Raw genomic sequence first — 57,671 nt, forward strand, 5'->3', positions numbered from 1 at the left:
AAAACAGACCATTGAAATGGTAAGAATTGCAAAGGGAGACAGTGGAGAAGTGGCTACAGTGAGTAATGAGGTAGTATTCTTCATAGAGGGGCAGGTACGCTTCATATTCAAAAATGCCCCGGATTATGAAGGCAAAAAGGGAGAGATACTCTTTCTGCCGGCAGGAGGCAGATACTCTTATATAGCAGCAGACAATGCGCTGATGGTCGTTTTCCGAATCAGAGGATCTATTGTGCTGTGTGCAAACTATTCGGTGGAGAAGCTATATGAGGTACAGAAGAAGAATGCGGGGTTCTACCTTTCCCAAACACGGAGAAGATTCAGTGTCATGGAAATGAATACAAGAATATGGCAGTTCTTGGACGGGATGATGAACATCCTCAATGACGGAGTGAAATGTGGGGAGTATTTCGAATTGAAAATCAAAGAATTCTTTCTGCTGGTAAGGCTCTATTATACAAAGGAGGATATTTATGATTTCCTGTACCTCATCCTGAGCGAGGACACATCGTTCTCGGAATACGTAAGAATGAGGTGGCACCGATTCAAGAATGTAGAGGAAATGGCAGAATATATGCACTTGACAACCAGACAGTTCTCGGAGAAATTCAAGAAAATATTTGCAGCTACACCTTATAAATGGATGAAACGGGAGAGGGCGAAGATGATAAAGACCCAACTTCTGGATGCAAACAAGACTATCAAACAGATAGCTTTTGAGAATGGCTTCTGCGATCTGCCTCAATTCACCAAGTTCTGTAAGAAGGAAATTGGAAAGACACCCACGGATATACGGGCGGAAGGAATAATGGCAAAGGGAAGAATTGACAACCATTAAACGGCTTTTGACAATCAGATAAAAGATTTTATAGCCTATCTTTGCCCACGGTTTCCATGCTGGCAAACAGCAACCATCCGGCACTTTGCAAGTGTCGGATGGGAAATTATTCTTATCAAGAATGGGACAAAGGTAAGAAAAAATCACTATTCCAAGCTTTGTATCCCCATTTTTAACACACAGAATTTTCACGCTTCGGAAGGGAAGGGCGTAGGATGACGCTCGTAATGCGTTCATTGGCGGCATCCAGGAGGGAATTGTCAAGCTGGTCCAGATAAATCAAGGTTGTACGTTCCGAGGTATGGCCCAGACACTCACTGATTACCCGCAGAGGGATATTTTCCTGTTTACCGATGTTAGCCCATGAATGCCGTGCCCAATGGGTACTTAGAGGCTTTTTGATTCCGGCAAGGGAGGCCAGTTTCTTCAAACGGGCATTCTGGATGCGCAGCCCGTTTTCGTACTGAATGCGGGCGTTTTTATCCGGATCGCGGATGATAGGGAAAACGTACGGGATACAGGAGGTTTCATCGGAGAAACTCGAGATAATGTCACGCATCTCATCCGTAAGCCGTACCTCGATCTGCTGGCCCGTCTTCTTGCGTACATACCGCAGGACACCGCCACGAATATTACTCTTCAAAAGATAGGCAAGGTCTACAAAGCACATACCACGAGCGTCAAAACAGAACGTGAAGTAACGCTGGGCGTCATAGAGTCCCTTCAGGGTTTCGTATTCGCGGCTGAAAGGGGGCTGACTATGCAAGAGCCCGCAAAGATCCAGATTGTGGAGAGACTTGACTTCATCAACGGTAAGGGCACGTTTCATCGTTCTGGTAACACCCGTAAAAACACTGGAGAAGGGCGCACCATCAGGATGAGGAAAGACGCGGTGTTCGGCGATGGCCTTGTTATAGATAGCACGCAGGTTGCGCATGTAGTACGAAAGAGTATTGGGAGAACACCCCTTGTCGCGCAAGAAAAGCTCGAAATCTTTGATAAGGCAGGCATTAATATGCTTCAAAGGGATATCCTCACCTTTATTGAACTTCACGAGACCACGGGCAACGGTGCGGTAAGCACGCGAAGTGCGGTACTGGCCGCGCTTCTCCAACTCGCGAGAGAGACGGGAAGCATAGCCGGACAACTTGTTCTCGTCTTTCTTCTCACGGAAAAGGGAGAGAATATCCTCGACTGTATAACGCCCTTTCTTCTGAAGTTCGGATATAAAACCGGAAAGGAGATTCATACTGGATTTGATACGTGCGTCGACTTCCCTCAGGTAGGATGCACGGGCTGGATCGTTATGAGGATAAATGAGGCGCTGCCCGGCTTTGTCCCATTCTTCATTGAAAATGCGGCATCCGGAAAGGATAACGGTTTTGTTACGTCTGTGATGGACAATACGCAGGGAAAGGCTCCCGGGATGATGCCCCTCTTTGGTGGAAGGGCGGTAGACTAATGTCAAACTTGTCATAATTCTTTTTTAATTTAATTTGTAACTGGATTTATAAGATGCACGAAGCATTATACTAGAACACAAATTAAAACATACGGATGACCAATTCATCACTTTTAAGCGAGTTTGTGGAGGAATTGACAAGCGAAATGCGCTAATTGCAAAGTCGAGAGATTTTTTCTTCTCAAAACGCTCTTTTCTATAAGTTTTTTGTAAATTTGCACCCTTAAAATAAAGAGGGTATCTCCTAAACGATAGGAAAATAGCTTCTACCATAAGTATAAAATAGTAAAATCAGATAAAAAAGATGGCTAAGAAGTTTGCTGAGTATTCGCAATTCGACCTCTCGCAGGTAAACAAGGAAGTGTTGAAGAAATGGGATGAAAACGGGGTTTTCGCCAAGAGTATGACAGAACGTGAAGGTTGTCCTTCTTTCGTATTTTACGAAGGACCTCCCTCGGCTAATGGTATGCCGGGCATTCACCACGTAATGGCCCGCTCCATTAAGGACATTTTCTGCCGTTACAAGACCATGAAGGGTTTTCAGGTGAAGCGTAAGGCTGGCTGGGATACACACGGGCTTCCGGTGGAATTGGGTGTGGAAAAGGCACTCGGCATCACGAAAGAGGATATCGGCAAGACCATCTCTGTAGCTGAATATAATGCTGCCTGCCGTAAGGACGTCATGAAATTCACCAAAGAGTGGGAAGACTTGACGCACAAGATGGGTTACTGGGTAGATATGACCGATCCTTACATCACCTACGACAACCGTTACATCGAAACTTTGTGGTGGCTGCTGAAGCAACTTTATAAGAAAGGACTTCTTTATAAAGGGTATACCATCCAGCCATATTCTCCTGCTGCCGGCACGGGACTTAGCTCACACGAGCTGAACCAACCCGGATGTTACCGCGACGTAAAAGATACTACCGTGGTAGGACAGTTCAAGATGAAGAACCCGAAGCCCGAAATGGCAGAGTGGGGTACTCCTTACTTCATTGCATGGACCACTACTCCGTGGACATTACCTTCGAACACAGCCCTCTGCGTGGGACCGAAGATAGACTATGTGGCCGTACAGACTTACAACGGATATACGGGTGAGAAAATGACTGTAGTATTGGCAAAAGCCTTACTCTACACCCACTTCAATAAAAAGGCGAAAGATATTGCATTAGAGGACTATAAGCCCGGAGATAAACTGATTCCGTTTAAAGTGGTAGCCGAATATAAGGGTACTGATCTGATAGGTATGGAATACGAGCAACTTATTCCGTGGGTGAAGCCGGTAAGTGTAAACGAAAACGGTGACTGGAGCGTCAGCGATAAAGGTTTTCGTGTAATCTCCGGTGACTACGTAACGACTGAAGACGGTACGGGTATCGTGCACATCGCCCCGACATTCGGTGCCGATGATGCCTTCGTGGCTCGTGCTGCCGGCATACCTTCCTTGTTCATGATCAACAAAAGAGGAGAGACCCGCCCGATGGTAGACCTCACCGGCAAGTTCTATTTGCTGGACGAACTGGATGAAAAGTTTGTGAAGGAATGCGTGAACGTTGATTTATATAAGGATTATCAAGGCAAGTGGGTGAAAAACGCCTACGACCCGCAATTCACCGTTGACGGCAAGTACGATGAACAGGCTGCACAAGCTGCCGAATCGCTGGATATCGAAATTTGCATGATGATGAAGACCGGCAATCTGGCATTCAAGATAGAGAAGCACGTGCACAACTATCCGCACTGCTGGCGTACGGACAAACCGGTATTGTACTATCCGCTGGATAGCTGGTTCATCCGCAGCACCGCTTGCAAGGAGCGCATGATGGAACTGAACAAGACCATCAACTGGAAACCGGAAAGCACCGGCACGGGACGTTTCGGCAAGTGGCTGGAAAACCTGAATGACTGGAATCTGAGCCGTTCCCGTTACTGGGGAACCCCGCTGCCCATTTGGCGTACGGAAGATGGTAGCGAAGAAATGTGCATCGAATCTGTAGAAGAACTGTACAATGAAATAGAAAAATCTGTAGCTGCCGGACTGATGGAATCGAATCCTTATAAGGATAAAGATTTCCAACCGGGTGTATATACAGAAGCAAACTATGACAAGATAGACTTGCACCGTCCTTACGTGGATGATATCATCCTTGTTTCCAAAGACGGAAAGCCGATGAAGCGTGAGACGGATCTGATCGATGTATGGTTTGATTCGGGCGCTATGCCGTATGCACAGATACACTATCCGTTCGAGAATAAGGAATTGCTGGACAGCCATCAGGTATATCCTGCCGATTTCATCGCTGAAGGCGTAGACCAGACTCGTGGCTGGTTCTTTACGTTGCATGCCATTGCTACGATGGTGTTCGACAGTGTATCTTATAAAGCTGTAATCTCTAACGGATTGGTGCTGGACAAGAACGGCAACAAGATGTCAAAGCGCTTGGGTAATGCAGTCGATCCATTCACTACGATTGATAAATACGGTTCCGACCCGTTGCGCTGGTACATGATTACGAATTCTTCCCCATGGGATAACCTGAAGTTCGACGTGGATGGAATAGAAGAAGTACGCCGCAAATTCTTCGGTACTTTATATAATACGTATTCATTCTTTGCCCTCTATGCCAATGTGGACGGATTTGAATACAAAGAAGCCGATGTACCTATGGCAGAACGTCCGGAGATAGACCGCTGGATTCTTTCTGTACTGAACACGCTGGTGAAAGAGGTAGATACTTGTTACAATGAATACGAGCCGACTAAAGCCGGACGTTTGATCTCTGACTTCGTGAATGACAACCTCTCCAACTGGTACGTTCGTCTGAACCGTAAACGTTTCTGGGGTGGAGGTATGACGCAAGACAAGCTGTCTGCTTTCCAGACTCTTTATACTTGTTTGGAAACGGTTGCCAAACTAATGTCGCCTATTGCTCCGTTCTATGCCGACAAGCTCTACATGGACCTGATTGCAGCAACAGGACGTGATAATGTGGTTTCTGTTCACCTGTCACAATTCCCCGAATGCAAGGAGGAAATGATAGACAAGGAACTGGAAGCACGCATGCAGATGGCACAAGACGTTACTTCCATGGTATTGGCACTGCGCCGTAAAGTGAACATCAAAGTCCGCCAGCCGCTGCAATGCATCATGATACCGGTGGTGAACGAAGAGCAGCGTGCCCACATCGAAGCAGTGAAAGCACTGATCATGAATGAGGTGAACGTAAAGGAAATCCAGTTTGTAGACGGTGCAGCCGGTGTGCTGGTAAAGAAGGTAAAGTGCGATTTCAAGAAACTGGGACCGAAGTTCGGCAAGCAAATGAAGGCTGTGGCGGCTGCTGTAACAGAAATGTCACAGGAAGCAATTGCAGAACTGGAAAAGAACGGTTCGTATACCTTAACGCTGGATGGTGCGGAAGCAGTTATTGAAGCGACTGACGTAGAAATCTTCAGTGAAGACATCCCGGGATGGCTGGTAGCCAACGAGGGTAAATTAACCGTAGCGTTGGAGGTTACTATCACCGAAGAGCTTCGTCGTGAAGGTATTGCCCGCGAGTTGGTGAACCGCATTCAGAATATCCGTAAATCAAGTGGATTTGAAATAACGGACAAAATAAATATTACGTTATCAAAAAATCCCCAAACAGATGATGCGGTAAACGAATATAAAGACTATATTTGTAACCAAGTTTTAGGAACCTCATTGAAGCTTGAAGAGAATGTTGAAAATGGTACGGAACTAGAGTTTGACGACTTCAAACTATTTGTGAGTGTTGTAAAAGAATAATTACTAAAAACACACATTTTATTATGGCAGAAAAGACAAGATACTCGGATGCTGAATTGGAAGAATTCCGCGCCATTATTATGGAAAAGTTAGAATTGGCACAGCGCGATTATGAATTGCTGAAAGCCAGTCTGACAGGTGCAGACGGTAATGATACCGATGATACATCTCCTACGTATAAAGTATTGGAAGAAGGTGCCAACACCTTGTCCAAGGAAGAAACCACACGCCTGGCACAACGTCAGTTGAAGTTTATTCAAGGTTTGCAGGCTGCTTTGGTACGTATAGAGAACAAAACGTATGGCATTTGCCGCGAAACCGGTAAGTTGATTCCGGCAGAACGCTTACGTGCCGTACCTCATGCAACACTGAGCATCGAAGCTAAAAATAACGGCAAGAAATAAGGATGGGTAAATTTTTCACGAAAGGCCGCATTGCCTTGCTTATTATTTTTTCGGTACTGATTATCGATCAAATAATAAAGGTGTGGATCAAAACGCACATGTATTGGCACGAAAGTATACGTGTCACCGACTGGTTCTACATCTACTTTACAGAGAACAACGGCATGGCCTTCGGTATGGAAATATTCGGGAAACTGTTTCTCACTTCCTTCCGTATTATTGCTGTAGGAGTGATAGGCTGGTTCTTGTACAAGTTCGTGAAGCAGGGAATGAAGACCGGATTCATCGTCTGTGTATCCTTGATTCTGACCGGAGCTTTGGGTAATATCATTGACAGTGTATTCTATGGTGTACTGTTTAATGAGAGCACCCATTCGCAAATAGCCTCTTTCATGCCCGAAGGAGGTGGATATGCTCCGCTGTTTTACGGAAAGGTCGTGGATATGTTCTATTTCCCTATTATTGATACGAACTGGCCCGAATGGATGCCCTTTGTAGGAGGAGAACATTTCATTTTCTTCAGTCCGATTTTTAATTTTGCCGATGCAGCAATCAGCTGTGGCATCATTGCTCTGCTGTTGTTCTACAGTAAATATTTGAACGACTCCTATCATGCCATAAAGAAATCATGAAAGGAAAGAATCGAATTCAATGGTATAGCGTAATCCTTTTGGCATTCTGTTTGACGGCTTGTCAGGTGAAAAGACCTAAAACCGTGTTGCCGGATGCCAAAATGGAAAACGTGCTTTATGACTATCACATAGCCAAAGCTATGGGAGAAGAAGTGCCGTATAACGAGAGTTATAAACGTCTGCTATACGTTGAATCGGTTTTCAAAAAATATGGTATTACCCAAGCCGACTTTGACTCTTCTATGGTTTGGTATGCCCGCAATCCGGAAGTCCTCACCAAGATTTATGAAAAGGTAAACCTGCGGTTGAAAGCCGACAGAGACGGCATCAACCACTTGATCGCCCTGCGCGATAATAAGCCGAAGGAATCCCTTCCCGGCGATAGTATCGACGTATGGATATGGCAGCATATCTATCAGTTGACGGGCATGCCTTTGGATAATAAGATTATATTTACACTGCCTTCGGACACCAATTTCCACGACCGGGATACATTGCGTTGGAGTGTACGCTTCCGTTTCCATAACGGCGCGCCGGACAGCATCCATGCCCCTTTGATGGCGATGCAGGTTCTTTACGAAAAGAACGACAGTGTTGTCAGCGCTATTCAGAAGGTGAAAGAAACGGGAATCGAAACAATCAGTCTGTTTGCTGATACTTTGGGACAGATAAAGGAGATACGCGGATTCATTTACTATCCGATGCAGGAATCTCCGCAACCATTATTGGTAGACCGTATATCCATGATGCGCTATCATGCTACAGATAGCTTGGCGATTGCTCCTAAAGACAGTCTGCAACAAGCAACGGATAGCATAAAGAAGGATAGCATCGGAAAGAAACCGGAGATGCTGAAACCGGTTGAACTCCAAGAGCAACAAGTAGAAAGTGTTTCGGTTAATCGCAGGAATCTTCGTCCTCGTCCTACACTGAAGGAGATCGAAAAGCCACGTAAATAAACGGATCATGAAACGATATGCTTCACATTTTCTGTTACTGCCGGAATATGGTTATTTGAAACAGCATGTCATAGTGATGGAAGAGGAACATATCTTCTCTATTTCTCCACTGACAGAAGAAACGGAGAATACAGAATGGTTTCCCGGGGTTATTGCTTTGCTACGTTATTCAGAGCAAAGTGAAGAATCCGACTTCTTTGATAAATCTGACGATACTTTATCGGCAGTTCCCCAAAATATAGAAGAAGAACTGCCTTTTTTAATTCCTTATCTGTTTTATCCCTTCGACTTTACAACGATGCGGCCTGTCGCCGAAACTCGGCGCAGACAACTGCGGTAGCAATGGCCACATTCAGCGACTCGGATGTTTCACGGTCTGCAGGATAGTTCGGGATGTATAGCTTACGGTTGATTAATTGCTCCACTTCCTTTCCGATGCCATTGCCTTCATTGCCCATTACAATCAGTCCGTGGGAAGTTAAAGGTTGCTCATACATATTTTCTCCATCCAGGAAAGTACCGTAAACAGGGATATCTTTTAAAGAACGGATCAGGTCGGGCAGGGGAGTGTAGTGCAACTTTACGCGTGCAATGCCACCCATCGTGGCTTGTATGGTTTTGGGATTGTAAACGTCTACCGTATTGGGAGAACAGAAGATGTGTTCTATGCCGAACCAGTCGGCAAGGCGGATGATTGTTCCTAAATTACCTGGATCTTGTACGTCGTCCAATGCCAGGCAAAGAGAGTGACTGATGACAGAAGCATCCCACTCATCATCCGGTTGGTGAAAAACAGCCAGCACTTGCTGGGGCGTTTTCAGCAAGCTGGCACGGGATAGTTCTTCTGCTGAAACTTCCGTTACATCTTCTACAGCGAGGTGCGTGTTCTTGGAAAGCCATTCGCCGGTCGCAACGAGGAAGCTGCACGGGAAATGTCCCAATAAATCACCTACGAGTTTAGGGCCTTCTGCCAGAAAAACTTTATCGGCCTTCCGGTTCTTCTTCAGTTCCAGAGAATGGATATATTTAATGCGGTTTTTACTTAGTGCCATATTATGGTAAATGTTATCGTTTGACAAAAATACGTGATTATTTCTATATAATCAAAAACTCAGCACTCTTCCGGCGTTTTTATTTCGGGAACAAAAAAATACAAGTATATTTGTAGCTGTTAATGCGCAATCAATGACGTTGTATGAATAAAGGCTTCCGCTACGCGATACTCGCTACTATCGTACTTTTATTGGCTTCTTGTTCTTCTACCAAATATGTACCGGACGGTTCGTATTTGCTGGATGAAGTGCGTATACATACAGACAATAAAGAAGTGAAGCCATCCAGTCTGTCGCCATACGTCCGTCAAAATCCTAATTCGAAGTGGTTTAGTCTGATAAAAACACAGCTATATGTCTATAACTGGTCCGGACGCGACTCTACGCGCTGGATTAACCGTACTTTGCGTAAATTGGGGGATGCTCCCGTCATCTTCAGTGAGGAGGAAACGGAACGTACCAGCGAGGAAATAACCAAGGCTGTGCAGAATATGGGCTATATGGGTGCCAAAGTAGAATCGGTGGAACAAGTTAAAAAGAAGAAGATGAAGCTGGCTTATAAGGTTACTACCGGCAAGCCATATAAAGTTCGGACGCTGAGATACGACATTCAAGATGATAAGATCAAGGAATACCTGCAACAGGATTCTGCGGAAACCTATTTGTCCGAAGGCATGTATTTCGATGTCAATGTACTGGATGCGGAACGTCAGCGTATCACAAATCATCTTTTGCAGAACGGATATTATAAATTCAACAAAGATTATATCTCTTATACCGCAGACACTGTGAGGAACACTTACCTGGTGGATTTGACGCTGCATTTGGCTCCTTTCAGGCAGCGCAATGAAGATGAACCGCAAAAACATCGCCAATACACCATTAATAAGGTGAGTTTTATTACGGATTATAATGTGTTGCAATCGTCTTCTTTAAGCAACAGCATCGAAGTAAACGATTCCCTGCACTATAACGGATATCCCATTTACTATAAAGACAAGTTGTATCTGCGCCCCAAGGTGTTGACGTCCAATCTGCGCATCACCCCTGGAACCCTGTATAATGAACAGAATGTGCAGCGCACCTACTCCAACTTCGGACGCTTGCAGACCTTGAAATACACCAATATCCGTTTCTTTGAAACCCAGCAGGCCGACAGTGCCAAACTGAATGCTTATGTGATGCTGACGAAAAGCAAGCACCAATCGGTATCTTTTGAAGTAGAAGGTACAAACTCTGCCGGTGATTTGGGTGCAGCAGCAGCCGTAGCCTTCCACAATCGTAACATGTTCAAGGGATCTGAAGCATTTATGCTAAGACTGCGCGGAGCCTACGAAGCCGTGTCGGGTCTGCAAAGCGGGTTGAACCAGGACTATATCGAGCTGGGTGCGGAGGCAACCATCAACTTTCCGCGCTTCATGTTTCCGTTCATTTCCAGTGACTTCAAGCGGAGAATAAGAGCTACCACCGAGTTCGGATTGCAATACAACTATCAGATGCGCCCGGAGTTTACACGCATTGTGGCATCAGCCGGCTGGAGCTATAAATGGGGAGTACAACAACAGCGCTCTCAACATCGCATCGACTTGCTGGATATCAACTATCTGTACATGCCCTGGATAGATCCGGATTTCAGGGAAAAATACTTGGAGAGAGATGAGAACTACATTCTTCAATACAATTATGAGAACCGTTTCATTGTCCGCACCGGATATAGCTATACGTTTAACAGTGCCGGAAGAGCTTTGATGAATAACTCCGTCATCGGCAATTCTTATACGATACGTGTCAATTTTGAGTCTGCCGGCAATATGCTTTATGCTTTGGCAAAGATAGGGGGAATGAAGAAGAACAATAAAGAAGAATATACCTTGCTGAATATACCTTTTGCCCAGTATCTTAAAGGGGATTTTGACTTTGCCAAAAATGTGGTTATTGACAACCGTAACTCTCTGGCATTCCACATGGGTGCCGGGATTGCCGTCCCTTATGGCAATGCAACCATAATTCCTTTTGAGAAACGTTACTTTTCGGGTGGAGCCAATAGTGTACGAGGTTGGTCAGTCCGCGATTTAGGTCCCGGCTCTTTCCCCGGCGACGGCAATTTCTTGAATCAGTCGGGAGACATCAAGCTGGATGCCAGCATTGAATACCGCACACGTCTGTTCTGGAAATTCAGAGGAGCACTCTTTGTAGATGCAGGAAATATCTGGACTATCCGCAATTATAAAGACCAGCCGGGAGGTAAATTCGAAATTGATAAGTTCTATAAGCAGATTGCAGTAGCCTATGGTTTAGGATTGCGTCTCGATCTGGACTTCTTTGTGCTGCGCTTTGATGGAGGTATGAAAGCGCTCAATCCGGTATATGAAAAAGGAAAAGACCGTTATCCGATTATTCGTCCTGATTTCGGTCGTGATTTTGCTTTCCACTTTGCAGTAGGGTATCCGTTCTAAATTAATAATGGATAGTTGATAAAGGATAATTTAGCATACGCATGTATGCCGAATATCATTATCAACTATCCATTATTCATTATCCATTATCAATTAAAAGCGTAATAGCTGTTTATCATGGTAGCCTGGCGGGCAGCAGCCACACCTTGGGCATCCAGCGTAACAGTCATTTCTTCACCGTTCGGAAGAGTCATTTGTGCAGTACCGTCATTGTTTATTTGCAGCAATTCAGTGCTTACGCCATCGGCAACAACATTCCACGTATTCAATTCCTTGTTATAGATAAGTTCCATAGAGGCTGTTTCGCCTTCTTTCGTGATGGAGTAACCGTTTTCGAGCGTCTCTACCAGGTAGTTGCCATTTTCGCCTTTCACCGTCTTTACGTCGCCAATGCTTGCCATCGGATTAGTACCACTCCAGAATTCGATAGAGTTGATAACCAATATATCTGCCAGGTAACATACACCATATACGGGAATGATATTAAACGCCAAAAAGACTAACTCGTTAACAAACTTAGTACCAATACTTTGATTCCAGTTTACCAACTTGCTATGCAATCCGAAAGAACCGATACAAGAACTGAAAAGAAATGCACCACAGATCATCACGGTTGCAGCCATTTTAAAATTGAATTTTTTCATAATTTCTCTTTTTAATTTTATTCTGTTTAACCAACTTATAGCTTATTCAGCTATTTTAAGTAGCTGCAAATATAGTCTTTTTACATAAAATACCTATAAATTGAACTTAAAATCTGTTCGTAAAGGAATAAAAGTAGCTATTTATCAGACTTTTGCGAGAGATAGTAGTTTACTCTCGTTTCAAAGGTTTGATGATAATTCGCAGGGAAGGGTCGTAAGTAAAGTAGCTCCACATCCAGTCGAAGAAGATAAACAGGCGATTCTTTACGCCTACAATGCTCATTAAATGGATGAACAGCCATACTGCCCATGCGGGAAAACCGCCGAAACGCAACTTTTTAAGTTCTACTACGGCATGATTGCGCCCGATAGTTGCCATAGAACCTTTATTATGATATGCGAACGGCTGCAAAGGCAATCCTTGTTCCGCACGTTGCAGATTCTGTATCAGATTCTGTGCCTGCTGTATGGCGGGTTGTACAACCTGCGGATGTCCCTTGGGATAATCGGGAGAAATCATAAGTGCCGTATCTCCGATAGCAAAGATATTAGGATATTGATACAAACGGTTATAACTGTCTACCTTCAGGCGGTTGCCCGGGCCGTAAGCTTCGGCAGGCAATCCCTGCAGGCTATTGGCTTTCACTCCGGCCACCCAAAATACATTCCGGGTTTCGATGGCAGTTTCATCACTCAGCGCCAGCCGATGATTTTCATAACTTATTACTCTCAGGTTCAATCGGATCTCTACCCCTCGCTTTTTCAGATAGTCGGCCACTTCTGCAGAAGATGCTTCCGAGAAAGCCGACAAGAGTCTGGGAGAACCGTCTATCAAGAGAATGCGCATTTCGTCGATATTCAGGTCGGGATAATCTTGTGGCAACACAAACTTCTTCATTTCGGCCAAAGCGCCTGCCAGTTCAATTCCTGTAGCTCCACCGCCCACGATGGCAAAAGTCATCAGCCGCCTGCGTTCCTCTTCGTTGCCGGTATTTTGGGCTTGCTCGAAACTTTCCAATATCTGGTTGCGGTTGAACAGAGCTTCCGATGTGTTTTTCAGAGCCATGGTCTGTTTTGCCATATCACTGTTCCCGAAATAGTTTGTATCACATCCGGTGGCAATCACCAGATAGTCGTAAGCCAAAGTACCAATAGAGGTTTCCAGGAGATTATTCTCGGGGATTACTTGCTGTGCCTCGCAAATGCGTATGTGGAAATACTTCCGCTTCTTGAATATTTTGCGGAAGGGGAAAGATATGGCACTGGGTTCGATGCCTGCCGTAGCCACCTGATAAAGTAATGGTTGGAAAATATGATGATTGTTCTTATCCAGTAAAACCACTTGATACTTGTCACTTCTCAGTTTTCGTGCCAACTTCAGTCCTCCGAAGCCGCCACCTACGATAACCAGTCGTTTCCGTCCCTCTTTGTCGGGAATATCCATCGCTGTCTTCATAATCTAATTTCATGTTGTTCTTTGTATATAAAGAAACACTGTGCGCGACGGAAAGTTCTATGGATAATGCGGTTAAAAAGAGTGAACTCAGAAACTGCTATAAATTGGAACACTAAAACAGAAAATGTGGAAACAAAAAGGGAAGTAACATTGTTGTAATAGTAATAGCAAAAAACTAACTTTGCTCCCAAAGTTTTCCCCTTAATCCAAATGAGCACAAAACTAACAAGATGGATATTATTGTTGCTGATAACAAATACTGCTATTTATGCACAAGCACGTCCTGCAGAAGCAAATACTGCTGCAGATTCGACCTTCGCGCCTACCTCAGATTCAATTCACGTGAAGCGTACTTTCTTCAAAAAGTTTCTCGATTATTTCAACGACGCCAATAAAGAGAAGAAGAATAAAAAGTTTGATTTCAGTGTGATAGGCGGCCCCCATTATTCCAGCGATACAAAGTTTGGAATTGGATTGGTAGCAGCCGGGCTTTACCGTACCGACCGGAAAGATACCATCCTTCCGCCTTCCAATGTTTCTCTGTATGGAGACGTTTCTACGGTTCTATTCTATTTGCTGGGAGTACGTGGAAATCATCTTTTCCCCCAAGACAAATATCGCCTGAATTACAATCTGTACTTTTATTCTTTTCCAAGCCTCTATTGGGGGAAAGGGTACGATAACGGGGCGAATGACGATAACGAGAGTGAATATGACCGCTTTCAGGCACAAGTGAAAGCAGACTTCATGTTCAAGGTGGCGGGCAATTTCTATATAGGCCCAATGGCAGTATTCGACTACGTATACGGGCATGATTTTGAGAAAATCGAATTGTGGGAAGGAATGAAAGCGCGCACTACTAACATAGGTCTGGGATTTTCCTTATTGTATGATTCGCGTGACTTCCTGACGAATGCCTACAAAGGCTATTATCTGAGACTGGACCAGCGTTTCAGCCCTGCTTTCCTGGGCAATAAATATGCTTTCAGCAGTACGGAGCTGACAACGAGCTATTATCATACCATCTGGAAAGGCGGAGTATTGGCAGGGCAATTCCATACTCTGCTGAACTACGGCAATCCTCCCTGGGGCCTGATGGCAACTTTGGGAAGTTCTTATTCCATGCGCGGTTATTACGAGGGACGCTACCGCGATAAATGCGCCATGGACGCCCAATTGGAACTTCGCCAGCACGTGTGGAAACGGAATGGAGTGGCCGTATGGGTAGGAGCGGGGACCATATTTCCCGACTTCCCGGAGTTTGAGGCTAAACATATTCTTCCAAACTATGGCTTCGGCTATCGCTGGGAGTTCAAAAAGAGAGTGAATGTACGGTTAGACTTAGGGTTTGGCAAACACCAGACCGGATTTATATTCAATATCAATGAAGCTTTTTAAAAACATAAAGAAGTGGTTCGAGAATCAGGAACACCTGTTCTATCTGTTTCTGATTATTCTGATAGTGCCCAATATCGTGCTCTGTTTTACGGAACCGCTATCATTGGCAGCCAAAATATGCAATGTCCTGTTGCCGTTCTCTACCTATTATATAGTAATGACCTGGTCGAGAAACTGTGGCAAGACGTTCTGGCTCTTGTTCCCGTTCCTCTTTTTCGGAGCGTTCCAACTTGTGCTGCTGTCACTCTTCGGGCAGTCCATCATTGCGGTGGATATGTTTCTGAATTTGGTGACCACCAATTCCAGTGAAGCCTTGGAACTGCTGGATAACATGGCGCCTGCCATTGTGCTCGTAGTGATTCTTTATATCCCCGCACTGGCTCTTGCCACCACATCCATTGTCCGCAAGCGCAAGCTGTCCGAAGGCTTCATTCATCGGGAGCGAAGACGTGCGTGGGGAGCACTGGCCATCGGCATTCTCTCATTGGCTGCCGCTTACTTGCTGGACGACCGCTATGAGCCGGAATCGGAGTTATACCCCGTCAATGTATGCTATAATGTAGGACTTGCCTTCCAGCGGACTGCCATGACACAGAGGTACCACACCACATCGAAGGACTTTGTTTACCATGCCCGCAATACCCATCCGGCAGATAAAAGAGAAGTCTACATAGTGGTAGTAGGAGAGACCTCCCGTGCCTGCAACTGGTCGCTGTACGGCTACGGACGCAATACCAATCCGGAACTTTCCGAAATAGACGGTTTGACGGCCTTCAACCACGTACTGACGGAGTCGAACACAACGCATAAGAGTGTTCCCATGCTGCTCTCACCGGTCGATGCCCACAGTTTCGATTCTATCTATTATCAGAAAGGGATTATCACCGCATTCAAGGAGGCAGGCTATCGGACGGCATTTTTCTCCAATCAACGCTATAACCACTCGTTCATAGACTTCTTTGGTAAGGAAGCTGATACGTTTGATTTCATTAAAGAAGACGTAGACGATTCCAACTACAACCCTTCGGATGAAGAGTTGCTGAAGCTGGTGGAAGCAGAATTGGCCAAAGGAGCCACCAAGCAATTTATCGTTCTCCACACTTATGGCTCTCATTTCAATTACAGGGAGCGCTATCCGTCGAGCCGGGCATTCTTCCTTCCCGACGCACCCGTTGCCGCCGAACTGAAGTACAAGGACAATCTGGTGAATGCTTACGATAATTCTATCCGCTATACCGATTATTTTCTGGCACGGCTGATTCGCATGTTGCAGGCGCAAAACGTAGATGCTGCCATGCTTTACACTTCCGATCACGGGGAAGATATCTTCGACGACAGCCGGCATCTCTTCCTGCATGCATCTCCGGTACCTTCCTATTATCAGATACATGTGCCGTTCCTTATCTGGATGTCCCACAGCTACCGGCAGACTTATCCGCTGATACAGAAAGCTGTGCAGGCTAACCGGCAGAAGAATATTTCTTCCAGCGCTTCTTTTTTCCATACCATGCTCGGCATGGGAGGGATAGAAACGACACACCGGAACGACTCCTTATCCGTGGCCTGCAGCTTGTTTACCGAAAACCCCAGAGTCTATCTGAACGACCATAACAAAGCCCTTCCGTTGGATGACATCGGAATGAGTAAAGAAGATTTCCAACGATTTGATTTCTAAAATTCGTATTTTATACTACTTTTGTAAGCCATATTATAGAATACGAACCATTTGGAATATGAATAACCTTTACCGCTTGATTCTTTTTATAGGACTGATTATAACAATCAGCCCGGCCATATCCGCACAAGCAGCAGATGTCCCAGCAAAAGAACCGGACAGCGTATATACCAAGAAATACATTGTAAATATATGTATCACAGAACCATACCGGGCTTTGAAACTGATTGACGAAATGAGCAGGCGCAAGATGTTGCCCGACTACCGGCTGGACTATCTGCGTAGCGTCACTTACCAGAACGGACTCACCATGTATCGGCTGGCATTGGATTATTCCTTGAGGGCTTACCGGAATGACTCCATCCAGCGGAATCCGGCCGATGCACTGGCACTGCTGGAACTGATAACCGACCAATATAATATCACCGGGAACTATACGGAGAGCATGCGCTATGCAGTGGAAGGTGCAGAACTTGCCAAACAGACGGGCAATATAAGAGCCGAAGCAAATCTGCTGCTCTATATGAGCACCAACAAACGGGATATGGGATTGAAGAGCGAAGCCGAACCTTATATGGAGAAAGCCATCGCCTTGTTGGAGAAAGCAGCCGAAGGCAGCCGTAAGTGGAAGGCGGTGGATGACTTGATTTACATCTATGGAACAAAGCTTTCCGATGCCTTCGAGGACAATAAGTTCCATGAGTGCATCGCCCTGCTGCCCCGCTATGAGGAACTGATGGAACAGTTGAAAGCTTGCCCTGACGTCCCCGAGGGCGTCTATGACATGCGGCTGACATGTGTCTATGCGCTATTCGCCGCCCTCTATGCAAACAACGGGCAGACAGAAAAGGCTGACGAGTTCTACCGGAAATACCTGGCAACAGCTTATGCCAGTACCGACGACGGCAAGCAGCTGCGCTTCGACTATCTGATTGCCCGCAAGCGCTACAAGGAGGCACTGCGGTATATCGATGAGAACAAACAGTTCTGCAAGGCGCAAGGAGATACCGTCAGCTATTTCTATTTGGAACAGAATCTTAATTTTGCGGCGCAAGCATATATGGGGCTGGGCGATTATAAGTCTGCCGCACGCACCTACAAGCAGATGTATGCCTTGTCGGACAGTCTGCGTATCCGTGAAAAACAGAATGGAGTGTTGGAATTTGCCACCCTCTACGAAACCCGCGAAAAGGATGCGCAGTTGATGACACAAGCTACCCGCCTGCGCGAAAGCCGGATGATACAGATCTTTGCCGTTTGTGTTATCGTGCTGCTTGGCTTCCTGTTGTGGCGAAATATCCGCCACTCCCGCATTGTCAAAGCCAAGAACAAGGCAATGGGCGACAAGATAGAAGCCCTGCTGGGATATAAAGATGAACTTTTCCGCCGGAAGGAAGAGAACCTGAACCTGAAGGAACAGTTGCAGGCTGCGGAAAAGAAATTGCAGAAGCGGAATTCTGTAGCAGCCGCTGTGCCACCTGTTGAAGACATTGCTGCAGAAGAAGACAATACAACAACCATCGTCAACGGGCAGTCTTTGTTCGATAAGGTGGAACACGAAATCGTCGGCCGCAAGCTTTTCCTGCAACCCGATTTTTCGAGGGATGACTTGATGAAGCTGGTACGTATCCCCAAGAATAAGTTCGCATTACTTTTCAAGCAATATGCCGGTATGGGATTTACCCAATATATCAATAATCTTCGGTTGGACTATGCAGCCCGTATGCTGAAAGAACATCCCGAATATGCAGTGGATGCAGTGGCCGGAGAGTGCGGAATTCCGAATAAATCGACCTTTCACCGCCTTTTTCTCGAACAATTCAATATGACTCCTGCCGAATATCGAGAGAGTAAGAAAAATATTGATAATTAATGCATTACAATTGATGCGGGAATTTTTAGTACTACAAGAGTGACTAAATAGCACTACAACTCTCAAAAAAAGTAGGTGAATAATTTTAGTTTTATCACCTTTGCCTCACGCTAACAAAAAACAAATAGCGTGAGGCAAAATGAAGGAAAGTTGTATAAACATATTCACCCACCCTTATCCGGTTTTGGAGATCATTTGGTTTCCTTTCCCGTTGTACACCTTCCTTTTTATTACTCTGTCTTTACTGCTGATAATTATCCTTATTATCTCCATTTGTCACTACAAGCGCCGCCTGCGCCGCAGCCAGGAATACCTGATACGTTACATCACCGAAAATCTGGAATTGAGGAAGCAAGTCCCCACTTCCCGGCGTCCCTATATGCTCAATCCTCCCGACATCACTCCCGAAGAATTCACTAAAATAATAGATAATATGCTGAGAAGAATCATGTTCCTCCCGATTGTGCTCATAGCGCTACTGCTGACGGGCTGCTCGAAGGACGACACAAGCAAAACCCCGCATCCCGACCAGGGCGCCGTCGTGGTAAACACCGACTGGGCAGCGCTCTCTCCGGATGCCGCCATACCGGGCAGCTACATCCTGCGCATTGGCGACAAAGAACAGACCGTCAGCGGCGCGACGAATGCTTTCAACGCCTTGTTCCTGCCCGGCGAACAAGACCTGCTGGTCTATAACTCTGCCGAAGGGAGCACCGTCAGCGGAAACACCGCCACAGTAAACACACTGCCGGACGGCACACTGCAACCGATGCCCGGATACCTGTTCTCTGCCGCGCAGAAGCTGGAAATAGAAAAAGATGATACGCTGAAAGTAACCGTAACCATGCAGCAACGCATCCGCCGCCTGACGCTGGCATTGAAGCTGAAACCCGGCGACGAGCAGCGCATTGCCTCCACCACCGCCACACTGACGGGCATCGCCTCCTCGATAGACCTGACCACCGGAGCCATTGCAGCAACCCAAGGTAAGACCCTAATCCCTGCCTTTGCCCCCGGAACGGACGACGGGCAGACACGCGCAGCCGGACAACCGATACTCTACGCCACCATGCGCCTGCTGGGTGTAATCGCCGGAGAGAAGCAGTTGCTGACATTGGAAATCACCCAGACGGACGGCCATGTGCAGACCCTCACCACCGACCTGACCGAACCCTTGAAAAACTTCGGCAGCGACATGAAACCGCTGGAACTGAATGCCACGCTGGAACTGCCAGCAGAAGCAGGCCTCACAGCCACCATTGGCAACTGGACCGTGATAAACAACGGAAATATTGATATACATTAAAACAACAAAAATATGAAGAAGAAAAACTTCAGCAAGCCGGGCATAGGCCTTGGCATAATGCTTTGCACCTTTGCACTCCTCCCGGCAGGGTGCAGCAACGACAGTGCGCCGGATGATGGAAAAAGTGACGGACGCGTGGCCCTGCAAGTGACGGGCGGCATCAGCGTGCAGACCCGTGCCCACGACAAGACGTGGGATGCCGGCGACCAAATCGGCATCTATATGTTTGCCGCAGGCCAAACCACCCTTGTAGAAGGAGCCGACAATATCCCCTACGAGACGAAGACGGATGCCGGAATCTTCACCCCGGTGGCCACCACCATCTACTTCCCGATAGACGGAAGCAATGTGGACTTCCATGCGTGGTACCCTTACAAAGACGTGGGAGACGGCGAATGGACCGCCGACCTTACCGACCAAACCTCGCAAGCCGTCCTCGATCTGATGACTGCCGATGCTAAAAGTAGCACACAAGCAGGTGCAGCCGTTTACAACAAGGAGAATCCCTCAGTCGTACTAAACTTCCGCCACCGCCTGACCAAGTTGCAGCTGAACATTACCCCCGGCAAGGGCATCACCCCCGACGAGTTGAAAGGCCTGAAAGTAGAAATCACCAAGCAATGGAAAACTGCAATCTACGCCCCTGAATTCGATGCAACCGGCTTCACGGAGGAACTCTCATCCATCTCCCTGCTGACTGCCGCCGACGGCACCTCCGCCGAAGCCATCCTCTTTCCGGACGACCTGACGGGGAAAGCCCTCACCCCGGGCCGGCAACTGGTCTTCACCTTCGGCAGCACCGGCGAGAAGTTCTATTGGGACATCCCCGCCGGTAAGAGCTTCAATGCAGGCGAGAAGAACATCTACGACATCACCATCAACCGCAGAACTCTTGATGTCTCCGGCGGCATCAGCGACTGGAACGAAGGCAACGGTGCCGGCGAACCTGGCAGTGCCGAATGACAAAATGAAAAATAAACATGATAGCAAATTAATCAAAGTAAAAGTATGAAAACAATTTTTTTTATGAGCATGGCAGCTGTCGCAATGATATTGGCAGGTTGCAACAACGAAGAGACAGACACGTGGGCAGGAGAAATCCGCCTGAGCAGCGGAGTGGAAGCCCAACAAGTGACGCGCAGCATTGCAACCGACTTGCAGGGCATTCAGATTGCCAAGGACGTGCATGTAGGCTTCTTCATCAACGAAGCCGTGGTGAGTGGTGCCGCTACCACCTACACCCAGAATCTGAACTATAAGGCCAACGGCTCGGGGAGTTTTGAGGGCACTACCGTCTACTTCCCTCAAAGCGGCAACGGTGTGAACATTTACGCTTACGCCCCTTGGAAAGCCGATCTTGCCCTCAACGGCACTTACGCCTTCAGCATAAAGGCAGACCAGAGCACAGATGCCAACTACCTGGCCAGCGACCTGCTGTGGGGACAGCCGATGAAGCTGAAAGAGGGAAGCACCACCGAATACGAACTCGCCAACCCCGTGGCTCGCACCAAGGAGAGCGTGAACGTCAGCTTCAAGCACCTGCTCTCTAAAATACAGGTGACACTGATACCCGACCAAACCAGCGGCCTCACGGAAGACGACTTCAAAGGCGCAAAGCTGGAGATACTTTCCGTGATGCCCGACGTTACCCTGAACCTTGCCGACGGTAGCATTTCCGATGCTTCGGGCACAGCCACGACGGTCATTGCCGCCACCTACGATGCGAATACCACCCCGTCGGCCCTCACCGCCGCCGCCATCGTTGCCCCGCAGAGCTTTACGAAAGGCACGAAGTTTATGAAAGTGACCTTAGCCACCGGCGGAGAACTCTTCTACACGCTGCCAAATGGCGCCTCTGACAGCAACCTGACCCTTACAAGCGGCAAAATCTACAAGTACGAAATCACCGTGAAGCTGACCGGACTGACCGTAACCTCCACGATTGACGACTGGGGCGTAATTGGCAACGGTGACCCCGTCGAGGGTGATGCCGTAATGGAATAACCCGACTCTTGAAATAAAACTCAACACCGTCGTGCCCTTTTTCCCTTGTTGCCGACAAGACGTTCCCGAGTCAGCGACAAGACACGCTCGAGTCAGCGACAAGGCAAACCGGGCTCCGGCGGCCATTATACTCACATTTAAAAGATTCAACATTATGCCCTTCTGGAAAAAAATGTTCAATTCAAAACAAGCGGTTTACTACCCCCGCGCCATCGTGCAGGGCAAACCGGTAGAAACGGAAGTTATCGCCCGAGACCTGGCGAAAATCTCCACAGTAAGCAACTCCGACGTCCAAGCTGTGCTGGGCGACATTGCAGGCGTGATGCACACCCGCATGTCTCAAGGCAAGAGCGTCCACCTCAAAGGCCTCGGCTACTTCCGCTACGTGCTGGACACGAAGGGCGTGAAAGACCTTGCGGACTTCAACTTCGACAAGCAGGTGCAAGCCGTCCGCATCGAGTTCATCCCCGAGCGCAGCAAGCTGAGCAACGGCATGTACACCCGTGCCCTCGTGGATAGCGACACGTTGGAATGGATAGAGCTTTCGCCCGATACCGAAGACACTACCCCCGGCGGCGGCGACGACAGCGATGGCGACCAGGGAGAGAACCCGCTGGGATAAAGTTCCCCGTTCCATAGACTCAGCCACCGCCGGGCATCAAGCGTAAGCCCGGAGTAAGCCACCCTATAAGGCAGCAACTGCCTCTCTCGCCGGAGGCGGTGGCACATAGAAAAAAACATAATGATTAAATATTATACAATGAAACGATTAACAGTACTACAGACCGCCTGCGCATTGGCATCCTTCCTGATGCTCGCCGCCTGCACGCAGGACGAACAGACGAACGGCATCCGCCTTGCAGAGGGTAAATACCCCTTGGAACTGACCGCCGCCGGGCTGCAAGCCGTGGCTACACCTGCCGGAGCTTCCACCCGTGCCACCGTGGACGGTGATTGGGAGGGCGTGCAGAACGTAGCTGTGAAGGTGGGCGGCACCACAAAGGAATATAAGGTAACCCCGGACGGAAGCAACAAGAAGATTGCCACCCTGTCCGTAGCTGATGGCGGCACCCCATTCTACTGGCAGACTACAGCCAACCTCACCGTCAACGCCTGGTATCCCTACAGTGAACAGAAACCTGCCGATGACGCCTTGACCGTGGAAGCCAACCAGAACGAAGCCACCAATTATCAGGCAAGCGACTATCTGGAAGCAAGGGATGCCTCCGTGACGTTTCAAGAACCGAAACTCACCTTCACCCACCGCACGGCAAAGGTCGTGGTGACACTGCAAACGGGCGAAGGCATAACCGATTTAAACAATGTTACCGTTACTTTTGTCAACCAAGCCGGTGTGAAGGGAGATGGAAGTACAGTCACCCCGAAAGAGGAAACGAAGGACGGCGTAACCACCTATACCGCCCTGCTCGTCCCGCAGAAGATACAGGGTAGTCCTTTCATCAAAGTAACCTTAGGTGGCTACGACTACTTCTATACCCCGACAACTGGCGATGAAGCCAATCTCACAGCCGGGCAGCAGCATACCTATACCATCACCCTAAAGAAGACCGGGCTGGACGTGAGCTTCCAATATTTTCCCCAATGGACACCGGGCAATCAGAGTGATGTATCCGGCAATGCCCAGACCGTGACACCCGGCACGGACGGCAACGGAAGCGGTTGGAGTGAAGACAGCGGCGAAACTGTAACCGGCAAAGTGAAAACCAATTAATACAAAATCCCTCTAAAGATTTCCGGATATGAAAAAGAATGTATTCCCACTCAGCCTTTCGCTCCTGCTGTGCATTGCAGTTTTATGCGGTTGTACGGAGGGCGACGAACCGATAGCTGCCACCGACGGCAGCACCCTGACCATTCATGCCACGGCCGACGGCTTCACAGCTGCCGACGGTGCGGACACACGCGCTTCGGAGAACGGTTATATCACCAAATTTACTATCGGCGACGAAATCGGCGTGTTTGCCGTTGATAAGGACGGTGCAGTCATTGCCGACTGCAAGAACGTGAAATGCACCCGCAATGCCGATGGCTTCTGGACTGCCGATGCTTCCGTTCCCGTATATTATTATACAGGTGCAAAATATTTCGCTTACTATCCGTACAAAAGCGAGCTGTCTGCGAAGAACATTACGAACGTGAGTGGTATCGTGGACTATTTCAATAAAAACATCGTTACCGACCAAGGCACCTACGACAAGTATACCGCTTGCGACCTGATGACAACACTCCACGTACCACCGATCGTTTTCGTCGGCAAGAAAACCCTCAGTTTCACCTTGACCCATCAGATGTCGTTGATAGAGATTTCCCTGCCTGTGCAGAAGTACAAGACCTCCGATGCTGCCGATGCTTACGAGTATGCCGAACCTGCCATCAATGCCACATTCAGCATGACTAAAGAAGGCGGCGCTACCTCGCCCATCACCCCTTACAATATGGGTAATGGTATTTATCGTTACATCGTTCCCGGCAATACTACTTGTACAATTGAAGGTGAGTTTCATCTGAACAGCAAGGTCATCAACTATAAAAAAGAGATTTCTTCCTTGGCTTCCGGCTCTTACGAAAGGGTAAATGTCACTTACTCTGATGGCTCGGCTACGCCTGCCGTCCGTCCCCTTGCCGTAGGCGATTTCTATTACTCTGACGGCGGCATTATCCCGGGCACCACAGATAATCCTCCGGTGGAAGGTTGCATCGGTGTCATCTATTGCGTGGACAATAGCTTCATAACGAACAATAGTACAAAAAAGACCGATGGCGGTTATACTCACGCTCTTGTAGTTGCTTTGAAGGATGCGAGTACTTCTTCTACTTGGGACAATGCCGGTAGTGCTGTTTCCGGTTATCAAACTACGGTAGCAGTTCCTTCCAATAGTAGCGGTTGGTATTGGCCTAACTATGATGAATTGAAGTATATCTGTTGGGGAAATAATAGTAGCCAAAGTATGAATGGAAAGGATGCCTTGAATACTCAATTTGTAAAATTGAACACGGTGAGCAGTGGCAGTGCAGATACTTTCGTCAACGACGCCTATTGGTCGAGCACGGTGCACAGCGACTACACCGCTTACCGCGTGGACTTCACCGATGACTACGCTGTTGGGAGCAGTAAGGGCATCAACTATAGAGTTCGTTGTTCCTTGGCTTTTTGATCATAAAACAAATCCCCCTAAACATTCCGAATATGAAAAAGCATTTATTCCAACTCAGCCTCTTATTCTCGTTGTGCACCGCAGCCTTGTGCAGTTGTGCGGAACACGATGAACCGATAACCACCGCCCACGGCATCCCTCTCACCATCCGTGCCACGGCCGCCGGCTTCACCTCTGCCGACGGTGCGGACACACGCGCTTCGGAGAACGGTTATATCACCACCTTTACTGCCGGTGACGAAATCGGCGTGTTTGCCGTGAAGGACGGTGCAGTCATTGCCGACTGCAAGAACGTGAAATGCATCCGCAATGCCGACGGTTCCTGGTCTGCCGATGCTCTCGCTCCCGTATATTATTATATAGATGCTCAATATTTTGCTTACTATCCGTACAAAAGCGAGCTGCCTGCAGAGAACATTACGGACGTGAGTGGTATTGTGGACTATTTCAATAAAAACATCGTTACCGACCAAGGCACCTACGACAACTATACCGCCTGGGACCTGATGACAGCCGCCCTCGTTTCGCCCGACGGAAACAAAACCCTTAGTTTCAGCTTCACCCATCAGATGTCGCTGATAGAGATTTCCCTGCCTGTGCAGAAGTACAAGACCTCCGATGCTGCCGATGCTTACGAGTATGCCGAACCCGCTATCGGTGCCACATTCAGCATAACCAAAGAAGACGCTCCTATGTCCATTATCCCTTACAACACGGGTAAGGGCGTCTATCGTTACATCGTTCCTGCCGAAACTTCCTGTACTGTCGCCGGTGAATTTCAGAATGTAGCGGGAACGGCCATTAAGTATGAGAGCAGCACACTTTCTTTGTCTACGGGCAAGTACAAGCGACTAAATGTTACCTATGATGGTGCTCCAACTACTATCAAAGAACGCGCCCTTGCCGCAGGCGATTTCTATTATTCCGATGGCAGCATTGTACCGGGAGAGGCACAAAGCCCTCCCTCAACAGGTTGCATCGGCATTATTTTTTGGGTGGGTGATGCTACCGAGTATGACAGAACGTTGAAAACTGACCATAAGGGGTGTACCCATGGGTTAGTGATAGCGCTGACAGAGTATCTGCAAGTTTGGCAGACAAAAGACACCAGCGTGCAGAATTGGTTGGATAACAATAAAAGGGATGTGTATCTCTCTATTACCAATACCAAGGATAACATTCAGGGTTATAACAATACCAAGGCTGCTGAGGAATTTAATAAGGGCATAAATTCCAACTATATTGTTTACGCTGTAAATCAAGTGATTGATTATCGTAAAACAGTCTCTGCTCCCAGTACCAGCAGTGATTGGTATTTGCCTTCGGCGAAAGAGCTGACTCTTTGGGATAAGGATGCAATTAATAGTAAATTAAGCAAAATCAGTGGTGCTACAGGAATAAGCGCTTCCGACTATTGGGCGCTTACGGAAGACGGTTACAACAATTCTGCTTGGGTTATGACTTACCAGCGCGGCCTAAACAAGCTGGCAACCAGCTCAAAGGAATCCCGCTGGTACTGGAGACCCATTCTTGCTTTCTGATTTTATTTACCTATTACGGCGTAGCTGTCGTATGAGCATCCGTCCCAGCGGATTTGCAATCCGCTGGTTATGAGCATCAGGATTTTCAATCCGAAATAGAGAAAAAGAACAAAGAAAAGTATAAACAAAACAAGCAGATACGCAATGAAAGTATTAATAGACAACGGCCACGGAGCGGAAACTCCGGGCAAGCGTTCCCCCGACGGACGCTTGAGAGAATACGCCTACACCCGTGAGATAGCTATCCGGGAAGCAATGTGTGACGGACATCATGGCAGAGGGTATCATAAACTATCTGAAAGCGATAGGATAAAGGTGATTCAATCATAGTTGCAGTATCTGAGGTATAAGTAAAAAGTGAAATCAGTAACAATAAAAAGTTATGGGAATATTCAGCAAAAAGCCGAAATACGCATTCTCGGATATTCTGAAAGGCCTGTACCATGCAGTAGGTAGTGCGCAAGAGATGTTGCAAGCCCAGCAGGTGCAGAACCTGAAGAAATTCTGGCAAGACACGGACGGAAGCCCGATTTGCCAAAAAGTGAAGGTCGGTGATAAGGAAATAGATGTCCCGTTGATGGCATTGGTTTCGCACTGCCAAATGGACGACATCAAAATGGCAGACAACGATGTGATGGATATAACCATCCGATTCAAATTGAAGGCAACTTCCGCTGCCTAAAGGCGTGCTTTCAGTTCTTGACATATATACGTATCAGCCAATAACAAAGATAATAACTATTAAAAAAAGACATTATGCAACAGACTCTGCCTTGTCCTAATTGCAGTACTGCAATTCCATTTAATGTATATTTATTACTGCAAGGTCACAAATTTGAGTGTCCCAATTGCCATTGTACAGTATCTATGCCATCGAGCAGTAAGCCTCCGGTGGAAAAGGCGATAGAGCAGTATGACAAGCTAATGAAACAAGAAAAGTGATTTGCCTGATCTCACTTCTGTTTCAAAGTAAATATATTCATCTAAAAACCGGATACAATGATAAGTTTTAAATTATTTGTTGAAGCCATACACCGGGCCGTTAGTGAAGCCGCCGACTCACTGGTGAAAAGGAACGAGGAGTTGTTCGATCGGTATTTTTATAAAACATCTCCGGCAGGTGATGCCAATGCCGAAAGTCAGGCTCTGACTCCCAAGACGATAAGCCTGGAATATCCGATGCTGGATAGCGAAGGCGGAGTGGTGAAGGGGGAAAAGGTTTAGACTTGCTGATAAATGGCTACAATAACATTTTAAAACGTCAAATCTCATAATCTGATGCAGAAGGAGGAATGCCTGCTGCTAATTGGAAACAAGAAACTTTCTATTGCAGGGGTATATAACAAGTTAATATCGTGTTTGCAGTTTACTAATATCGTGTTTACACGATATTAACTTGTTGTATTACATCTTATTAATATGTAGTGAAGCATGATATTAACTTCCTGTCCGTAACCTTTCTATAGGATAATCACCACTTGTCACTCGCATTATTGCCCTCTTTTATCAACGCTTCGATGCTTTGTTTGTATCGGTTTGCACCTTCCGCTATATTCTTGGCTGCATCTGCTGTACCCATGCCATAGGTAACAAGAGGCGTCTGCCATCCCATCCCTGCATGTATGGCACTTGCCTGGTAGGGTCTCAGCAATTCATCCATCGTAAAATGGTTTCTTCCACCGCTTCGATAAGCCTCGTATTCAGAACCGGTAGTGGCGGCCACCATCAATGTCTTGCCAGCTACAGCAGGAGTTCTTGCCAGATAAGTAAATACCTCATCCATCCATTTCTTCAGCAAAGAGGGGGCCGACATCCAATAAAACGGGAACTGGAAGACAAGTGAGGTGGCATGGGAAACGATGGTAGTCCATGTTTCTACATTGAACGCCTCTTCGGCACGCATCTCATACAAATTGTATACACTCACTTCTTCCATATCGCTGATAGCATCCATCAATGCCTTGTTGGCCTGCGATTCTTTTATGTTAGGATGCGCTAAAAGAACCACTACTTGCTTAAATTCTTTCTCCATATTGTTTTTCTTATTAGAATTGTCTGATGATTACAAATGTAGGAAAATATAGGTATATAACAAAAAAGGAACAACTTTTGTTGTTCCTTCTTAAGTACACCCTCAGGGATTCGAACCCTGGACCCACTGATTAAGAGTCAGTTGCTCTACCAACTGAGCTAAGAGTGCATGCTTGCTTTTCTTGTTTGCGGGTGCAAAAGTAGTTCTTTTATTTTATCAAACCAAACAAAGTAGCGTATTTTTTCGATGAAATCGGCATTTTTACTCAAATTCATATAATTCGGAGGGCGTAGTACGCTTCAAAGCACACAGTTGTACGTCTTTTCCCACGATGACTCCTTTTTCCCGCAACTTCCATTCTACCGTTTTATAGGCCAGTTCCGGATGGTTGTTGTCTTTGCTCAAGTGGCAAAGCCAGATATATTGCAGGTGTTCCGTGATATTTTCGGCCAGGAACTCGGCTGTTGCAATGTTGCTCAGATGTCCCGTGCGGCTAGTGATCCGTTCCTTCAGGTACTGGGGATAAGTGCCCATACGCAGCATTTCTTCATCGTAATTGGCTTCCAGTATCAGGTAATTGGCTTTGCAGATATACTCTGCGGCAGTAGGGGTGATTTCGCCAAGGTCGGTGAGGAAAGAGAAAACCTTGCCGTCTATTTCGATACAATAGCCTACATTGTCCGTGCCGTCATGGGGAACTTCGAATGACTCGATACGGAAATCTTCCAACTGCATCGGTTGCTGTTTCTCCAGATAGCGGACAGACGAATGCAGCTTCTCCGTCATGCAATAACTTCTGTTGATTCCCTGATGGATGAGGGAAGTAGTATATACGGGTATATTCAGTTTCTCGCCCAGTCCGCCTACAGCCTTGATGTGGTCTGCATGATCGTGGGTGACAAACACTGCGCGTATTGTTTCCATGCCGATGCCTACCTCTTTCAGTCCTTTCTTGATTGTGCGCACCGCAATGCCGGCATCGATGAGTATTCCATATTTCTCTGTGCCTATGTAGTAGCAGTTACCGCTGCTTCCACTTGCAAGGCATATAAACTTTATTTTCATCCTATTCTCCTTATTTACAAAAAAAGCCGTCGCTTTTAGAAAAAGTGACGGCAAATATACAAAAAGTATACAATATATCGGGCTTATGCCTTCTTCTTTTTGTCGATGAATTCGGTGGTTTTTGCGAAAACCAGCAGGGCGATTGCGGCAACCAAGCCGATAGCGGCAAAGTAATACCAGATGTAATGTGCATTCACACTGGCAGCTTCCCATGCTTCGCGGGTTTCGAACAGGGCAGGGTCGGGGCAGTATTTCGTCAGAAGCACACCGGCTATACCGAATCCGAAAATAGAGGATAAGAACGAGTGAAGATGACTGAAACCGAGATACATGCCTTCCTCTCCTTTAGGAGCCTGCAATGAGAAATATTCCAGATAGCGCGGTGAAATGAAGCATTCGGCCAAAGCCTGCACCACAATACCAAGTATCAGCATCAGTGTAATGTTGCTCATGCCGGAAATGAGATCGTTGCCCAATAAATTTCCGCAGGCCATCAGCAGCGCTGATACCGGAATGAGGAACATACCCACGTTCATGGAGGTAATAGCTGTGCGTTTGGCCATCCAGCGGGTGATGAAACTAACGCAACAAACTACGACAAAGGGATTTACATTGGCTATCCATCCCGGTTTTGCGGTTTCGCCTGCCATGCGGATAACGTATTTGGGCATGGTGGCATAGAGTTGCTGCTGCACCATCCAGAATCCGGTGATGATAAGGATCAGAATCAGCAGGCGCCAGTTGGTGATAATCCGCAGGAAGCCTTGCCCGATCTCATGCATGCTTTTTCCTTCGCCTGCCGTATGTGCCGATTTATACAATAAGATAACGGAAAGCAATGCCAGAATGGTCATCGTGGCAGAGAAAAAGTTGATGTAGATGTAGGCTTGTTCACCCATTACGCTACGCAATGGATCGACCACGGTCTTTCCGGTGAAGGCTCCTATGTTCACCATCATATAGAAGATGGAATAGCCGCGTGCGCGGGTAGCTTCAGTCGTCTCTTTGGCTACGGAGGCCGATATGATGGACTTAATAAACGAACCGCCCACCATGATGAGGAGCAGGATGGGGATAATCATCCAGCGGTCATTACTATCGGGCAATCCTGAGAAACGGGTTATTTCGCCATATTCCACCAATCCGGCAGCTTCAAGCAGGGTAGGGAGTAATCCCAAACCCAGATATCCGGCAGAAAGCAACGAGAAAGCAACGATCATTGATTTCCGGAATCCTATTTTATCGGCGTACGCTCCCGTAAATATGGGCAGCAGATAAAGTCCGCCCGAGAACAGACCGGAGATCATACTTGCTTCAAAATCATTGAAACCTAAAATACTGGAAAGATAGATGGTGAGGACAATAAATACGGCATAATATGCCATGCGTTCGAACAGTTCTACTGTGTTGCTTACCCAAAAGGCTTTCGTGAAGCCCTTGGCAGCGGTTTGGGGTGATTGAGTCATCCTTTACTATTATATGTTTTTATTGATAAATGAACGCAAAAGTACGGTTTTAAAGGATAAAATGCAAAAAAGAGTGCCACCAAGATTGCTTGATGCCACTCTTTCCCTACAGTTATTAAATCAGAATTAATTCCTTCAAATCTATTTAGAATTGGAAGAACTTCTTAGCGTTATAATAGCTGATATCTTCAACCATCTGATTCACACGTTCCATCTCCGATACCGGAATTTCACCATTCTCTACATCACGGCCGATGAGGTTACACAACGTACGGCGGAAATACTCATGACGCGGGTAGGAGAGGAAGGAGCGGGAATCCGTCAGCATACCTACGAAACGGCTCAAAAGACCAAGTACGGAAAGTGCATTCATCTGTTTCTCCATACCGTCCTTCTGGTCGAGGAACCACCAACCGGAACCGAACTGAATCTTACCGGCAATAGTGCCATCCTGGAAGTTGCCCAGCATCGTAGCGATAACCTCGTTGGCACACGGGTTCAGGTTATAAAGGATTGTTTTGGTCAGTTTGCCTTCAGAGTTCAAGCGATCCAGGAACTTGGACAATGCCTTGGCAGTGTTGAACTCACCGATAGAATCGAAACCGGTATCGGCACCAAGCAACTTGAACATCTTGCTGTTATTGTTACGGATAGCACCGTAGTGGAACTGCTGTGTCCAGCCTTTCTCCCAATCCATCTCACCGAATACAACCAGCATGGCCGACTTGAACTTCAGTATTTCTTCTTTCGTCAGCGCAGTACCGCCATATACCTTATTAAATATAGCTTTGATTTCAGCATCCGTATAGTCTTCAGCATAGAACTCCTCAATACCGTGGTCGGACAACTTGCAGCCTTGGGCGGCAAAGAAATCGTGACGTTTGCGCAGAGCAGCAACCATATCATCGAAGTTGGAGATGGCAACGCCGCTTACTTCTGCCAACTTTTCTACGTATGCACGGAAGTCGGCAGGAACTTCTACCGCCATAGCCTTGTCGGGACGCCACGTAGGCAACATCTTGATTTCAAAGCCACTCTCGCGGGTCTTGATATGGTATTCCAAAGAATCAACCGGGTCATCCGTCGTGCAAACCGCTTCTACATGATAACGGCGCATCATGCCACGGGCTGAGTATTCGGGTTGTTTCAGCTTCTCGTTACATTCATCGTAGATTTCGCGGGCTGTTTGCGGATTCAGTATTTTGTCGATGCCGAAAGCTGTTTTCAGTTCCAGGTGAGTCCAGTGATACAAAGGATTGCGGAAAGTATAGGGTACGGTCTCTGCCCATTTCTCGAATTTCTCCCAGTCGGTAGTGTCCTTGCCGGTGCAGTAACGCTCGTCTATGCCGTTGGTACGCATTGCACGCCATTTGTAATGGTCGCCGCCCAACCAGATTTCCGTCAATGACTTGAATTGATAATCGTCTGCCACCATCTGTGGGATTAAATGACAATGATAGTCGATAATCGGCATTTTAGCCGCGTGTTCGTGATACAACTTTTGTGCAGTTTCTGTCTGCAGCAAAAAGTTCTCATCCATAAAGTTTTTCATCTTCTTGTATTTTAAGTGTATAAAAATATTATCTCCTTGCTATTACACCTATATAGTATTGATTGTAAAGCTAATAGGTTTGATAACTCTTTTTGCTTTTATTAACCGTTATCGAACACAAAAGTAGAAATTTTACTTGGAGAAACAAAATAATTCGTATCTTTGCGGCAAATATTTATAATATTTAAGTTTTAAATCGTAGAACCTTTAATGCCTTGGAGAAGAAACAAGATGGAAAACAAGAATCATACCATTAAAGACATAGCACGCATGGCAGGCGTATCTGCCGGTACGGTAGACCGCGTGTTGCACAACCGCGGAGATGTATCCCTTGCCAGTAGGGAAAAGGTTCAGAAGGTGCTGGACGAAATAGATTATCATCCCAATATGTTCGCCATCGGTCTGGCTGCCAAGAAGCGCTACCGCATTGTCTGCATCATACCTTATTATGTAGAACACGATTATTGGCATGCCGTTGCAGAAGGCATCAACCGTGCAGCACAAGAGTTGCAGCCGTTCAATGTAGGGGTGGATTACCTGTATTATATCCATGCGGACAAATCCACATACGAGAAGGCATGCAAGGCCATTCAGAAAGAAGCGGTAGACGCCGTACTGATTGCACCGAACTTTCGGGAAGAGACACTGAATCTCACAACTTATCTGGAAAGACACGACATACCTTATGCATTTATCGACTTCAACATCGAACAAACGCATGCCTTGTGCTACATCGGACAGAATCCGAGGATCAGCGGATATATTGCAGCCAAAATCCTGATGCGCAGCCATGAAGAAGGGCAGGAGCTCGTGCTTTTCCTGAACAATCAGAAGAACAGTCCGGCAGAAATCCAGATGCAGCGCCGCTTGGAAGGCTTCATGCAATATATGGAGGACGAGCACAACGACCTTGTTATTCACGACATAGTGTTGCACAAAGAAGATGCTGCAGTCAATAAGCAGATATTGGATTCCTTCTTTAAAGAAAACCCGCGGGCTGTTTTGGGGGCTGTCTTCAACTCACGCGTTTATCAGGTGGCAAGCTATCTGCACGAAAAAAGAAAGAAACTGGAAGGGTTGGTAGGTTACGACCTTCTACAGAAGAATGTGGAATATCTGAGGACGGGCGAAGTAAACTTCCTTATCGGCCAACGTCCCGGATTGCAGGGATATTGCGGCGTGAAAGCCCTATGCGACCATGTCGTTTTCAAGAAACCCGTGACAGCCGTAAAATACATGCCGATAGATGTCATGATGAAAGAGAACATAGACTTCTACTTCGAGTTTGAATGACCTACTGTCCGAAGCTCAAAATCAGCAACTTATAATTAATATCATATCAATCATTTAAATTGTTTTTAAGATGAAAGCATTAAACAAAGAAACGGCTCCCAAAGTACAACGTCCGGAGCGCATCATCCAGTTTGGCGAAGGAAACTTCCTGCGCGCATTTGTAGACTGGATTATCTATAACATGAACCAAAAAGCTGACTTCAACAGCAGTGTAGTGGTTGTTCAGCCCATCGACAAAGGCATGGTGGACATGCTGAATGCACAAGACGACCTTTACCACGTCAACCTGCAAGGTTTGGATAAGGGCGAGACCATCAACAGCCTGACAATGATCGACGTCATCAGCCGCGCACTGAATCCTTATACACAGAACGACGAATTCATGAAGCTGGCCGAACAACCGGAAATGCGTTTCGTCATCTCCAACACAACAGAAGCCGGAATCGCTTTCGATCCTTCCTGCAAACTGACGGACGCTCCGGCATCCTCTTATCCGGGCAAACTGACCCAACTGCTGTATCACCGCTTCAAGACCTTTAATGGCGACAAGAGCAAAGGTCTGATCATCTTCCCCTGCGAACTTATCTTCCTGAATGGCCACAAACTGAAAGAGACCATCTATCAATACATCGAACTGTGGCAGTTGGGTGACGAGTTCAAGACTTGGTTTGAAGAAGCCTGCGGCGTATATGCCACTTTGGTAGACCGCATCGTTCCGGGTTTCCCCCGCAAAGACATCGCTGCCATCAAAGAGAAACTGCAATACGACGACAATCTGGTAGTGCAAGCCGAAATCTTCCACCTGTGGGTTATCGAAGCTCCGCAAGAGGTTGCCAAAGAATTCCCGGCAGACAAGGCCGGCCTGAATGTACTGTTTGTTCCCTCGGAAGAACCGTATCACGAAAGAAAGGTAACTCTGCTGAATGGTCCTCACACGGTGTTGTCGCCGGTGGCTTATCTGTCCGGTATAAACATTGTCCGCGATGCCTGCCAGCACCCCGTTATCGGTAAGTACATCCACAAAGTGATGTTCGACGAACTGATGGAGACGCTGAACTTGCCGAAGGACGAACTCAAGAAGTTTGCCGAAGATGTATTGGAACGTTTCAACAACCCCTTCGTAGACCATGCCGTGACCAGCATCATGCTGAATTCATTCCCTAAATATCAGACTCGTGACCTGCCCGGCCTGAAGACTTATCTGCAACGCAAGGGTGAACTCCCGAAAGGTCTCGTACTGGGTCTTGCAGCTATCATCACTTACTACAAAGGAGGTGTGCGCGAAGACGGTGCTGAAATCGTTCCGAACGATGCTCCCGAAATCATGCAGTTGCTGAAGGATTTGTGGGCAACCGGAGATACACAAAAGGTAACCGAAGGCGTACTGGGTGCTGCTTCTATCTGGGGCGAAGACCTGAATGCCATTCCGGGACTTGCTGCCGCCGTAAAGGCCGACTTGGATGCTATACAGGCCAAGGGTATGCTGGAGACAGTGAAAAGCATCCTTTAAGCCAAGGAGAAAACCTCGTATACTATGTTGATTTTGTACTTTTAGCTTGTGCAAAATACAATTATGTATATTCCAATACTTCGTTTTTCGGGCGTGGGCTGTACGGTTTCCATACGTAGGCTGTTCGGCCTGCAACTGTAAACTGTAGAGCCCGCAGCTGAAAATCGAAGTTCTGAATAGTGCATATATACAAAACAGACCGTGCAAAACTGTATTTAGCACGGTCTGTTTGTATATTTATAAAGGAGGTTTCGGATGATTATCCCGCGACTTTCTGTCGGGATAAAGCATGCTTTCTATTCTGCGGTACGCAGGATGAAGGTAGTAGCGCCGATAGTAACAATCGCGCCGTCTTCAATGCGGATACGGTCTTTGTCGTTCAATATCTCATTATTAAGGAAAGTACCCGTCAGGCTGGGAGCATCGCGCAGGGTGTAGACCAGTCCGCCTTGCTTGTTGCGCTTCACGTTGATGATGCAATGACGACGGTCCATACTCATGTCCGAGCTTTCAATGGGAACATTGATAACGGTGCCTACGCAACGGCGGCCAATCACATTATCGCCTTCTTCCAGCGGCAACACCTGCTTGAAGCCAAATACGTTTTCAATCACCGTGATGCTGCCGAAGGCTTCCTTGAATTCCTCCTCATCCGGCTTCTCTTCTTTTTGGGGAACTTGCATCTTTGTCTTGCCCAGACGAATACTGAACTGCTTCTTGCATTGATCGCAGACAAAGACCAACGACTGCCCTTCGGTGTATTTCGTTTCATCAAACGTCAGGTAATTCTCACACTTGGGACAACGGATTCTCTTCATTTGTTATATGGAATTTATGAGTTTAAAAATAGAAAAAGAGTGCGGAAGATTATTTCTTCAACACCCATGCATTCTGATAAGTTTCATCCTGGCGGAGCCTGTTCAATGTTTGATAGGCTTCTACCTCAGTACCGCAAGACTCTATGCTGACACGCATCTTGCCGTCACCGATAATTGCTTTAGCACCGGCAAAACCTTTCTCAACCAATTGTTTTGCCATCGCCTCGGCGTCCTTCTCCGTACCCACACTGGCTACAATGATATGATAATGTCTGACGGGAGCAGCGGATGTCTGCACTGCTTTTGCCTCCGGTTTGGGAGCGACGGCAGAGGGTGAAGGTGCCGTTGTATTCTTAGGTTGGGCAACGGGAGCCGATGTTGCCGTCTGCGGTTTACCGACCTTTACTTCTTTCACAGCCACCGGAACGATCTCTTTCTTCTTGGTTTGCGCCGACTTGGATTGTGCCGAAGCTTTGGAGTTCTTTGCCTCCTGACGGACAACAATCGGAGTAATAGCCAGCGACTGCTTTTCTATCTTCTCGAACAGTTCTTGCGGAAGCAGCTGGGCGTAGTTTCCTTCTATCACTTCCGTATTCTCTATCGGCGTGGACAGGAAGAAGAACAAGGCAATCACTGCAATCATTGCCACCGCATTCGAGAGATACGAACGGTTGAACTTGATTTCGAACTTCCGCTTTCCTTTCTCCACTGCAGCAGGAACAGCAACGGTCTTTTCCAGGTAGGGCTTCTTCAATTCAGAGAGCTCCTGCATTTCAAAACTGTCCAGCCCATATAGATAAGGAGTTGTTATTTTATTGTCGTAAGGAACAAAATCGTAGGTGCCATGAATGGAGTAACGCAGTTCGCCAACATTGGGAAGCTCCACTTTTCCGTCTTCGTGAAGAGCGGCAAACACTTCTTGCACTTCTTTCTCTACAATCCGGGTAGCATCGGAGAAGTTGGTATCGTACACAGCCATATAAGATTGTACCAGCAATCCGTCATTCATCTTCAGTTGCGGATTAAAACCGATGATACGGGTGGGAGGCAGGAAAATATTCTCTTCAGCCACTCTCATTGCCGGCGTATAGTGGGCTACGAAGCCACCCAGTCCCGGAACAATGACACAATCATTCTCCAATAACAATACTTCTATATGTTGTGCTAAATCAATCATGCTACAAAAGTAGCGGAAATATCGAATATACGCCAGTTGCAAGCACTTTTTCTTATCAACAAATTATAAACATGCCCATTTTTTTCCTACTTTTGCAGCGAGTTATCATAAACATATTGAGAAATGAACTATATACAGACTGAAATCGACGGCGTATGGCTGATAGAACCCAAGGTATTCACCGATGCACGCGGATATTTTATGGAAGCGTTCAAGGAAGAGGAATTCCGTACGCATATCGGAGAGGTACACTTTATCCAGGACAATGAGTCCAAATCTTCGTTCGGCGTATTGCGCGGCCTGCATTATCAGAAAGGTGAGTGCAGTCAGGCCAAGTTGGTACGTGTCCTCAAAGGAAAGGTACTGGATGTGGCCGTTGATTTAAGAAAATCGTCCCCTACATTCGGGAAGTACGTCAGCGTGGAACTGAGCGAGGAAAACAAACGCCAGTTCTTCATTCCACGCGGATTTGCACATGGATTCCTGGTGTTGAGCGACGAAGCTGTCTTTACTTATAAAGTAGACAATGCCTATGCACCGCAATCGGAGGCTTCTATCCGCTTCAACGACGAAACGATCGGCATAGACTGGCCCATTGCAGAAGAACAACTTATATTATCAGATAAAGACGGACACGCCGTATCGTTCAAGGATGCGGAATGTTTTGAGTAATCCCCATGAAGATAGCTATTGTCGGTACAGGATACGTCGGTTTAGTAACCGGCACCTGCTTTGCAGAAATCGGTGTCAACGTGATATGCGTAGATACGAACAGTGAAAAGATAGAGTCACTGAAAAAAGGTATCATTCCCATTTATGAGAATGGACTGGAAGAGATGGTAATCCGCAACGCAAAGGCAGGACGCCTGCAATTCACAACTTCCCTGGAAAGTTGCCTGAACGAAGTGGACGTAGTGTTCAGCGCCGTAGGTACGCCTCCCGACGAAGATGGCAGTGCCGATTTGAGCTATGTACTGGCAGTGGCGCGTACCATCGGACGCCACATGCAGAAGTATGTCCTGGTGGTTACCAAGAGCACAGTGCCTGTGGGCACGGCCAAGAAAGTACGTGCCGCCATTCAGGAAGAGCTTGATAAGAGAGGAAGCGACCTCGTCTTTGACGTAGCTTCTAACCCGGAGTTTTTGAAAGAAGGTAATGCCGTCAACGACTTTATGAGCCCCGACCGCGTAGTAGTGGGAGTGGAGTCGGCACGTGCCGAAAAAATAATGAGTAAGCTCTATAAGCCATTCTTGCTGAACAATTTCCGTGTTATCTTTATGGATATTCCTTCTGCTGAAATGACCAAATATGCAGCAAACTCTATGCTTGCTACCCGCATCAGCTTTATGAACGACATAGCCAACTTGTGCGAGCTGGTAGGAGCGGACGTAAACATGGTGCGTAGCGGTATTGGTTCCGATACTCGCATCGGGCGCAAGTTCCTCTATCCGGGCATCGGTTACGGCGGTTCCTGTTTCCCCAAGGACGTAAAGGCGCTGATAAAGACTGCAGAGCAAAATGGCTACAAAATGCGTGTACTCCAAGCCGTAGAAGAGGTTAACGAGAATCAGAAAAGCATTTTGTTCGAGAAACTGCAGAAGCATTTCAATAATGACCTGAAAGGAAAGACCATCGCCCTGTGGGGATTGGCCTTCAAACCGGAGACGGATGATATGCGCGAAGCTCCTGCCCTGGTACTGATAGAGAAGCTGAAGGAAGCAGGCTGCAAGCTCCGTGCTTACGACCCGGCTGCCATGAACGAATGCCGCCGCCGCATCGGAGACTGCATTTATTATGCAACAGATATGTACGACGCTGCGCTGGATGCAGATGCGTTGATGCTGGTGACGGAGTGGAAAGAATTCCGTTTGCCATCATGGGCTGTCATCAAGAAGACCATGGAGCAGCCGCTGGTTCTGGACGGTCGTAATATTTACGAGAAGAAAGACATGGAAGAGCAAGGTTTTACGTACTATTGCATCGGGAAATAAAGTATAGAACAAAGAGAAAGTCAGGGCGCTATGATAAAATGGGGTACAGTTCTCATTGTACTTGCTGTTTCGTTGGCATCGTGCGGCAGCAATCAGAGTAAAGAGGTTTCTGAGAAAGAAGATCTCACCGCCAAGCAGTTGTTGCAAGGTGTTTGGCTGGACGACGAAACCGATATGCCATTGATGCATATTGAAGGAGACAGTATTTATTATGCCGATCCGCAGAATGCCCCTGTTTCTTTTAAAATAGTTCACGACACGATTTATGTGTATGGCAACGAAACCGTAGCCTACAAGATAGACCGCCAGACGGAATACAGCTTTTGGTTCCACTCCCTGGCGGACGAGATTGTGAAGTTGCATAAATCGGAGAATGCAGAGGACAGCCTGGTTTTCACCAATCGCGAAGTAGAGGTAATACCGACCACGCCGGAGGTGATAAAGAAGGACAGCATTGTGATGTACAAAGGTACAAGATACAGAGGATATGTGTATATCAATCCTTCTAAAATGAAAGTTATCAAGACGTCCTATTCCGAAGGAATCAGCCTGGACAATGTGTACTACGACAACGTAATACACATCTGTGTGTACGAAGGAAGACAAATGCTTTACGGGCAGGACATCACCAAGAAGATGTTTGCAGATATCTTCCCGGAAGAGTTTCTGAGTCAAACCATCCTTGCCGATATGAACTTTGCAGGAGTGGACAGCAAGGGATATCACTACCAGGCAACACTCCGTATTCCCGAAAGTTCTGTATACAATCTGATTGATATGACTATCGGCTTCGACAATAAACTGAACATAAAAAAAGCGGAATAATCCGCTTTCTATCTCTTTTCATTGTTTTGTGGACGCCTGGGTTTGGATCTACCACTATTTCCGCTATTCCGGTTGTTTCTGCTGTTTCCTTGTTTGCGCCCGCCGTTACCGTAGCTGCCTCGTCTGCCTCCATCGCCTCCCGAACGCGGTTTATACTCCGGAGCTTCTCCCAGTTCTTCGGGAACCGGTATCTTATAAATGTCTTTATCCAGAAACTTCTCGATGTTCTTAAAGTTACCTTGTTCCTTTTCGGAGATGAAGGTTATGGCAACACCGTCGTTATTGGCACGCGCCGTACGTCCGATGCGGTGCACATAGTCTTCGCTGTCATGGGGTACATCGTAGTTAAGCACCAGGCGGATGTCGTCGATATCAATACCGCGTGCCACAATATCCGTTGCTACCAGGATGTTGATGCGGCCGGCCTTGAATTCGTGCATTACTTCCTCACGCTGCGATTGTTCCAGGTCAGAATGCATTTCTCCTACATTCAGCTTCATTTGCTTCAATGATTTCGTCACTTCCTTTACTTTGAGTTTGGAAGAGGCGAAGATGATGACGCGCTCCGGCGTCTCTTCGGCAAAAAGGCTACGGATAATGCCCAACTTCTGATTTTCGTAGCATACATAGGCAGCCTGTACTATCTTCTCGGCAGGTTTGGAAACCGCCAGCTTTACTTCAGCAGGGTTATTCAGAATATTGTTTGCCAACTGCTGGATTTTGGCCGGCATTGTGGCAGAGAACATAATTGTCTGGCGCTCTTTAGGGAGGTATTTCACAATCTGCATGATGTCGTCATAAAATCCCATATCCAGCATACGGTCTGCTTCATCCAGAATAAAATAGGAGACACGCGAAAGGTCCACATAACCGAGGCTGAGGTGAGCAATCAAGCGTCCAGGAGTAGCGATTACGACATCGGCTCCCAAAGTCAGTCCTCTCTTCTGCTGCTCGAACAGAACTCCGTCATTACCACCGTAGACAGCTACACTGGAAACCGGCATGAAATAAGAGAATCCCTCCATCTGCTGGTCTATCTGCTGCGCCAGCTCGCGGGTGGGAGCCATCACAATGCAGTTGATGGCATCTGCCGGATGTCCGCCTTCGGACAACTGGTTCAGTATAGGCAATAAGTAAGCAGCTGTTTTTCCCGTTCCGGTTTGAGCTACCGCTATTAAATCTCGACCTTCGAGTATGACGGGTATTGATTTTTCTTGTATGGGAGTGCACTCTTCAAAGCGCATGGCATCCAATGCTTCGAGCACCTTGCCATTTAATTTTAGTTCGGAAAACTTCATGTGTCTCTTTTGATTTGTCGGCAAAGATAGGAAAAAGACTTCTAAAATAAGCCCTTACCACTAAAAAATAAGTTCTTAGGATAATTAATTACCCCAAGAACTTACAGAAGTATTGCAAAAGCCCCTTCTTATCGGGGAATATCGATATACGAGTCTTTGAAACCGAGGAAATAAAGCACTCCGTCCAGACCGATGGTATTAATGGATTGCTTGGCATTTGCCACCACTTTGGGCTTGGCATGGAAGGCTATTCCCAACCCGGCAACTCCAAGCATCGGCAGGTCATTGGCACCATCACCCACGGCAATGGTCTGGGCAATGTCCACCTTCTCAACCTGAGCTATCAGCCGCAGGAGTTCGGCTTTACGTTTACCGTCTACCACGTCACCCAGATAGCGGCCGGTCAGTTTTCCATCCTCTATCTCCAGCTCATTGGCGTATACATAATCTATTCCGTACTTCTTTTGGAGATATTGCCCGAAGTAAGTAAAACCTCCCGAGAGGATGGCTATCTTGTAACCGTATTTCTTCAAAACGTACATCAAGCGGTCCACACCCTCCGTTATCGGCAACTTTTCTGCGATTTCCTGCATCACAGATTCGTCCAGACCTTTCAGCAATGCTACCCGTTCGCGGAAGCTTTCTATGAAATCTATCTCGCCACGCATGGCACGCTCTGTAATGGCTTTTACCTGATCGCCTACGCCTGCACGCATTGCCAGTTCATCAATTACTTCCGTTTCAATCAATGTGGAGTCCATATCGAAACAAATCAAACGGCGCATCCGGCGATACATATTGTCCAGCTGGAAGGAGAAATCCATTTCCAGGTCAGTGGCCAACTGCATCAGTTGTTCCTGCATGGCAATGCGGTCTTTCGGCGTTCCACGAACGGAGAACTCGATACATGCCCGCGTACGGGACTCACACTCATTCAGTGGGATACGTCCCGTAAGGCGCTTGATGGCATCGATATTCATACTTTGTTCTGCAAGGATACGGGTGACTGCCGATATCTGGCGGGCCGACAGTTTACGCCCCAACAAAGTCAGAATGTATCGGTTCTTGCCCTGCATGTTCACCCAGTCTTCATATTCTTTTGTAGAGATAGGGTAAAAGCGGACAGTCACTCCCAAAGACGAAGCCTTGAAAAGCAACTCTTTCATGATAAAACCCGAATGTTGCTCTTCCGTCTTGCACAGAATACCCAATGAAAGGGTGTTGTGAATGTCTGCCTGGCCGATATCGAGAATAGTCGCATCATACTTGGCCAGAATCTCGGTGACAGAAGCCGTCAGGCCCGGACGGTCTTCGCCCGTGATACGAATAAGGATAAGTTCAGTGTTCAATGGTTGCATAAGTCATCTATTTAATAAGAGGCTACAAAAATAATGTAAAAACGAATGCAAAAGAAATTTATCCCCATTTTTACTGAGATAGAGTTCTTTTACAGTGAACAAAAGTAGGGGAAAATATCGTCAAATATGCTAAATAACATAAAAATCAATATCAAAAAAGTGAGAAAATTGCTTGTTTATTTGGAACTTAATTCGAGAATTACTTACCTTTGCAACCGATTTCAGAATTAAAGGCTTTGAATATCAATGAATTCCTATTCATTGCAGAGTCCGAAAAGACAATGTTCCGGGAAGAAATCACTGTTGAAGGACAGTCCCGGATAGTATTAACCAAAACCGTAGTGCATGAGATATGCTAAATGGATTTTTGTTGTATTACTAATAAGTTCCTTGACTTCTTTTGTAGAAAAAGACAAACCAACCGGAGGTTTGAGTGTGGGTGACATAGCCCCGGATTTTAAGATCCAATCTATGTCGGCCGAGCAATTCAGAACCGACCTTTCCGACATGAAAGGTAAATATGTATTGCTTAGCTTTTGGGCAAGTTATGATGCGCAATCCCGGATGCAGAACGCAAGTTTAAGCAATGCGCTTCGCTCTACCGCCCGTAATAATGTGGAAATGGTTTCTGTTTCGTTCGATGAATATCAGTCTATCTTCGAAGAAACCATTCGTAAGGACCAAATAGTTACGCCCACTTGTTTCGTGGAAACTAAAGGCGAATCTTCCGGCCTGTTCAAAAAGTATCGCTTAGGCCGTGGATTTACAAACTATTTACTGGATGATAATGGTGTGATTATTGCCAAAAACATCTCTGCTGCAGACCTTTCTGCTTACTTGAATTAAGTTGCTCTACAACAGCTTAAAGAACCTGTAAGAAGAAAGCAGGGGTTCCCTTAAAAGCCGGCAATGCTTTGCCGACTCTCAAAGAGAACAGAACAAAAGAGGAAAATGAATACAACAAAAAGCCCCTCCCGCACTTGTGGTAACACAAGAGCGGGAGGGGCTTCTTATTTTCTGTCTATTTATTAATTCTTTATTTATTATTTCGGCGCCTTCTGATACAGATAAAATGCAATGAATGTATAAAGGACATTCGGTATCCATACAGCAATCACCGGAGGAACATTACCATTTACTGCAAAAGTAGAGGCAATGGTCTGGAATAGAATATAAGAGAAACTCAAGCCCAAGCCTATACCCAAATGAAGTCCCATTCCTCCTTTTGTCTTCTTGGACGACAGGGACACGCCGATCAGCGTCAGGATGAATGAGGCAAACGACATGGCAATACGCTTATGGTATTCTATCTCAAACTCCTTGATATTGGCAAAACCACGCTGCCGCTGCCGGTCAATGTACTCACTTAACTGGGGACTGGTCAGCATTTCCTGTTGATTCTTCATGATCAGGAAGTCGGCAGGTTCCATAAAAAGGGTAGTGTCAATGCGGTCTCCTTTTGTGATGCTTTCTTTCATGCCGTCCATTTGGCGGATCATGTAGTCTTTTACAATCCACTTATGTATAGAAGTCGTATCATAAGTAATGGAACGTGCAGTAAGATGAGAAACCAGTTGCTTGTCGTTGAACTTATCCAAAGAAAAACGATAACCGGTTTTGCTATAGTCCTCAAATCGCTCGATGTATGCAATCACACCCGAGTCGACTTCCAACTGAATGTTCCGTGCCGTATTCTGCTTACGGGGTTTGTAGTACTTATCCTCGAAATTGATACGCGTCACACTGCCTTGAGGAATAACGTAAGAACCCAAACAAAATGTTACCACGGCAATAATTGCTGCCGACACCATATAAGGACGCAACATTCGCTTGAAACTCATACCTGTGGAGAACATAGCAATGATTTCCGAGTTCTCCGCCAGTTTGGAAGTGAAGAAGATTACGGCAATGAAGACAAACAACGGACTGAACAGATTGGCAAAGTAGGGGATGAAGTTCAGGTAATAATCAAAAACAATGGCATTCCACGGCGCTTCGTGCGACATGAAACGGTCCATCTTCTCGTTGAAGTCGAACACTACCGCAATGGAGATAATCAGCACAATAGCAAAGACATACGTACCCAGGAACTTCTTAATGATGTACCAATCCAGCCGCTTGAGGAATTTACCGCTCGGCAGCTTGATATCCTTCCATATCTTCCAGTTGAATTTTCTCATAGTCTCGTTGATACACGTTTCACCATCATCGGTTTCCACGTAGAGAAGTCACCGGCAATGATATGTTTGCGGGCTTCGCCCACCAACCATAAATAAAATGCCAAATTATGAATAGAAGCTATCTGCATGGCAAGCAGTTCTTGCGCATGAAACAAGTGCCGCAGATAAGCTTTGCTGTACATCACATCTACATAAGAAGCACCGTCGGCCTCAATAGGAGAGAAATCCATTTCCCATTTCTTGTTGCGCATATTGATGATACCGTCTTTGGTGAAGAGCATCCCATTACGTCCGTTACGGGTGGGCATCACGCAGTCGAACATATCGACACCGCGTTCAATGCCTTCCAGGATGTTTACCGGAGTTCCCACACCCATCAGATAGCGAGGTTTGTCTTTGGGAAGTATCTCATTCACTAATTCAATCATCTCATACATCTTGTCTACAGGTTCGCCTACCGCCAATCCGCCGATAGCATTGCCTTCGGCTTCCTTGGAAGCGACAAACTCGGCAGACTGCGTACGCAAATCTCTATAAACACAACCTTGCACGATAGGGAACAGTGCTTGCCGATAGCCGTACTTCGGTTCTGTTTCATTGAAGCGCTTGATGCAGCGGTCCAGCCAGCGGTGTGTCAGTCCCATTGATTTCTTGGCATATTCATAATCCGAATCTCCCGGAGGACATTCATCAAAAGCCATCATAATATCCGCACCGATGGTGCGCTCAATATCCATCACTTTTTCCGGTGTAAAGATATGCTTGCTACCGTCAATGTGCGAACGGAATTCAGCGCCTTCTTCGCGCAACTTGCGGATGCCGGATAATGAGAATACTTGGAAGCCGCCGCTATCCGTCAGCATAGGACGGTCAAAGCCGTTGAACTTGTGCAGTCCACCGGCTTTTTCTATTACTTCCAGTCCCGGACGTAAATAAAGGTGATAGGTATTACCTAATATAATCTGTGCCTTTATATCCTCTTTCAGCTCGGGCAGATGTACGCCTTTTACGGTTCCAACCGTACCTACCGGCATAAAGATAGGGGTCTCTATCTGTCCGTGGTCAGTCGTAATCAACCCGGCACGTGCATTTGTCTTGCTGTCTGTATGTTGTAACTCAAATGTCATTCTGCTTTCGTTTCTGTCTTTTCTTTTTTTACGGACAAGTCAATGGCATCGGCTACTTTCTCATCAGTCAGCGCAATGGCAAATACTTCTTTAACGTCTTTCACATAATGGAAAGTCAGTCCTTTCAGATATATTTCTTGTATCTCTTCTATATTCTTACGGTTCTCGTCGCTCAGGATAATCTCTTTGATACCCGCACGCTTGGCAGCCAGGATCTTCTCTTTGATACCACCTACGGGGAGTACTTTACCGCGAAGCGTGATTTCGCCCGTCATAGCCAGATTCGCCTTCACCTTCCGCTGTGTAAGGGCAGAGGCAAGAGAAGTGGCCATCGTAATACCGGCCGACGGTCCGTCTTTCGGAATAGCGCCTTCGGGCACATGGACATGAATATTCCAGTTATCGAAAATCTCTTCATCCAGATTCAGCAGGGAAGCATGAGACTTGATATATTCCAGTGCCAGCATAGCCGACTCCTTCATCACGTCACCCAAATTTCCGGTCAACGTCAGGCGTCCACCTTTTCCGCGGCTCAAGCTGGTTTCCACAAAAAGGATTTCTCCGCCTACAGCTGTCCATGCCAAGCCTGTTACCACGCCGGCATATTCATTGCCCTGGTATTTGTCGCGCGTATATTCGGGAGCTCCGAGGAATTCATACAAATCTCCCGGTTTGATCTCTGTCTTGGCAAAATAACCGTCCGTAGCATATTGGCGGGCCGACTTACGAAGAATCTTTCCGATTTTCTTTTCCAGTTCGCGTACGCCACTCTCGCGGGTATAGTTCTCAATAATGGCTTCCAATGTATTCTTCGGAATCTTGATATCATTCTTCCTCATACCATTGGCTTCCAACTCCTTCGGAACCAAGTGGCGACGGGCTATTTCGATTTTCTCTTCCGTGATATATCCGCTGACTTCTATCAGCTCCATGCGGTCCAGCAATGGTCCGGGGATTGTATTCAGATTATTGGCCGTAGCGATAAACATCACCTTGGACAAGTCAAAATCCACATCCAGGAAGTTGTCATGGAACGTCGTGTTCTGCTCCGGATCAAGCACTTCGAGCAGGGCAGAGGAGGGGTCTCCCTGACGGTCGGCACCCACTTTATCTATTTCATCGAGAATAAACACAGGATTGGAAGAACCGGCTTTAATCAAGCTCTTGATGATTCGTCCCGGCATTGCACCAATATAGGTCTTACGATGTCCGCGGACTTCTGCTTCATCATGAACGCCACCCAAAGACATGCGAATATATTTCCGTTTCAAGGCAGCAGCAATAGAACGTCCCAAAGATGTTTTTCCTACTCCCGGAGGGCCATACAGACAGATAATAGGCGACTTCATGTCTCCTTTCAGTTTCAGTACGGCAAGATGCTCCAAAATACGTTCCTTGACTTTTTCCAAGCCATAGTGGTCTTTATTCAGTGTCTTTTCTGCATTGGTCAGATTCAGATTATCCGCGGTATATACTCCCCACGGCAAACTGAGCATCGTTTGCAGATAGTTCAACTGTACGCTGTAATCGGGAGATTGCGGATGAGTGCGCTCCAGTTTATCCACTTCTTTCAGGAAAACAGCTTTCACTTCCGCATTCCACTTGATGGTCTCCGCCTTCTGGCGCATTTCTTCTATTTCTTGCTCTTGACCGCCGCCACCCAATTCGTCTTGAATGGTCTTGATCTGCTGCTGCAAGAAATATTCGCGTTGTTGCTGGTCTATATCTTCACGCGCACGCATTTGGATAGATTCCTTTATTTCGGCAAGCTGTACTTCACGGTTCAGAATTTCCAGCAAACGATAGGTACGTGCGCGCAAGGAATCGATGCGCAGCAACTCTATCTTTTCATCCTTCTTTAACGGAAGGTTGGTACAGATAAAGTCAACCAGGAACATCGGGTTGCTGATATTCTTGATAGCAAATGCCGAGTCTTGCGGAAACATATCGGAAGACTTTATATAGCGTACTGTCAAATCCTTGCATGCTTCGACCAGTGCATGAAACTCCTTGTCCTTCTTTTCTGGAAGTTCTTCATTCAACGTAACCACACGTCCTTTCAAATAAGGAACCATATTGGTTACTTCTTTCAGTTCCACGCGTTTGGAACCCTGCAGAATGACCGTAGTTGTCTGGTCCGGCATTTCGAGCACGCGGACTATCTTGGCAACCGTACCAATGGTATGCAAATCTTCAAACAGAGGTGCTTCTGTCTCAGCAAGCTTCTGACACACTACAGCTATATAAGAATTTTTCTTTTCAGCTTCGCGCACCAATTTAAGGGAAGACTTTCTTCCAATAGACACCGGCATAAACACACCCGGAAATAAAACCATGTTTCGAAGAGGTAATATGGGCAGAATCTCATCTACTTCAATATCCATCAGTTGTTCTTCATTCCCCTCAAAATCAGCTATTACAGAGAAAGCATTTCCCCCCCTATCTTCGATATCACTCAGGTAATCTCTTTTCTTCATTTCTTTGCTTTTTAGTTTATGTCATATTGGCAGGCCAATAAAGCGCCTGCAAAGTTAAGCTATTTCTTCATAAATAGAAGTTCTTTACCCTTTAAAAACACAAAAACAGTGCCAAATTTACGTCTATTCGACCTTCTTTGATTATTTTTGGGCCCGGTTAAAGAAGATAAATATGTCAAATCCATCGTTTAAGTTCAAACAATTTACTATCTATCACGATAAATGTGCCATGAAGGTTGGCACAGATGGAGTGCTTTTAGGGGCATGGGCGCCCGTAGATAGTACCAAACGCATACTCGATGTTGGTACTGGTACCGGACTAATAGCCTTGCAATTAGCGCAACGGAACCAGCAGGCAACGATCACTGCACTCGAAATAGCTGCTGCTGCCGCAGAACAAGCGACAGAGAATGTGCAGCGTTCTCCATGGCCGGACAGAGTAGAGGTTGTATGTATTGATTTCCGAAATTATCAATCAGAAGAGAAGTTTGATCTTATAGTTTCCAATCCTCCCTACTTTATAGATGCTTTGAAGTGCCCGGACGAACAGCGTCGCATGGCAAGGCATACAGGAGGTTTGAATTATGATTTGCTATTCCGTCGCTCAGCGCACCTGCTTGGAGAGCAAGGGCGCGTAAGTATCATTATTCCGGCCGAAGCTGAAAGTGCAGTGATAGATGCAGCTTGGAATCATAAGCTATATCCGTTGCATCGCACGCGTGTCTTCACAAAACCCGGCAAACCATGCCGCCGTGTATTATTAACTTTTAGCTTTCAGAATGAAGGATGTGTGGAAGACAGCCTCTGCATAGAAATGGAGAAGCACAATGAATTTACTCCTGAATACAGAGCACTGACGCGGGATTTCTATTTGAAAGGGTAGGGAGGATTGATTTAAAAACTTTCAGGTACTAAGAGAAAAAGTACTGAAGATAAAGAGAAAACTTCTTTGTTGTAGGGTATGTTCTCTGTTCAAAGCTTGCGAACGGATATTCGCAATGCTTGAATATGTATTCGCGCAGTGCGAACAAGCATTCACAAGGTATAAATAGAGTAGAGAAGGAAGCAAATAAAAAGAGCCGATGTAAATAACATCGGCTCTTTCATTTCAAAGATCAAGACCTTCGTCGGGGTAGCGGGATTCGAACCCACGACCCCCTGCTCCCAAAGCAGGTGCGCTAACCGGACTGCGCTACACCCCGAATGCTTTACTTCTCAAAAGCGAGTGCAAAGGTAAAAACATTTTTGATATAGACCAAGTATTTTGAAACTTTTGTGTATAACAATTTTATAAAAGACTGAGAAACAATAATTAGTAAATGAAAAAAAGAGATTCATTTTGCTTCCATATCTTTTATTTCTACTTTTGTAAAAAGAACGTGCGATAAATGAAGGAAAAGTACAATATACATTCAAATAAAAAATGATATGAAGAAACTTATTTTTGGAGCAGCTGTCATAGTTATGGCATTGGCTGCATGTAATAGCAAGAAGAGCACAGACTCTATTGTAGGCTCATGGGTAATGCCCATTGAAGGCCAATCGGGAGTGCAAGGAATCAAATTGGAAGAAGACGGAGAAGCATCTTCCATCAACATGGCTACATTGGTCTACAAATATTGGGATCAACAAGGTGACAACCTCTACCTTACCGTAAAAAGCATCGGAAACGGCATCGAAATAGAAGGAATAGACACCCTGAAAATAGAAAAGCTGACTGCCGATTCATTGGTATTAAATTCCAATTACGGATATACACTGCGCTACGTAAGGCAAAAATAACAGTGTATAAGAAGCAAGCTTCTTCAGCATAGACTAAGCGGATGGAACGGATTTAAAAAACAGCACTATAAAAAATCCACTCCATCCGTTTCATCCGAACTGCAACGTAAAGCAACTACCTTCTCCTACAACAGACTGCACCGTAATATTCCCTCCATGCCGGTTCATGATCTGCTTGCACAGACTCAGCCCGATGCCCGACCCGGACGACTTGGTCGTAAAGAACGGAACAAAAATCTTATCCTGCACTTCCGGTAAAATCCCTTCGCCATTATCACGAACCGTAATCAGGCACTGCCAAGAAAGGGCCGGAAGCATCTTTACTTCTATCAGCGGCCGTTCTTTCTTTCCACATGCCTCCTTGGCATTCTTTATCAGATTGATTAAAACCTGTTCAATCTGTGTCCGGTCTATCTGGAGCGTACGGTCGGTTTCCGGCATCTCAATATGGATATACTCCTCAGAAAACAATTTCTGCAAGTCCTGCAACAATTCGCTTACAGACACCGGCCGACGGACGGGAGCGGGGAGACGCGTCAGTTTCCGGTAATTCTCCACAAACTCCAACAAGCCTTTGCTACGCCGATGAATGGTCTGCATGCCTTGCCGCATGACGGGATAATTCTTCTCCGTCATTTCGCGTTCGCTCAGCGTTTCGGAGAGGGAGATAATGGGAGTAATCGAGTTCATGATTTCATGCGTCAACACACGTATCAGTTTTTGCCACGCCTCCATCTCATTACGCTCCAGCACGCGGGTACGGAAATTCTTCATTGCTTCGGAAAGTTCGTCCACCATATCCTCCATGGAACGGTTGCGATAGGGCGAACGGAACGAAAGCATCATGTCGTCATAGCGCAAACTTTCGGCCAGATGCCGCATCATGCGCACCTGCACCATCTGCATGCGATACAAATGGATGGCAATGGCCGCCAATATCAAGAAAGTCATCAGTGCACTGAACCACAGCTGCGCATCTATCAGCAAGTAGATGCCAACCGATAGTAAGGCGATACCGATGATGTGCAACACTACGATGAACGAATACCGTTTCATAAGCCTAATTTTTCAAGTTTCCGATACAAAGCAAAACGGGTGATACCCAGATATTCGGCAGCACGGGTCACATTTCCCTCGCTCAAACGCATGGCACGCTCCACAGCCTGCCTTTCCAGCTGTTCCAGATTAAGCACCTCTTCCTCCTTTTTGGGTCGGGATGCCGAAGCCTGGAATACAAAGTTCTCGGGACGCAGCAGAGAACCGTCTCCCAAAATCACAGCCCGTTCCATGGTATGTTGCAGTTCGCGTACATTTCCCGGCCAGGCATATTTCAGCAGTTTGTTTTTCGCCTCGCGGGTCAGTCCGCGCATCTCTTTCTGATATTTGCGGGCATAGCGTTGCAAGAAATGTTCCGCCAGGAGGAGGATGTCATTTCCGCGCTCGCGCAAAGGCGGAATATGCAATTCTATTGTATTGATGCGGTAGAGCAGGTCCTGACGGAATGCACCATCTTCCACCAAATGACGGATATCTGCATTTGTCGCACAAATCAGACGTACATCGATGGACAGGGCTTGCGTACTTCCCAAACGACTGATTTGCCGTTTCTCAATGGCAGTCAGCAACTTGGCCTGCATGGGCAGGGAGAGGTTACCTATCTCATCCAGGAAGAGCGTGCCGCCGGTAGCCACCTCCATGCGCCCGGCTTTCGGTTTGCGGGCATCGGTGAACGCACCTTTTTCATAGCCGAACAACTCACTTTCGAACAGTTGCTCCGGAATACTTCCGAGATCGATGGTAACAAACGGCTTGCCGTAGCGGGGAGAATTGCGGTAAAGCAGGCGAGCTATTACATCTTTTCCCGTACCATTCTCACCCAATATCAGGATATTGGCATCGGCATCGCGCAGTTTGTCTACCGTAGAAAAGACTTCCTGCATAGCTCCCGATTCTCCGATAATGGTCTCCTCGGAACTTCCACTGACGCCGCTGCTCAGTACTTCCACTTGCTCTTTCAGCAGATTGATTTCACATCGCGAACGCCGGAGTTTCATACCGGAAGAAAGCGTAGCCAGCAGTTTTTCCTTCTCCCATGGTTTGGGAATAAAGTCCGTAGCACCCGCCTTGATGGCACGTACCGCCTTGTCGGTATCGGCATAGGCGGTCATAAAAATAACCACAGCCTGCGGGTCGATGGCCAATATCTGTTTCAGACTGTTGAAACCTTCTTGTCCGCTGATGGCATCACGGCTGAAGTTCATATCCAGCAGGATGATATCCGGCTGAAAAGTCGTCATAAAATGTTCTATGCGGTCGGGGGTCACGGCTACTTTTACTTTCTCTACATACGGTTCGAGGAGGAGGTTCAGCGCGAAGAGGACATCTTCGTTATCATCCACTATCAGTATCTTACCTAATTGTTCCATATCTAAACTTTTATATGTCCACAAAGATAAGTATAATATCAGTGTGTTGTGCGTGCATTATCGCACTATTTTTGTGCGTATTGGCACACACTTCTGTGATTCAAAGATGGAACAATATGCTATTATACAGATAATTACGATTATGGCATAGTATTTGAATCCTTTTATGCAAAAAAGAATAACTATGCACCGTAATATATTTCTGATACTCATAGCATGTGGCATCCTATCGACCGCTGCTGCCCAAGAACACACTATAGAGCTGACCTTGGGACAAACCATTGAACGCGCCCGTCAACAGTCGCCTGATGCACAGAATGCCCGGCACAGTTTTCGTTCCGCCTACTGGAACTATAAGTATTATCGCGCCAATTACCTGCCCGCCCTCAAACTGACCTCGAACCCTTATCTGGACCGTGCCATCAACAAAGTTACACTGGGCGACGGTAACGTCAAGTTCGTGGAACAGAATCTACTGAGCACCGACCTCACCTTGAGCCTGACGCAAAACATCCCCTGGACCGGCGGTACACTGTTCGTTGAGACTGCCGCCCAGCGCCTCGACCTCTTCAGCAACGATACTTACTCCTGGCAGACGTCGCCCATCAACATCGGATACAGCCAGTCTCTCTTCGGTTACAACAGCCTGAAGTGGGACCGTCGCATTGAGCCCATCCGCTACCGCGAAGCCCGGAAGACGTATGTAGAAACGCTCGAACTCGTTGCCGCCCGCGCCACGGAGAAGTTCTTCGACCTTGCCCGGGCGCAGAGCGACTACGAAATAGCCAACACCAATTACGCCAATGCCGACACCTTATATATATATGCGCAAGGCCGCTACAACATCGGCACCATCAGCGAAAACGAAATGCTGCAACTCGAACTCAACAAACTGACGGAAGAAACCAACCGCATGAATGCCCACATTGAAATGGAGAACTGCATGCAGGAACTCCGTTCATACCTCGGTATCCAGGAGGATGTTGAACTCAAAGCCGATGCAAGCGACCACGTTCCCGACTTGCACATCGACCTCAACACTGCCTTGATGCTTGCCAATGAAAACAGTCCGGAAATTCAGAACATGCTTCGCCGTAAACTCGAAAGCGAAAGCGCCGTGTCCAAAGCCCGTGCCAATGCCGGGCTGAAAGCGGATATCTATCTGCGCTTCGGACTGACCCAAACTGCCGAAAAGTTGAAGGATGCCTATCAGAATCCGTTGGACCAACAGTACGTCAGCCTGGGCATAACGCTCCCTATCCTGGATTGGGGACGGGGCAAAGGACAAGTACGGGTGGCGCGTTCCAACCGCGACTTGGTTTATACGCAGGTGGAGCAGGACAAGACGGACTTTGACTTGAATGTACGCAAACTCGTCAAGCAGTTCAACCTGCAAGCCCAGCGGGTGAATATTGCCGCCCGAACCGACGAGACAGCCCAACGCCGTGCCGAAGTGGCCCGCAAGCTTTATCTCCTTGGAAAGTCTTCCGTGCTCGACCTCAATGCCTCCATTACCGAAAAAGATACCGCCCGAAGGAACTATATAACAGCTCTTTACAATTACTGGAGTTTGTACTACACCTTGCGAAGCCTGACGCTCTATGACTTCGAGAAGGATGCACCGCTGGCGGAAGAACTGGAGAGGATTATAGCTTCTACCTAAGATGAGAGGCATTCAGTATATAGGTGAGGCATATTGAGTCATAGGTTCAGGTAGGAATCATCCGGGATGATTGTAGTAATCATGTAGGATGATTGTATGAATCATGTATGATGATTGTATGCTCTCCCTAGGACTAAGTATAGATGAAGTAGGGACAATGCCGCCCTAAGTCAGTAGATAAACAAGATTATTAAAATACACATTATGGATATCAAACTCGAAAAGAAGCCCTGGTACATCCTTTACCGTTATTATCTGGCAGGAGGCGTCGCCTTCCTTGCCTTCCTCGTCTACGTCATCACTCTTTCTTTCGGCCCCAGTAAGCTGCGCATCGAACGGGACAACTTGCAGATAGCCGAAGTGAAGAACGGCAAGTTCATGGAGTATGTAGACGTGGAAGGACTTATCCAGCCTATCCTCACTATAAAAATCAATGCCCGCGAAGCCGGAAGTGTAGAACACATCATAGGCGAGGAGGGAAGCCTGCTCGAGAAAGGTGACACCATTCTCGTTCTCGAAAACCCCGACCTCCTGCGCAGCATCGAAGACCAGCGCGACGACTGGGAAAAGCAACTCATCACCTATCAGGAAAAAGAGATAGAGATGGAACAGAAAAGCCTGAACCTGCAACAGCAAGCCCTGGAAACCAACTACGAGCTGGACCGCCTTCGCAAGAGTTTCAACCTCGACCAGGAAGAATTCCGCATGGGCATCAAGAGCAAAGCCCAACTGGAAGTGTCGGAAGACGAGTATAACTATAAAGTGAAGAATGCCCGCTTGCAACGCGAAAGTCTTCGTCACGATTCCGCCGTCACCGTCATCCGCAAAGACCTCATCAAGAACGATCGCGAACGAGAACGGAAAAAGTACGAACGTGCTTGCGAACGGATGAGCAATCTGATTGTGAAAGCCCCCGTCGCCGGACAACTCAGTTTTGTGAAAGTAACTCCGGGACAGCAAGTTGCCTCCGGCGAGAGCATTGCTGAAATCAAGGTGTTGGACCAATACAAGATACATACCGCCCTGAGCGAATACTACATCGACCGCATCACAACGGGACTGCCTGCTACCATCAATTACCAGGGACGGAAATACCCGCTGCGCATCACCAAAGTAGTGCCCGAAGTGAAAGAACGCACTTTCGATGTAGACCTCGTCTTTACGGATGATATGCCCGACAACGTGCGGGTGGGGAAAAGTTTCCGTGTGCAGATAGAGCTTGGCCAGCCGGAAGAAGCACTCGTCATTCCACGCGGCAACTTCTATCAAAGCACCGGAGGACAATGGATTTACAAACTGAACGCTTCGAAGAGCAAAGCCGTACGCGTTCCTCTCAGCATCGGACGCCAAAACCCGCAACAATACGAGATCACCGACGGTTTGCAGCCCGGAGATTGGGTAATTACAACGGGATATGATACCTTTGGGGAGGCGGAAGAATTGATACTGAAATAAAACATATAAACATGAAAACACTGAAATATGCCTGGCGTTTCCTGATACGCTCCAAATCATATACCATTATCAACCTGCTGGGATTGGCCTTCAGTCTGGCTTGCTGCATCATCCTGCTCCGATATATTCATCGGGAACTGACGGTAGATACGCATTGCATTGACCGGGAGCAGGTATATGGCGTGATACGTAACATGGAAGGCAATCGGGCATTGGCAACCATTACAAACTACAAAGACAGCATGTATATCGACAATCGCTATATCGACAAACGTACGTCAATCATTCCATTGGATAAGGACTATATTTCTCATAATCAGAAACGATATCCCGCCCGGGTACTGGTTACCGATAGTTGCTTCTTTCAGTTATTCCCTTACCGGGCACTGCAAGGCACTTTGTCGCTCAGTGCACCGGAATCGGCTTTGCTAAGCGAATCTTATGCACGAAAACTTTTTGGGAAAGAAAATCCGGTAGGCAAGGTCCTTCGTTATACCAATGGCAAAGACGTCACCATAATGGGCATAGTTGCTGCTCCCGACAACAAGACAGCACTGCAATTTGATGTTGTATTATCTTCTTCTTTAACAAGATATTGGGAACGTATGCCGATGGAATTCATTAAATTCACGCCGGGCACCGATATAAAATTAATGGACGAGATAGGCAACCATCCTCGTTGGATTAATCCTCAATATAAAGAGTATGATAATCGCCAATATACATTTTCCTTTATGCCCGTGGCCGATATATATTGGGATAATGCGATTATTGAAGCCACAGGATGCCCCAATATATTTTCCTTTGGTAACTATTCCCATATCCTTATTCTTTCAGGATTGTGCTTGCTGTTATTGCTCATGGGAATTATGAACTTCATAAACATCTACTTGATTTTCATGTTGATGCGCAGTAGGGAATATGGAATCAAGAAAGTATTCGGTTCCAATAGGACTACCTTGTTTCTGCAAATATGGATAGAAAATTTCCTGTTAGTATCCTTTGCGCTGCTAATGGCATGGTTTATAATCGAAATTATGTCAACCCCCATTGAGCGGCTGCTTTCTTACCCGTTCTCTTATACAACATTTGATATATTATTATCGGTGGCAATACTTGTATTCCTGCCATTGTTTACATCCCTTTATCCTTTTATGAAGTATAGCTACACACCGCCTATGGTTTCCATCTGCAATATCAGTACCGGCTTCCAGTCCGTACGCATTCGCATGGTATTCCTGGCGGTACAATATGTATTTACCTTTTTATTGATTACACTTTCGCTCTACTTCAATGAACAATTATCACTGCTTCTACATACCAACCCGGGCTTTCGTACAGAGAATATCTTGATTGCCAAACTGGCATACGAATCAAGCGATGCCGAAAGCTACAGAGATCCGAACGCTCGTAACGCACAAAAGCAACGCAAGCAAGAAATGGTAAATGCTTTGTCTCAATGTCCCTTCGTCGAACAATGGGAACTTAGTTATGAGACAATTCTTTC

At 46.7% G+C, this 57,671-nt stretch carries 47 protein-coding genes, 2 tRNA genes and 1 pseudogene (2 of these 50 cut by a window edge); 31 read left to right on the top strand and 19 right to left on the bottom strand.

The genetic code is table 11. The features are described 5' to 3' along the window. Window positions 1-838 carry the 3' portion of a helix-turn-helix domain-containing protein gene (locus AAE250_RS04225; RefSeq protein WP_294597029.1) on the top strand. It extends 56 nt beyond the left edge of the window, so only the last 838 of its 894 coding nucleotides appear in the window; its start codon lies off the left edge, out of view; the stop codon is at window positions 836-838. Between the two features lie 172 nt (window positions 839-1,010). Here the strand turns inward: AAE250_RS04225 and AAE250_RS04230 are convergent, their stop codons facing one another. Further along, entirely contained in the window at window positions 1,011-2,315 is a 1,305-nt protein-coding gene (locus AAE250_RS04230) for a tyrosine-type recombinase/integrase (RefSeq protein ID WP_294597033.1), read from the bottom strand. 289 nt (window positions 2,316-2,604) lie between these two features. Here AAE250_RS04230 and ileS point away from each other — a divergent pair, with 289 nt between their 5' ends. Genes ileS through AAE250_RS04255 form a run of 5 tightly spaced genes read left to right on the top strand, consistent with a single transcriptional unit; the run spans window position 2,605 to window position 8,428 of the window. Continuing rightward, the gene (gene ileS / locus AAE250_RS04235; protein ID WP_294597038.1) at window positions 2,605-6,093 is read left to right on the top strand and encodes an isoleucine--tRNA ligase; all 3,489 of its coding nucleotides are present in this window, start codon (window positions 2,605-2,607) and stop codon (window positions 6,091-6,093) included. Between the two features lie 23 nt (window positions 6,094-6,116). Then, window positions 6,117-6,497, top strand: a complete 381-nt coding sequence (locus AAE250_RS04240) for a TraR/DksA family transcriptional regulator (RefSeq protein ID WP_004290962.1) — start codon at window positions 6,117-6,119, stop codon at window positions 6,495-6,497. A 2-nt stretch (window positions 6,498-6,499) separates the two neighbouring features. Beyond that, window positions 6,500-7,129, top strand: a complete 630-nt coding sequence (locus tag AAE250_RS04245; protein WP_294597056.1) for a lipoprotein signal peptidase — start codon at window positions 6,500-6,502, stop codon at window positions 7,127-7,129. Then, complete coding sequence (locus tag AAE250_RS04250; protein WP_294597060.1) at window positions 7,126-8,088, top strand: DUF4296 domain-containing protein; 963 nt, start codon at window positions 7,126-7,128, stop codon at window positions 8,086-8,088. The genes AAE250_RS04245 and AAE250_RS04250 overlap by 4 nt, the downstream gene beginning before the upstream one ends. Before the next feature lie 7 nt (window positions 8,089-8,095). Continuing rightward, complete coding sequence (locus AAE250_RS04255) at window positions 8,096-8,428, top strand: hypothetical protein (RefSeq protein ID WP_294597063.1); 333 nt, start codon at window positions 8,096-8,098, stop codon at window positions 8,426-8,428. Here AAE250_RS04255 and AAE250_RS04260 read toward each other — a convergent pair. After that, entirely contained in the window at window positions 8,379-9,140 is a 762-nt protein-coding gene (locus tag AAE250_RS04260) for an RNA methyltransferase (protein ID WP_294597065.1), read from the bottom strand. The genes AAE250_RS04255 and AAE250_RS04260 overlap by 50 nt on opposite strands. Before the next feature lie 143 nt (window positions 9,141-9,283). Here AAE250_RS04260 and tamL point away from each other — a divergent pair, with 143 nt between their 5' ends. Further along, a complete protein-coding gene (gene tamL, locus AAE250_RS04265; RefSeq protein ID WP_294597068.1) occupies window positions 9,284-11,596 on the top strand; it encodes a translocation and assembly module lipoprotein TamL in 2,313 nt (770 codons plus the stop codon). Window positions 11,597-11,685: 89 nt separating this feature from the next. Here tamL and AAE250_RS04270 read toward each other — a convergent pair whose 3' ends face one another. Together AAE250_RS04270 and AAE250_RS04275 are read right to left on the bottom strand one after the other, a co-directional pair. Further along, window positions 11,686-12,240, bottom strand: coding sequence for a DUF3332 domain-containing protein (locus AAE250_RS04270; protein ID WP_294597071.1), 555 nt, complete (start codon window positions 12,238-12,240; stop codon window positions 11,686-11,688). Between the two features lie 169 nt (window positions 12,241-12,409). Then, window positions 12,410-13,696 carry an NAD(P)/FAD-dependent oxidoreductase gene (locus AAE250_RS04275; RefSeq protein WP_294597074.1) on the bottom strand — a complete coding sequence of 429 codons (1,287 nt, stop codon included), beginning with the start codon at window positions 13,694-13,696 and terminating at the stop codon, window positions 12,410-12,412. 210 nt (window positions 13,697-13,906) lie between these two features. Between AAE250_RS04275 and AAE250_RS04280 the strand changes: the two genes are divergently transcribed. The 13 genes and pseudogenes from AAE250_RS04280 (at window position 13,907) to AAE250_RS04340 (ending at window position 27,893) form a co-directional block, all read left to right on the top strand. Further along, entirely contained in the window at window positions 13,907-15,094 is a 1,188-nt protein-coding gene (locus tag AAE250_RS04280; RefSeq protein ID WP_294597076.1) for a BamA/TamA family outer membrane protein, read from the top strand. Beyond that, window positions 15,081-16,769: a phosphoethanolamine transferase gene (locus AAE250_RS04285; protein ID WP_294597079.1), complete on the top strand. Its 1,689-nt coding sequence runs from the start codon at window positions 15,081-15,083 to the stop codon at window positions 16,767-16,769. The genes AAE250_RS04280 and AAE250_RS04285 overlap by 14 nt, the downstream gene beginning before the upstream one ends. Before the next feature lie 58 nt (window positions 16,770-16,827). Continuing rightward, window positions 16,828-18,642: a helix-turn-helix domain-containing protein gene (locus AAE250_RS04290; protein ID WP_294597083.1), complete on the top strand. Its 1,815-nt coding sequence runs from the start codon at window positions 16,828-16,830 to the stop codon at window positions 18,640-18,642. 139 nt (window positions 18,643-18,781) lie between these two features. Next, window positions 18,782-19,948, top strand: a complete 1,167-nt coding sequence (locus AAE250_RS04295) for a FimB/Mfa2 family fimbrial subunit (RefSeq protein WP_342288741.1) — start codon at window positions 18,782-18,784, stop codon at window positions 19,946-19,948. Window positions 19,949-19,960: 12 nt separating this feature from the next. Next, the gene (locus tag AAE250_RS04300) at window positions 19,961-20,911 is read left to right on the top strand and encodes a fimbrillin family protein (protein ID WP_342288742.1); all 951 of its coding nucleotides are present in this window, start codon (window positions 19,961-19,963) and stop codon (window positions 20,909-20,911) included. Window positions 20,912-20,956: 45 nt separating this feature from the next. After that, the gene (locus AAE250_RS04305) at window positions 20,957-21,952 is read left to right on the top strand and encodes a fimbrillin family protein (protein ID WP_294597091.1); all 996 of its coding nucleotides are present in this window, start codon (window positions 20,957-20,959) and stop codon (window positions 21,950-21,952) included. Between the two features lie 154 nt (window positions 21,953-22,106). Then, window positions 22,107-22,574, top strand: a complete 468-nt coding sequence (locus AAE250_RS04310) for an HU family DNA-binding protein (RefSeq protein WP_294597094.1) — start codon at window positions 22,107-22,109, stop codon at window positions 22,572-22,574. Window positions 22,575-22,712: 138 nt separating this feature from the next. Then, complete coding sequence (locus AAE250_RS04315; RefSeq protein ID WP_294597096.1) at window positions 22,713-23,684, top strand: fimbrillin family protein; 972 nt, start codon at window positions 22,713-22,715, stop codon at window positions 23,682-23,684. A 28-nt stretch (window positions 23,685-23,712) separates the two neighbouring features. Continuing rightward, entirely contained in the window at window positions 23,713-25,128 is a 1,416-nt protein-coding gene (locus AAE250_RS04320; RefSeq protein ID WP_294597099.1) for a fimbrillin family protein, read from the top strand. A 32-nt stretch (window positions 25,129-25,160) separates the two neighbouring features. Further along, window positions 25,161-26,669, top strand: coding sequence for a fimbrillin family protein (locus tag AAE250_RS04325; RefSeq protein ID WP_294597102.1), 1,509 nt, complete (start codon window positions 25,161-25,163; stop codon window positions 26,667-26,669). Window positions 26,670-26,813: 144 nt separating this feature from the next. Beyond that, window positions 26,814-26,918 (top strand): annotated as a pseudogene (locus AAE250_RS04330) (N-acetylmuramoyl-L-alanine amidase); the annotation flags it as partial. Window positions 26,919-27,051: 133 nt separating this feature from the next. Then, a complete protein-coding gene (locus AAE250_RS04335; protein ID WP_294597104.1) occupies window positions 27,052-27,351 on the top strand; it encodes a DUF2589 domain-containing protein in 300 nt (99 codons plus the stop codon). A gap of 317 nt (window positions 27,352-27,668) precedes the next feature. After that, window positions 27,669-27,893: a hypothetical protein gene (locus AAE250_RS04340; RefSeq protein ID WP_294597107.1), complete on the top strand. Its 225-nt coding sequence runs from the start codon at window positions 27,669-27,671 to the stop codon at window positions 27,891-27,893. A gap of 247 nt (window positions 27,894-28,140) precedes the next feature. On the opposite strand, the gene AAE250_RS04345 is transcribed toward AAE250_RS04340, so the two are convergent. The 5 genes from AAE250_RS04345 to uxaC form a co-directional block, all read right to left on the bottom strand. After that, entirely contained in the window at window positions 28,141-28,701 is a 561-nt protein-coding gene (locus tag AAE250_RS04345; protein WP_294597109.1) for an NAD(P)H-dependent oxidoreductase, read from the bottom strand. 95 nt (window positions 28,702-28,796) lie between these two features. Continuing rightward, window positions 28,797-28,869, bottom strand: a tRNA-Lys gene (locus AAE250_RS04350). A 93-nt stretch (window positions 28,870-28,962) separates the two neighbouring features. Then, window positions 28,963-29,766, bottom strand: a complete 804-nt coding sequence (locus AAE250_RS04355) for an MBL fold metallo-hydrolase (RefSeq protein ID WP_294597111.1) — start codon at window positions 29,764-29,766, stop codon at window positions 28,963-28,965. A gap of 83 nt (window positions 29,767-29,849) precedes the next feature. After that, on the bottom strand, window positions 29,850-31,232 hold the full coding sequence (locus tag AAE250_RS04360) for an MFS transporter (RefSeq protein ID WP_294597113.1): 1,383 nt from the start codon (window positions 31,230-31,232) through the stop codon (window positions 29,850-29,852). A gap of 145 nt (window positions 31,233-31,377) precedes the next feature. Next, window positions 31,378-32,784: a glucuronate isomerase gene (gene uxaC / locus AAE250_RS04365; protein WP_294597116.1), complete on the bottom strand. Its 1,407-nt coding sequence runs from the start codon at window positions 32,782-32,784 to the stop codon at window positions 31,378-31,380. A gap of 231 nt (window positions 32,785-33,015) precedes the next feature. Here uxaC and AAE250_RS04370 point away from each other — a divergent pair, with 231 nt between their 5' ends. Both AAE250_RS04370 and AAE250_RS04375 read left to right on the top strand, forming a co-directional pair. Next, the gene (locus tag AAE250_RS04370) at window positions 33,016-34,077 is read left to right on the top strand and encodes a LacI family DNA-binding transcriptional regulator (protein WP_294597119.1); all 1,062 of its coding nucleotides are present in this window, start codon (window positions 33,016-33,018) and stop codon (window positions 34,075-34,077) included. Window positions 34,078-34,147: 70 nt separating this feature from the next. After that, complete coding sequence (locus AAE250_RS04375; RefSeq protein WP_294597122.1) at window positions 34,148-35,587, top strand: tagaturonate reductase; 1,440 nt, start codon at window positions 34,148-34,150, stop codon at window positions 35,585-35,587. Between the two features lie 296 nt (window positions 35,588-35,883). On the opposite strand, the gene AAE250_RS04380 is transcribed toward AAE250_RS04375, so the two are convergent. Then, window positions 35,884-36,405, bottom strand: coding sequence for an FHA domain-containing protein (locus AAE250_RS04380; protein ID WP_294597126.1), 522 nt, complete (start codon window positions 36,403-36,405; stop codon window positions 35,884-35,886). A 49-nt stretch (window positions 36,406-36,454) separates the two neighbouring features. Next, complete coding sequence (locus AAE250_RS04385; protein WP_294597129.1) at window positions 36,455-37,582, bottom strand: HU domain-containing protein; 1,128 nt, start codon at window positions 37,580-37,582, stop codon at window positions 36,455-36,457. 123 nt (window positions 37,583-37,705) lie between these two features. Between AAE250_RS04385 and rfbC the strand changes: the two genes are divergently transcribed. The 3 genes from rfbC to AAE250_RS04400 are packed head-to-tail and all read left to right on the top strand — an operon-like array spanning window position 37,706 to window position 40,398. Beyond that, entirely contained in the window at window positions 37,706-38,254 is a 549-nt protein-coding gene (gene rfbC / locus AAE250_RS04390; RefSeq protein ID WP_294597132.1) for a dTDP-4-dehydrorhamnose 3,5-epimerase, read from the top strand. Window positions 38,255-38,259: 5 nt separating this feature from the next. Next, the gene (locus AAE250_RS04395) at window positions 38,260-39,573 is read left to right on the top strand and encodes a UDP-glucose dehydrogenase family protein (protein ID WP_294597135.1); all 1,314 of its coding nucleotides are present in this window, start codon (window positions 38,260-38,262) and stop codon (window positions 39,571-39,573) included. A 30-nt stretch (window positions 39,574-39,603) separates the two neighbouring features. After that, a complete protein-coding gene (locus tag AAE250_RS04400) occupies window positions 39,604-40,398 on the top strand; it encodes a DUF4738 domain-containing protein (protein WP_294597138.1) in 795 nt (264 codons plus the stop codon). An 8-nt stretch (window positions 40,399-40,406) separates the two neighbouring features. On the opposite strand, the gene AAE250_RS04405 is transcribed toward AAE250_RS04400, so the two are convergent. Beyond that, window positions 40,407-41,696: a DEAD/DEAH box helicase gene (locus AAE250_RS04405; protein ID WP_294597141.1), complete on the bottom strand. Its 1,290-nt coding sequence runs from the start codon at window positions 41,694-41,696 to the stop codon at window positions 40,407-40,409. Between the two features lie 128 nt (window positions 41,697-41,824). Continuing rightward, window positions 41,825-43,054 (bottom strand): phosphoserine phosphatase SerB, encoded by a 1,230-nt coding sequence (serB, locus tag AAE250_RS04410; RefSeq protein WP_294597144.1) that lies wholly within the window; start codon window positions 43,052-43,054, stop codon window positions 41,825-41,827. A 345-nt stretch (window positions 43,055-43,399) separates the two neighbouring features. Between serB and AAE250_RS04415 the strand changes: the two genes are divergently transcribed. Beyond that, a complete protein-coding gene (locus AAE250_RS04415; protein ID WP_294597146.1) occupies window positions 43,400-43,900 on the top strand; it encodes a thioredoxin family protein in 501 nt (166 codons plus the stop codon). A gap of 197 nt (window positions 43,901-44,097) precedes the next feature. Here the strand turns inward: AAE250_RS04415 and AAE250_RS04420 are convergent, their stop codons facing one another. The 3 genes from AAE250_RS04420 to lon are packed head-to-tail and all read right to left on the bottom strand — an operon-like array spanning window position 44,098 to window position 48,838. After that, the gene (locus AAE250_RS04420; RefSeq protein WP_294597149.1) at window positions 44,098-45,234 is read right to left on the bottom strand and encodes an LptF/LptG family permease; all 1,137 of its coding nucleotides are present in this window, start codon (window positions 45,232-45,234) and stop codon (window positions 44,098-44,100) included. After that, window positions 45,231-46,361 (bottom strand): tRNA guanosine(34) transglycosylase Tgt, encoded by a 1,131-nt coding sequence (gene tgt, locus AAE250_RS04425; protein ID WP_294597151.1) that lies wholly within the window; start codon window positions 46,359-46,361, stop codon window positions 45,231-45,233. The genes AAE250_RS04420 and tgt overlap by 4 nt, the downstream gene beginning before the upstream one ends. Continuing rightward, window positions 46,358-48,838: an endopeptidase La gene (lon, locus tag AAE250_RS04430; protein WP_294597155.1), complete on the bottom strand. Its 2,481-nt coding sequence runs from the start codon at window positions 48,836-48,838 to the stop codon at window positions 46,358-46,360. Before lon ends, tgt begins: the two co-directional genes overlap by 4 nt. A 172-nt stretch (window positions 48,839-49,010) precedes the next feature. Here lon and AAE250_RS04435 point away from each other — a divergent pair, with 172 nt between their 5' ends. Then, a complete protein-coding gene (locus AAE250_RS04435) occupies window positions 49,011-49,721 on the top strand; it encodes a tRNA1(Val) (adenine(37)-N6)-methyltransferase (RefSeq protein ID WP_294597158.1) in 711 nt (236 codons plus the stop codon). Between the two features lie 244 nt (window positions 49,722-49,965). Here AAE250_RS04435 and AAE250_RS04440 read toward each other — a convergent pair. Continuing rightward, window positions 49,966-50,040: transfer RNA gene (locus AAE250_RS04440), tRNA-Pro, on the bottom strand. Between the two features lie 226 nt (window positions 50,041-50,266). On the opposite strand from AAE250_RS04440, the gene AAE250_RS04445 reads away from it, so the two are divergent. After that, a complete protein-coding gene (locus tag AAE250_RS04445) occupies window positions 50,267-50,620 on the top strand; it encodes a lipocalin family protein (protein WP_294597161.1) in 354 nt (117 codons plus the stop codon). Window positions 50,621-50,710: 90 nt separating this feature from the next. Here the strand turns inward: AAE250_RS04445 and AAE250_RS04450 are convergent, their stop codons facing one another. Then, the gene (locus tag AAE250_RS04450; RefSeq protein WP_294597163.1) at window positions 50,711-51,676 is read right to left on the bottom strand and encodes a sensor histidine kinase; all 966 of its coding nucleotides are present in this window, start codon (window positions 51,674-51,676) and stop codon (window positions 50,711-50,713) included. Continuing rightward, window positions 51,673-53,046 (bottom strand): sigma-54-dependent transcriptional regulator, encoded by a 1,374-nt coding sequence (locus AAE250_RS04455; protein WP_294597165.1) that lies wholly within the window; start codon window positions 53,044-53,046, stop codon window positions 51,673-51,675. Before AAE250_RS04455 ends, AAE250_RS04450 begins: the two co-directional genes overlap by 4 nt. A gap of 184 nt (window positions 53,047-53,230) precedes the next feature. On the opposite strand from AAE250_RS04455, the gene AAE250_RS04460 reads away from it, so the two are divergent. The 3 genes from AAE250_RS04460 to AAE250_RS04470 form a co-directional block, all read left to right on the top strand. After that, window positions 53,231-54,709, top strand: coding sequence for a TolC family protein (locus AAE250_RS04460; RefSeq protein ID WP_294597168.1), 1,479 nt, complete (start codon window positions 53,231-53,233; stop codon window positions 54,707-54,709). A gap of 204 nt (window positions 54,710-54,913) precedes the next feature. Then, window positions 54,914-56,164 (top strand): efflux RND transporter periplasmic adaptor subunit, encoded by a 1,251-nt coding sequence (locus tag AAE250_RS04465; RefSeq protein WP_294597171.1) that lies wholly within the window; start codon window positions 54,914-54,916, stop codon window positions 56,162-56,164. 11 nt (window positions 56,165-56,175) lie between these two features. Continuing rightward, window positions 56,176-57,671, top strand: the 5' portion of a protein-coding gene (locus tag AAE250_RS04470; RefSeq protein WP_294597174.1) for an ABC transporter permease. Its footprint extends 889 nt past the window's final position; only the first 1,496 of its 2,385 coding nucleotides appear in the window; it begins with the start codon at window positions 56,176-56,178; the stop codon falls past the right edge of the window.

It is taken from the genome of Bacteroides sp. GD17, assembly GCF_038448625.1.
In the GTDB taxonomy this organism is placed as follows: Bacteria; Bacteroidota; Bacteroidia; order Bacteroidales; family Bacteroidaceae; genus Bacteroides.

Excerpts from the sequence above, each read along its gene's own strand:
- AAE250_RS04250 (WP_294597060.1), top strand. The coding sequence starts at position 7,126 with ATGAAAGGAAAGAATCGAATTCAATGGTATAGCGTAATCCTTTTGGCA.
- AAE250_RS04305 (WP_294597091.1), top strand. The coding sequence starts at position 20,957 with ATGAAAACAATTTTTTTTATGAGCATGGCAGCTGTCGCAATGATATTG.
- AAE250_RS04285 (WP_294597079.1), top strand. The coding sequence starts at position 15,081 with ATGAAGCTTTTTAAAAACATAAAGAAGTGGTTCGAGAATCAGGAACAC.
- AAE250_RS04450 (WP_294597163.1), bottom strand. The coding sequence starts at position 51,676 with ATGAAACGGTATTCGTTCATCGTAGTGTTGCACATCATCGGTATCGCC.
- AAE250_RS04460 (WP_294597168.1), top strand. The coding sequence starts at position 53,231 with ATGCACCGTAATATATTTCTGATACTCATAGCATGTGGCATCCTATCG.
- AAE250_RS04405 (WP_294597141.1), bottom strand. The coding sequence starts at position 41,696 with ATGAAGTTTTCCGAACTAAAATTAAATGGCAAGGTGCTCGAAGCATTG.
- AAE250_RS04275 (WP_294597074.1), bottom strand. The coding sequence starts at position 13,696 with ATGAAGACAGCGATGGATATTCCCGACAAAGAGGGACGGAAACGACTG.
- AAE250_RS04435 (WP_294597158.1), top strand. The coding sequence starts at position 49,011 with ATGTCAAATCCATCGTTTAAGTTCAAACAATTTACTATCTATCACGAT.
- AAE250_RS04370 (WP_294597119.1), top strand. The coding sequence starts at position 33,016 with ATGGAAAACAAGAATCATACCATTAAAGACATAGCACGCATGGCAGGC.
- AAE250_RS04395 (WP_294597135.1), top strand. The coding sequence starts at position 38,260 with ATGAAGATAGCTATTGTCGGTACAGGATACGTCGGTTTAGTAACCGGC.
- AAE250_RS04315 (WP_294597096.1), top strand. The coding sequence starts at position 22,713 with ATGAAACGATTAACAGTACTACAGACCGCCTGCGCATTGGCATCCTTC.
- AAE250_RS04375 (WP_294597122.1), top strand. The coding sequence starts at position 34,148 with ATGAAAGCATTAAACAAAGAAACGGCTCCCAAAGTACAACGTCCGGAG.
- tamL (WP_294597068.1), top strand. The coding sequence starts at position 9,284 with ATGAATAAAGGCTTCCGCTACGCGATACTCGCTACTATCGTACTTTTA.
- AAE250_RS04240 (WP_004290962.1), top strand. The coding sequence starts at position 6,117 with ATGGCAGAAAAGACAAGATACTCGGATGCTGAATTGGAAGAATTCCGC.
- AAE250_RS04295 (WP_342288741.1), top strand. The coding sequence starts at position 18,782 with ATGAAGGAAAGTTGTATAAACATATTCACCCACCCTTATCCGGTTTTG.
- AAE250_RS04255 (WP_294597063.1), top strand. The coding sequence starts at position 8,096 with ATGAAACGATATGCTTCACATTTTCTGTTACTGCCGGAATATGGTTAT.
- AAE250_RS04300 (WP_342288742.1), top strand. The coding sequence starts at position 19,961 with ATGAAGAAGAAAAACTTCAGCAAGCCGGGCATAGGCCTTGGCATAATG.
- serB (WP_294597144.1), bottom strand. The coding sequence starts at position 43,054 with ATGCAACCATTGAACACTGAACTTATCCTTATTCGTATCACGGGCGAA.
- AAE250_RS04360 (WP_294597113.1), bottom strand. The coding sequence starts at position 31,232 with ATGACTCAATCACCCCAAACCGCTGCCAAGGGCTTCACGAAAGCCTTT.
- AAE250_RS04320 (WP_294597099.1), top strand. The coding sequence starts at position 23,713 with ATGAAAAAGAATGTATTCCCACTCAGCCTTTCGCTCCTGCTGTGCATT.
- AAE250_RS04335 (WP_294597104.1), top strand. The coding sequence starts at position 27,052 with ATGGGAATATTCAGCAAAAAGCCGAAATACGCATTCTCGGATATTCTG.
- AAE250_RS04385 (WP_294597129.1), bottom strand. The coding sequence starts at position 37,582 with ATGATTGATTTAGCACAACATATAGAAGTATTGTTATTGGAGAATGAT.
- AAE250_RS04325 (WP_294597102.1), top strand. The coding sequence starts at position 25,161 with ATGAAAAAGCATTTATTCCAACTCAGCCTCTTATTCTCGTTGTGCACC.
- uxaC (WP_294597116.1), bottom strand. The coding sequence starts at position 32,784 with ATGAAAAACTTTATGGATGAGAACTTTTTGCTGCAGACAGAAACTGCA.
- AAE250_RS04310 (WP_294597094.1), top strand. The coding sequence starts at position 22,107 with ATGCCCTTCTGGAAAAAAATGTTCAATTCAAAACAAGCGGTTTACTAC.
- AAE250_RS04400 (WP_294597138.1), top strand. The coding sequence starts at position 39,604 with ATGATAAAATGGGGTACAGTTCTCATTGTACTTGCTGTTTCGTTGGCA.
- AAE250_RS04340 (WP_294597107.1), top strand. The coding sequence starts at position 27,669 with ATGATAAGTTTTAAATTATTTGTTGAAGCCATACACCGGGCCGTTAGT.
- lon (WP_294597155.1), bottom strand. The coding sequence starts at position 48,838 with ATGAAGAAAAGAGATTACCTGAGTGATATCGAAGATAGGGGGGGAAAT.
- AAE250_RS04245 (WP_294597056.1), top strand. The coding sequence starts at position 6,500 with ATGGGTAAATTTTTCACGAAAGGCCGCATTGCCTTGCTTATTATTTTT.
- ileS (WP_294597038.1), top strand. The coding sequence starts at position 2,605 with ATGGCTAAGAAGTTTGCTGAGTATTCGCAATTCGACCTCTCGCAGGTA.
- AAE250_RS04420 (WP_294597149.1), bottom strand. The coding sequence starts at position 45,234 with ATGAGAAAATTCAACTGGAAGATATGGAAGGATATCAAGCTGCCGAGC.
- tgt (WP_294597151.1), bottom strand. The coding sequence starts at position 46,361 with ATGACATTTGAGTTACAACATACAGACAGCAAGACAAATGCACGTGCC.
- AAE250_RS04280 (WP_294597076.1), top strand. The coding sequence starts at position 13,907 with ATGAGCACAAAACTAACAAGATGGATATTATTGTTGCTGATAACAAAT.
- AAE250_RS04230 (WP_294597033.1), bottom strand. The coding sequence starts at position 2,315 with ATGACAAGTTTGACATTAGTCTACCGCCCTTCCACCAAAGAGGGGCAT.
- AAE250_RS04380 (WP_294597126.1), bottom strand. The coding sequence starts at position 36,405 with ATGAAGAGAATCCGTTGTCCCAAGTGTGAGAATTACCTGACGTTTGAT.
- AAE250_RS04355 (WP_294597111.1), bottom strand. The coding sequence starts at position 29,766 with ATGAAAATAAAGTTTATATGCCTTGCAAGTGGAAGCAGCGGTAACTGC.
- AAE250_RS04345 (WP_294597109.1), bottom strand. The coding sequence starts at position 28,701 with ATGGAGAAAGAATTTAAGCAAGTAGTGGTTCTTTTAGCGCATCCTAAC.
- AAE250_RS04445 (WP_294597161.1), top strand. The coding sequence starts at position 50,267 with ATGAAGAAACTTATTTTTGGAGCAGCTGTCATAGTTATGGCATTGGCT.
- AAE250_RS04415 (WP_294597146.1), top strand. The coding sequence starts at position 43,400 with ATGAGATATGCTAAATGGATTTTTGTTGTATTACTAATAAGTTCCTTG.
- rfbC (WP_294597132.1), top strand. The coding sequence starts at position 37,706 with ATGAACTATATACAGACTGAAATCGACGGCGTATGGCTGATAGAACCC.
- AAE250_RS04465 (WP_294597171.1), top strand. The coding sequence starts at position 54,914 with ATGGATATCAAACTCGAAAAGAAGCCCTGGTACATCCTTTACCGTTAT.
- AAE250_RS04260 (WP_294597065.1), bottom strand. The coding sequence starts at position 9,140 with ATGGCACTAAGTAAAAACCGCATTAAATATATCCATTCTCTGGAACTG.
- AAE250_RS04455 (WP_294597165.1), bottom strand. The coding sequence starts at position 53,046 with ATGGAACAATTAGGTAAGATACTGATAGTGGATGATAACGAAGATGTC.
- AAE250_RS04270 (WP_294597071.1), bottom strand. The coding sequence starts at position 12,240 with ATGAAAAAATTCAATTTTAAAATGGCTGCAACCGTGATGATCTGTGGT.
- AAE250_RS04290 (WP_294597083.1), top strand. The coding sequence starts at position 16,828 with ATGAATAACCTTTACCGCTTGATTCTTTTTATAGGACTGATTATAACA.